The 57671-nt window shown below is 66.3% G+C and carries 46 protein-coding genes and 2 tRNA genes (1 of these 48 running past the window's edge); 22 read left to right on the top strand and 26 right to left on the bottom strand.

The genetic code is table 11. From position 1 onward, the window contains the following. Nucleotides 1–100 precede the first annotated feature (100 nt). From HNO80_RS11900 to HNO80_RS11860, 9 genes are all read right to left on the bottom strand, one after another. Entirely contained in the window at nt 101–1576 is a 1476-nt protein-coding gene (locus HNO80_RS11900) for an amino acid permease (RefSeq protein ID WP_175323059.1), read from the bottom strand. Nucleotides 1577–1815: 239 nt separating this feature from the next. Next, nucleotides 1816–2721 (bottom strand): ABC transporter permease, encoded by a 906-nt coding sequence (locus HNO80_RS11895; protein WP_175323058.1) that lies wholly within the window; start codon nt 2719–2721, stop codon nt 1816–1818. 3 nt (nt 2722–2724) lie between these two features. Next, nucleotides 2725–3669 (bottom strand): ABC transporter ATP-binding protein, encoded by a 945-nt coding sequence (locus HNO80_RS11890; RefSeq protein WP_175323057.1) that lies wholly within the window; start codon nt 3667–3669, stop codon nt 2725–2727. Nucleotides 3670–3801: 132 nt separating this feature from the next. Next, the gene (locus HNO80_RS11885; protein WP_175323056.1) at nt 3802–5304 is read right to left on the bottom strand and encodes a bifunctional phosphatase PAP2/diacylglycerol kinase family protein; all 1503 of its coding nucleotides are present in this window, start codon (nt 5302–5304) and stop codon (nt 3802–3804) included. Between the two features lie 9 nt (nt 5305–5313). Continuing rightward, nucleotides 5314–6579 carry an MFS transporter gene (locus tag HNO80_RS11880; protein WP_175323055.1) on the bottom strand — a complete coding sequence of 422 codons (1266 nt, stop codon included), beginning with the start codon at nt 6577–6579 and terminating at the stop codon, nt 5314–5316. Between the two features lie 76 nt (nt 6580–6655). Continuing rightward, nucleotides 6656–8338: an ABC-F family ATP-binding cassette domain-containing protein gene (locus HNO80_RS11875; protein WP_175323054.1), complete on the bottom strand. Its 1683-nt coding sequence runs from the start codon at nt 8336–8338 to the stop codon at nt 6656–6658. 21 nt (nt 8339–8359) lie between these two features. Continuing rightward, on the bottom strand, nt 8360–10339 hold the full coding sequence (locus HNO80_RS11870; RefSeq protein ID WP_175323053.1) for a penicillin-binding transpeptidase domain-containing protein: 1980 nt from the start codon (nt 10337–10339) through the stop codon (nt 8360–8362). Nucleotides 10340–10425: 86 nt separating this feature from the next. Continuing rightward, nucleotides 10426–11082 (bottom strand): response regulator transcription factor, encoded by a 657-nt coding sequence (locus HNO80_RS11865; RefSeq protein WP_175323052.1) that lies wholly within the window; start codon nt 11080–11082, stop codon nt 10426–10428. After that, nucleotides 11079–12350: a sensor histidine kinase gene (locus HNO80_RS11860; protein WP_175323051.1), complete on the bottom strand. Its 1272-nt coding sequence runs from the start codon at nt 12348–12350 to the stop codon at nt 11079–11081. Before HNO80_RS11860 ends, HNO80_RS11865 begins: the two co-directional genes overlap by 4 nt. 198 nt (nt 12351–12548) lie before the next feature. Between HNO80_RS11860 and HNO80_RS11855 the strand changes: the two genes are divergently transcribed. Together HNO80_RS11855 and HNO80_RS11850 are read left to right on the top strand one after the other, a co-directional pair. Next, nucleotides 12549–13646: an ABC transporter permease gene (locus HNO80_RS11855; RefSeq protein WP_175323050.1), complete on the top strand. Its 1098-nt coding sequence runs from the start codon at nt 12549–12551 to the stop codon at nt 13644–13646. 60 nt (nt 13647–13706) lie between these two features. Continuing rightward, nucleotides 13707–14405, top strand: coding sequence for an ABC transporter ATP-binding protein (locus tag HNO80_RS11850; RefSeq protein ID WP_175323049.1), 699 nt, complete (start codon nt 13707–13709; stop codon nt 14403–14405). A gap of 17 nt (nt 14406–14422) precedes the next feature. Here HNO80_RS11850 and HNO80_RS11845 read toward each other — a convergent pair whose 3' ends face one another. The 5 genes from HNO80_RS11845 to HNO80_RS11825 all read right to left on the bottom strand — a co-directional run bounded on the left by HNO80_RS11845 (nt 14423) and on the right by HNO80_RS11825 (nt 20431). Next, the gene (locus HNO80_RS11845; RefSeq protein ID WP_175323048.1) at nt 14423–15874 is read right to left on the bottom strand and encodes a phytoene desaturase family protein; all 1452 of its coding nucleotides are present in this window, start codon (nt 15872–15874) and stop codon (nt 14423–14425) included. A gap of 5 nt (nt 15875–15879) precedes the next feature. Further along, entirely contained in the window at nt 15880–17349 is a 1470-nt protein-coding gene (locus HNO80_RS11840) for a glycosyltransferase family 87 protein (protein ID WP_175323047.1), read from the bottom strand. Nucleotides 17350–17567: 218 nt separating this feature from the next. After that, the gene (locus tag HNO80_RS11835; RefSeq protein WP_175322973.1) at nt 17568–17804 is read right to left on the bottom strand and encodes a hypothetical protein; all 237 of its coding nucleotides are present in this window, start codon (nt 17802–17804) and stop codon (nt 17568–17570) included. Nucleotides 17805–18373: 569 nt separating this feature from the next. Then, entirely contained in the window at nt 18374–18958 is a 585-nt protein-coding gene (locus HNO80_RS11830; RefSeq protein WP_175323046.1) for a histidine phosphatase family protein, read from the bottom strand. After that, complete coding sequence (locus tag HNO80_RS11825; RefSeq protein WP_175323045.1) at nt 18959–20431, bottom strand: CCA tRNA nucleotidyltransferase; 1473 nt, start codon at nt 20429–20431, stop codon at nt 18959–18961. A gap of 170 nt (nt 20432–20601) precedes the next feature. Here HNO80_RS11825 and HNO80_RS11820 point away from each other — a divergent pair, with 170 nt between their 5' ends. The 5 genes from HNO80_RS11820 (at nt 20602) to trxA (ending at nt 26570) form a co-directional block, all read left to right on the top strand. Beyond that, complete coding sequence (locus HNO80_RS11820; protein ID WP_249777310.1) at nt 20602–21150, top strand: NUDIX hydrolase; 549 nt, start codon at nt 20602–20604, stop codon at nt 21148–21150. A 102-nt stretch (nt 21151–21252) separates the two neighbouring features. Beyond that, the gene (gene murJ, locus HNO80_RS11815; RefSeq protein ID WP_175323081.1) at nt 21253–23346 is read left to right on the top strand and encodes a murein biosynthesis integral membrane protein MurJ; all 2094 of its coding nucleotides are present in this window, start codon (nt 21253–21255) and stop codon (nt 23344–23346) included. A gap of 171 nt (nt 23347–23517) precedes the next feature. Continuing rightward, complete coding sequence (locus HNO80_RS11810) at nt 23518–25059, top strand: protein kinase family protein (protein WP_175323044.1); 1542 nt, start codon at nt 23518–23520, stop codon at nt 25057–25059. Nucleotides 25060–25249: 190 nt separating this feature from the next. Continuing rightward, nucleotides 25250–26206, top strand: a complete 957-nt coding sequence (trxB, locus tag HNO80_RS11805) for a thioredoxin-disulfide reductase (protein WP_175323043.1) — start codon at nt 25250–25252, stop codon at nt 26204–26206. Between the two features lie 37 nt (nt 26207–26243). Further along, complete coding sequence (gene trxA, locus HNO80_RS11800; protein ID WP_175323042.1) at nt 26244–26570, top strand: thioredoxin; 327 nt, start codon at nt 26244–26246, stop codon at nt 26568–26570. A gap of 5345 nt (nt 26571–31915) precedes the next feature. Here the strand turns inward: trxA and HNO80_RS11795 are convergent. The 8 genes from HNO80_RS11795 to rpmH form a co-directional block, all read right to left on the bottom strand. Continuing rightward, a complete protein-coding gene (locus tag HNO80_RS11795) occupies nt 31916–33226 on the bottom strand; it encodes a ParB/RepB/Spo0J family partition protein (RefSeq protein WP_175323041.1) in 1311 nt (436 codons plus the stop codon). Between the two features lie 67 nt (nt 33227–33293). Next, entirely contained in the window at nt 33294–34361 is a 1068-nt protein-coding gene (locus tag HNO80_RS11790) for a ParA family protein (RefSeq protein ID WP_349627341.1), read from the bottom strand. Nucleotides 34362–34446: 85 nt separating this feature from the next. Then, on the bottom strand, nt 34447–35097 hold the full coding sequence (gene rsmG, locus HNO80_RS11785) for a 16S rRNA (guanine(527)-N(7))-methyltransferase RsmG (protein ID WP_175323040.1): 651 nt from the start codon (nt 35095–35097) through the stop codon (nt 34447–34449). 17 nt (nt 35098–35114) lie between these two features. Then, nucleotides 35115–35738, bottom strand: a complete 624-nt coding sequence (locus HNO80_RS11780; RefSeq protein ID WP_175323039.1) for a Jag family protein — start codon at nt 35736–35738, stop codon at nt 35115–35117. Beyond that, entirely contained in the window at nt 35738–36712 is a 975-nt protein-coding gene (gene yidC / locus HNO80_RS11775; RefSeq protein WP_175323038.1) for a membrane protein insertase YidC, read from the bottom strand. The genes HNO80_RS11780 and yidC overlap by 1 nt, the downstream gene beginning before the upstream one ends. Before the next feature lie 16 nt (nt 36713–36728). After that, nucleotides 36729–37136: a membrane protein insertion efficiency factor YidD gene (yidD, locus tag HNO80_RS11770; RefSeq protein WP_175323037.1), complete on the bottom strand. Its 408-nt coding sequence runs from the start codon at nt 37134–37136 to the stop codon at nt 36729–36731. Continuing rightward, entirely contained in the window at nt 37129–37539 is a 411-nt protein-coding gene (rnpA, locus tag HNO80_RS11765; RefSeq protein ID WP_175323036.1) for a ribonuclease P protein component, read from the bottom strand. The genes yidD and rnpA overlap by 8 nt, the downstream gene beginning before the upstream one ends. A 41-nt stretch (nt 37540–37580) precedes the next feature. Continuing rightward, nucleotides 37581–37718 carry a 50S ribosomal protein L34 gene (rpmH, locus tag HNO80_RS11760; protein ID WP_003800212.1) on the bottom strand — a complete coding sequence of 46 codons (138 nt, stop codon included), beginning with the start codon at nt 37716–37718 and terminating at the stop codon, nt 37581–37583. 466 nt (nt 37719–38184) lie between these two features. Between rpmH and dnaA the strand changes: the two genes are divergently transcribed. From dnaA to HNO80_RS11700, 12 genes are all read left to right on the top strand, one after another. Beyond that, nucleotides 38185–39606, top strand: coding sequence for a chromosomal replication initiator protein DnaA (gene dnaA / locus HNO80_RS11755; RefSeq protein ID WP_175323035.1), 1422 nt, complete (start codon nt 38185–38187; stop codon nt 39604–39606). 603 nt (nt 39607–40209) lie between these two features. Next, nucleotides 40210–41334 carry a DNA polymerase III subunit beta gene (dnaN, locus tag HNO80_RS11750; RefSeq protein WP_175323034.1) on the top strand — a complete coding sequence of 375 codons (1125 nt, stop codon included), beginning with the start codon at nt 40210–40212 and terminating at the stop codon, nt 41332–41334. A 125-nt stretch (nt 41335–41459) separates the two neighbouring features. Continuing rightward, complete coding sequence (gnd, locus tag HNO80_RS11745) at nt 41460–42344, top strand: phosphogluconate dehydrogenase (NAD(+)-dependent, decarboxylating) (RefSeq protein ID WP_175323033.1); 885 nt, start codon at nt 41460–41462, stop codon at nt 42342–42344. A gap of 22 nt (nt 42345–42366) precedes the next feature. Beyond that, nucleotides 42367–43569, top strand: a complete 1203-nt coding sequence (recF, locus tag HNO80_RS11740; protein ID WP_175323032.1) for a DNA replication/repair protein RecF — start codon at nt 42367–42369, stop codon at nt 43567–43569. Continuing rightward, nucleotides 43566–44123, top strand: a complete 558-nt coding sequence (locus HNO80_RS11735; protein WP_175323031.1) for a DciA family protein — start codon at nt 43566–43568, stop codon at nt 44121–44123. Before recF ends, HNO80_RS11735 begins: the two co-directional genes overlap by 4 nt. A 469-nt stretch (nt 44124–44592) precedes the next feature. Then, nucleotides 44593–46680, top strand: a complete 2088-nt coding sequence (gene gyrB / locus HNO80_RS11730) for a DNA topoisomerase (ATP-hydrolyzing) subunit B (RefSeq protein WP_175323030.1) — start codon at nt 44593–44595, stop codon at nt 46678–46680. Nucleotides 46681–46738: 58 nt separating this feature from the next. Continuing rightward, on the top strand, nt 46739–49447 hold the full coding sequence (gyrA, locus tag HNO80_RS11725; protein WP_175323029.1) for a DNA gyrase subunit A: 2709 nt from the start codon (nt 46739–46741) through the stop codon (nt 49445–49447). Beyond that, a complete protein-coding gene (locus HNO80_RS11720; RefSeq protein ID WP_175323028.1) occupies nt 49444–50070 on the top strand; it encodes a DUF3566 domain-containing protein in 627 nt (208 codons plus the stop codon). The genes gyrA and HNO80_RS11720 overlap by 4 nt, the downstream gene beginning before the upstream one ends. Before the next feature lie 98 nt (nt 50071–50168). After that, nucleotides 50169–50242, top strand: a tRNA-Ile gene (locus HNO80_RS11715). Nucleotides 50243–50274: 32 nt separating this feature from the next. Further along, a complete protein-coding gene (locus tag HNO80_RS11710) occupies nt 50275–50418 on the top strand; it encodes a DLW-39 family protein (protein WP_175322972.1) in 144 nt (47 codons plus the stop codon). Between the two features lie 71 nt (nt 50419–50489). Next, nucleotides 50490–50565 (top strand) — tRNA-Ala (locus tag HNO80_RS11705). A gap of 120 nt (nt 50566–50685) precedes the next feature. Then, nucleotides 50686–51600 (top strand): DMT family transporter, encoded by a 915-nt coding sequence (locus tag HNO80_RS11700; protein WP_175323027.1) that lies wholly within the window; start codon nt 50686–50688, stop codon nt 51598–51600. Nucleotides 51601–51642: 42 nt separating this feature from the next. Here HNO80_RS11700 and HNO80_RS11695 read toward each other — a convergent pair whose 3' ends face one another. Continuing rightward, nucleotides 51643–52518: a glycosyltransferase family 2 protein gene (locus tag HNO80_RS11695; protein WP_175323026.1), complete on the bottom strand. Its 876-nt coding sequence runs from the start codon at nt 52516–52518 to the stop codon at nt 51643–51645. A 155-nt stretch (nt 52519–52673) separates the two neighbouring features. Then, on the bottom strand, nt 52674–53612 hold the full coding sequence (locus tag HNO80_RS11690; protein WP_175323025.1) for a hypothetical protein: 939 nt from the start codon (nt 53610–53612) through the stop codon (nt 52674–52676). A 154-nt stretch (nt 53613–53766) separates the two neighbouring features. Between HNO80_RS11690 and HNO80_RS11685 the strand changes: the two genes are divergently transcribed. Next, nucleotides 53767–54312 carry a peptidylprolyl isomerase gene (locus tag HNO80_RS11685; protein WP_175323024.1) on the top strand — a complete coding sequence of 182 codons (546 nt, stop codon included), beginning with the start codon at nt 53767–53769 and terminating at the stop codon, nt 54310–54312. Nucleotides 54313–54320: 8 nt separating this feature from the next. Continuing rightward, a complete protein-coding gene (locus HNO80_RS11680) occupies nt 54321–55214 on the top strand; it encodes a rhomboid family intramembrane serine protease (protein WP_175323023.1) in 894 nt (297 codons plus the stop codon). Nucleotides 55215–56246: 1032 nt separating this feature from the next. On the opposite strand, the gene HNO80_RS11675 is transcribed toward HNO80_RS11680, so the two are convergent. Beyond that, nucleotides 56247–56852, bottom strand: a complete 606-nt coding sequence (locus tag HNO80_RS11675; RefSeq protein WP_175323022.1) for a DNA-3-methyladenine glycosylase I — start codon at nt 56850–56852, stop codon at nt 56247–56249. 129 nt (nt 56853–56981) lie between these two features. Then, nucleotides 56982–57236, bottom strand: a complete 255-nt coding sequence (locus HNO80_RS11670) for a cell division protein CrgA (RefSeq protein ID WP_175323021.1) — start codon at nt 57234–57236, stop codon at nt 56982–56984. 180 nt (nt 57237–57416) lie between these two features. Here HNO80_RS11670 and HNO80_RS11665 point away from each other — a divergent pair, with 180 nt between their 5' ends. Next, a protein-coding gene (locus HNO80_RS11665; RefSeq protein WP_175323079.1) for a class E sortase crosses the window boundary here: on the top strand, nt 57417–57671 show its beginning. It continues 561 nt past the right edge of the window; the window shows 255 of its 816 coding nt (coding positions 1–255); its start codon is at nt 57417–57419; its stop codon lies off the right edge, out of view.

The following is a 57671-nucleotide window of genomic DNA, read 5'->3' as shown; positions in this document are numbered from 1 at the left end:
CTCCGGCGACGGCGGATGGGCATAGTGGCACTATGTCCATCGCTGGTCGCCAGCGTGGGGCATGTCCGGTGGCGCGGGATGGGTGAGGGCGTGCGGAGGCCTACGAGCTCGGCCGCGCGCCTACTGTCGCATCTTCATCAGAAGCGTCGGCGGGAGCCACCATTGCATCTTCGGCGGGAGCCTCAAACCGCGCCCCGGCACTACCTGCTGCCGGGACGGTGGCCTTGGCCCCGTGCCTGCGGTAGCGCCAGAGACCGATTCCCACCACGACGGCGGCCAGGGCCAGCGAGAGCAGCAGCGATTCCCGGGTGGTGTCCAGCACCACCATGCCAACCAGCAGCGCGACGATGCTGACGATCGCGATCCAGGTCAGGTACGGGAACAGCCACATCTTCAGCTGCAGATCCCGGGCGGCGGTGCCCATCCGGCGGCGCAGGATCAGCTGCGAGACCGAAATGACCAGCCAGACGAACAGCGCGATGGCACCGGAGGTGTTGACCAGGAACAGGAAGACGGTGTCCGGGGCGATGTAGTTCAGGCCCACGGTGATGAAGCCGACCACGGTTGACGCCAGCACCGCGGCGGCCGGAACCCCGCGCTTGGAGATCCGCATCCAGGAGCGGGGTGCGTCGCCGCGGCGGGAGAGCGAGAAGAGCATGCGGCTGGCGGTGTAGAGGCCCGAGTTGAGGCAGGACAGCACCGAGGTCAGCACGACGATGTCCATGATGGTGCCGGCGCCGGGGATGCCGAAGAGTTCGATCACGGCGACGTACGGGCTCTTCGCCACGGAGGCGGAGTTCCAGGGCAGCAGGGTCACGACGATGGCGATGGAGCCGATGTAGAACACCAGGATGCGCCAGACGGTCGATTTGACGGCCTTCTTGACGGCGTCGACCGGGTTCTCGGATTCGCCGGCGGCGATGGTCGCGATTTCGGCGCCGAAGAAGGAGAACACGACCACCAGGATGCCGGCCAGCACCGCGCCGGGACCGTTGGGCATGAAGCCGCCCTTGCCGGTCAGGTTGTCCAGGCCGGGGGCGGGGACGCCGGGGACGAGGCCCAGGATGGCGGCGGCGCCGAAGAGCAGGAACAGCACAATCGCGGCGACCTTGATGGAGGCGAACCAGAACTCGAACTCGCCGTACGACTTCACCGAACCCAGGTTGGTCAGCGTGAGGAGCACCATCAGGACCAGGGCCCAGACCCACTGGTCAATGCCGGGAACCCAGCGGTGCATGATCGCGGCGCCGGCCGTGGCTTCGATGCCGAGCACGATGATCCAGAACCAGGCATAGAGCCAGCCGATGCTGAATCCGGCCCAGCGGCCCAGCGCCTTGTCCGCGTAGGTGGAGAACGATCCGGTTTCGGGGTTGGCGGCGGCCATTTCGCCGAGCATGCGCATGACCAGGATGACCACGAGCCCTGCCGCCAGGTAGGCCACCAAGATGCCGGGGCCGGCCTGCTGGATGGCGGCGCCGGAGCCGACGAAGAGGCCGGCGCCGATGACGCCGGCGATGGCGATCATGGACAGATGCCGGGGTTTCAGGGATTTGGAGAGTTGCTGGTCAGCCTGCATGAAGCGCCGTCCTTCGTGGGTGGTGTCGGCCCGCGCCCCCGTGCCGGCGATGCCAGGCAAGGATGTGCGACGGACCACAATGTCGTTTCACCCTAGACCGCCGCAGAGAGGCTTCGTTCTGTGCAGTCACACAGATTACGCCGGTCAAGATGGGACGGAACTCCAGCCATAGAGCCTCCCAGGCAAGAGCTGTTGCCTGGGAGGCAATTCCGAAATGTGCCTGAAACCACTGTTTCCGACTAGACGTCCCGCTTCTTGAGCAGGATGCCGGCCAGCACGATCGGAATGACCACCCACGCGCCAAGGACCAGGGCGGCCTGCCAGCTTTCCAGCGTGTCCGGGACGTGGTCGGCGGCAGTCAGCGGTGCCAGCGTGTTCGACGGGATGAATTTGCGCAGTTCCGTGACGAAGTCGCCCTGGATAATTTGCAGCGCGATTGGCAGCACGAAGAAGATGCCCACGAGGGTCATGATGCCGCCGGCGGAGTTCCGGATCAGGGCGCCGAGGGCCATCCCGATCGCAGCGACGGCGGCAACGTAGGCGCTGTTGATCAGCAGGGTCCGGTAGTAGTGCCCGCTGGAGACGTCCAGGGTGTGGCCGTACTGGTCCAGGATCGGCACCGCGACCAGGCCGGCGAGGTAGAGCGAAAGTGCGGTGACCAAGAACGCGGAGACCACGACGACAAGGAGCTTGGCCGCCAAGGCCGGAATCCGCTTGGGGACGGCGGTGAACGTGGACCGCGCCATGCCCGTGGTGAACTCGGAACTGATGATCAGGACGGCCAGCGAGCCAAGGATCAGCTGCGCGAAGGAGATGCCGGCGCTGGGCGCCGAGGCGGCGAGGTCGCCCTGCGCGGCCAACGCGGCGGAGCGCTGCGGATCGGAGCTGGAGGCCTGCAGCGCCTGGCCGATGCCCCAGGCGGCAAGGGAGCCGACCCCGATGATGACGGCGATGGTGGCGCCGAGCAGGATCATGGTGGACAGCAGCGTGCGGAACTTGATGACTTCGGAGTTCAGCACGCGCAGGAAGCTGGGGCCAGGGCCGGTGCTGAGGCTGTCGCCGGCCCGGTCGCCTGCCTGGTTGTTTGCAGCGCCGGGGCGCACCCCGCGACTCGAGGGGTTGGGTTCAAGGGTGGTCGAGCTCATGGCTTAGTTGCCTCCGGCCTGGGCAGGGGCGTGGCCGCCCGTGGTGATCAGTGAGTGGTATTCGACCTCATCCTTGGTCAGTTCCATATAGGCCTCCTCGAGGCTGGCCCGGAGCGGGGTGAGTTCGTAGATCATGACGTGGTTGTCGAGGGCGGTGCGGGCGATTTGGCGGGGTTCCAGCCCGGTGACCTCGAGGAGTTCGTGGTCCTGCACCTGCACGGTGACGCCGGTGCCGGCCAGCAGGCGCGTGAGCTGGTCCGGCTGGTCGGTGCGGACGCGGGTGCGGCCCTGGCCGTTGCCGGTGATGATCTCCTGTATCGGCGCGTCGGCGATGATCCGGCCGCGTCCGATCACGATCAAATGGTCCGCGGTGACCGCCATCTCGCTCATCAGGTGGCTGGACAGGAACACGGTGCGGCCCTCGGAGGCCAGGTACTTGACCAGGTTGCGGACCCAGACGACGCCTTCCGGGTCCAGTCCGTTGACCGGCTCGTCCAGGATGACCGTCTGCGGGTCGCCGAGCAGTGCGGCGGCGATGCCGAGGCGCTGGCCCATGCCGAGGGAGAAGCCGCCCACCTTCTTCCTGGCGACCTCGGCCAGGCCCGTCATTTCAATGACGTCGTGCACGCGTTTTTTCGGAATGCTGTGCGTGGCAGCCATGGCCCGCAGGTGGTTGTAGGCCGAGCGGCCGGTGTGAACGGCTTTGGCGTCCAGCAGGGCACCGACGTCGCGCAGCGGCGCGTGGTGCCGGTCGAGCGGCACCCCGTTGACCGTGACGGAGCCCGACGTCGGCCGGTCCAGTCCCATGATCATGCGCATCGTGGTGGACTTGCCCGCTCCGTTGGGTCCCAGGAAGCCGGTAACCCGGCCCGCCTCGACGGTGAAATTGACTCCGGCGACGGCGGTTTTTTCGCCGTATACCTTGGTCAGGCCTCGTGCTTCGATCATGGAAGCTTTCCTTTGCGTCGCGTGTGGTTGTGTACCCACCACGCTACCGACGCCGCCGCCCGAATGCGCCGCTTTAAGGGTTGATTCAGGGCTCAATCAGGGTAATCCGGGCCATGGCGGGATGTCGGCCGCTCAGCCCTCCGGCTGCGGGGAGTAGTACACCAGTCCGCCGTGTTTGACCGAGAACTCGACGGCGCGGACGCCGGGCATGACTTCGCCGTCCACCGCCAGCACCATCGTCGTGTCGCCCGGTTCCACCCGGATCCGGCTGGTTTCGCGCAGGTGGGTGATCCGGGAGGTCGCCACGGTTCCGGTCAGCACCGACCAGAGCAGCCGTAGCCGGGCAAAGGATTCATCCGCCGTGATCATGCGCAGGTCCAGCACGCCGTCGTCGAGCACCGGCCGGACCAGCGGGGCATGGTCGCGGGGGTAGTATCGCCCGCGGCCGACATAAAGGATCCAGAGCTTGTGCCGCACCCCGTCCACGACCAGGGTGCTCGGGGTGCCCGCGGCAAAGGTCCGGAACATGGCGACGACGCCGGCCAGCGGCTTTCCCAGCGCGGGCTGGAGCTGCTCCCGCCGGCGCACCAGGTTGGGGTACAGGCCGATGCTGGCGGTGTTCAGCATCGACAGCTCCAGCTTCTCCGGACTGTCCGGCAGCCCCCGTTCCACCGATACGTGCCCGATGTCCGCGCGCGCCGCCTCCCCCTTGGCGGCTGCCTCGACGGCCGCCTGCAGGGTGCCGGTGCCCGCGTCGCGGGCGAAATGGTTGAGCGTTCCGCCCGGCAGCACCAGCAGCGGCAAGGAATGCTTGACGGCGGCCGCCGCGGCGGTGCCCACCGTCCCGTCTCCGCCCCAGACTCCGAGGGCAACGACGCCGAAACGTGTTGCCACCGCCTCGATTTCGGCCGCAACATCCTCGTCGGGGGCTATTTCCTTTATATACGCCTTGGGGAATACTTTTTGCAGGGCCTCGGCCGTCTCATCGGCATAAGAGCCGCCGAGCGTGTTGACCGCGATGCCGAGCCCCTCGCCGTCGGGCAGTGCGGCAGCCCCGACGGGGGTGCGCCTGACCGCGGGGAACGGGGGACGGACCGGCCACCACTTCCTCGTCACGAGGGCCGCACCCGCCCCGATCGCGGAGCCGAAGAAGACGTCCGAGGGCCAGTGCGCCCCCGTGTGCACCCTGGAGTAGGCGACGCCGGCGGCGACGGGGGCCAGCGCGGTGCCGAGCGCCGGCCGGACCAGCCCCACGCCGAGGGCGAACGCGGCGGCCGAGGCGGAGTGCCCGGAAGGCATGGAGGAACTGCTCGGTTGCGGGTGGACGAAGCGGAAGACCGGAAGGTGCTCGGGCAGCGGGCGGGCCCGCGGGAGCAGGGTCTTGAAGACCAGGTTGGTCACGGCGGAGGCCACGCCCTGCGCCAGCACGCCGTGCAGGGCCGCACGCCGGGTCCTGCCGGGGAAGAGGGCCATTACCGCGGCAATCCCGAACCAGAGCTTGCCCTTGTCGGCGGCCGCGGAGAGCCGTCGGAAGAAGTCGTCGTGGCCGCCGCCGGGAAGCCGTGAGAGGGAGTGAACCAGTCGGCGGTCCAGCTTGTCCAGTCGGCGCGGCGTTTTCCCCAGTATGCTTCGCATTTCCCCACCTTACTGCGGGGCGCCGCCAGGATGAGGCGATGACCCTAGTGCTGGATCCCCGGCGGCTGCTGAGCTGGCGCGCAAGGGCCTCGCGGCACCAGCGAGCAGCAGCGCACCCAGAATCGGCACCCCGATGGCCAGCAGCGCCAGCCGGATCCCGGTCAGGTCTCCGAGGTAGCCCAGCAGCGGGGGCCCGGCAAGGAAGGCGATGTAGCCGAGGGTGGACACGACCGATACCCGGGCCGCGGCGTGCCGGGGATCGTCGGCCGCGGCGGACATGCCCATCGGAAAGGCGAGGGCCGCACCCACGCCCCAGAGTGCCGCGCCGGCCGTTGCGAGCCAGATATTGCCGGCGAAGACGAAGAATGCCAGCCCGGCCGCGGCGGCTGCCATGCTGGCCCGCAGCACCGCGACCCGTCCGTAGACGTCGATCGCCCGGCCGCCGAAGAAACGCATGGCCGTCATCGCCAGCACGAAGACGGCGAACAGCAGGGCTCCGGTGGACTGCTGGGCACCCAGGCCGTCCACGGAGGCCTTGGCGATCCAGTCGTTGCCGGCGCCCTCGGTCAGGGTGGCGCCGAGGACGACGACGCCGATCAGTAGGGTGCGGCCGTCCCGCCAGGCCGAGGCGGCGCGCGGAGGCGTGGCCTCGCCGGCAGCGGGCGGCTGCTCCGGCGTGTGCGGCAGGAAGTACCGCGGCGCGATCAGGGTCGCGGCGGCCACCACGGCGGTGATCGCGAGCAGGTGTTCCGGCAGCCCGATGCCGAGCGTCGACAGACCGGCACCGACCAGCGCGCCCACGAACGCGCCGCCGCTGAACGCGGCGTGGAACTGCGGCATGATGGTCCGGCCCAGCCGGTGTTCGACGTCGGCCCCTTCGATGTTCTGGGACACGTCCCAGAGTCCGATGCCGATCCCGAGGAAAAAGAGCGAGATGGCCGTCCCGGGGACGGCTGCGGCACCGAGCGAGAGCGCCACGCCGGCGCCCGCCACGGCTGCCAGCAGACCGCCGGCGCGCACGGTGTTGCCTGTCCCCAGCCGGCCGACCACGAGCCCGGCGGTCGGCAGCGCGATCAGTGAGCCTACCGCGACGCACAGCAGCAGGCTTCCCATCTGCCCGGAGGAGATGTGCAGGATCTCGGTGACCGCGGGGATGCGGGCGGCCCAGCTGGCGAACACGAGGCCGTTGATCCCGAAGATCAGGAAGGTCGCCGCGGCCGCCGCGTTGAGGTTCGGTTGGCGTTCCGCGAGCGGCGGCTGGGGGCGGGAAGTCATGCCCACCACTCTAGCCGCGGGCGCCGGATCTCTTGCGGGCGGGTAGCAACGCGGGGTCACCCCGCGTTACGTTTGCTCAGCGGACGCGCTCGACGCGTTTTTCGTCCCACACCGGCTCGGCCGATTCGTAGACCTTGCCGTCCGAACCGAAGACCAGGAAGCGGTCGAAGGTGCGGGCGAACCAGCGGTCGTGCGTGACGGCCAGGACCGTGCCCTCGAAGTGGTCGATGGCCCGTTCCAGCGCCTCGGCCGAGTGCAGGTCCAGGTTGTCGGTGGGCTCGTCGAGGAGCAGCAGGGTGGCCCCGGAGAGCTGCAGCAGCAGGATCTGGAACCGGGCCTGCTGGCCGCCGGAAAGGGATTCGTACTTCTGCTCCGACTGCGACGCCAGGCCGTAGCCGTCCAGCGCCCCGGCCGCCGCCTCGCGCCCCAGCCCGGAGCGGTGTTCGTCGCCGCGGTGCAGGATCTCCAGCAGAGTCTTGCCGAGCAGGTCGGGCCGGACGTGGGTCTGGGCGAAGAACCCGGGCCGGATCCGGGCGCCGAGTTTCACGGTGCCCTCGTGCGGGACTTCGGCGATCTCCACATCGGAAACGGGCAGGTGCTCGCGTTCCGGGTCGGTGCCGCCGGTGGCCAGCAGGCGCAGGAAGTGGCTCTTGCCGGAGCCGTTGGAGCCGAGCACCCCGACCCGGTCGCCGAACCAGACCTCGGTGGAGAACGGCTTCATCAGCCCGGTGAGCTCCAGCTTCTCGGCCACGATGGCGCGCTTGGCCGTGCGGCCGCCCTTGAGCCGCATCTGCACGTTTTGCTCGATCGGCAGCGCCTCGGGCGGGCCGGCCTCGAGGAACTTCGCCAGCCGGGTCTGCGCGGCGTGGTACCGGTTGGCCATGTCGGAGCGGAACGCGGCCTTGTTCTTGTACATGTTGACGAGTTCCTTGAGCTTCACGTGCTCCTCATCCCACCGCTTGCGCAGCTCCTCGAAGCGGGCGTTGCGGTCCGCGCGGGCGTCGACGTAGGAGCCGAAGCCGCCGCCGTGGATCCAGGCGCCGGCGCCGTTGATGCCCGGCTCCAGGGTCACGATGCGGCCCGCGGCGTTGTTCAGCAGCTCGCGGTCGTGGCTGATGAAGAACACGGTCTTCTTGGACTCGTTGAGCTTGGCTTCGAGCCAGCGCTTGCCCGGGACGTCGAGGTAGTTGTCCGGCTCGTCGAGCAGCAGCAGCTCGTCGGGTCCGGCGAACAGCGCCTCCAGGACCAGCCGTTTCTGTTCGCCGCCGGAAAGGCTCGACGCCGGCCGGTGCTGCGCGCGGTCGAAGGGCAGGCCGAGGGCGGCCATGCAGACCTCGTCCCAGACGGTTTCGACGTCGTAGCCGCCGGCGTCGCCCCAGTCCACGATCGCCTGCGCGTACTTCATCTGGGTGGGCTCGTCGTCGTGCTCGATCATCGCCAGTTCCGCGTCGTCGACGGCGCGCGCGGCTGCCGCCAGCACGGGCGGGGCCGCGGAGACCAGCAGGTCGCGGACCGTGGAGTCGTCCCGCACCTGGCCGACGAACTGGCGCATGATGCCCATGTTCCCGGAGCGGCCGACCACGCCTTCGTCCGGAACGAGGTCGCCGGAAATGATCCGGAACAGCGTCGTCTTGCCGGTTCCGTTCGGCCCGATCAGCGCCGTCTTGGTGCCGTCCGGGACCTTGAACGTCACCCCGTTGAGCAGCTGGGTGCCGTCGGAGAGGAAGTAGTCGATGCCGGAAACGTCAATATGAGCCACAGAGCAATCTTCCCACGGCCCTTAGCCGGCGGCGGAGGTCAGGAATTCCTTGAGCAGCGGCCCGGAGGTGGTGGCGCCGAGGCCGCCGTCCTCCACGAACACGGCGACCGCGAGGTCCCCGTGCACGGCCACGATCCACGCGTGGGTCTTCGGCGGGTTGTCCTTGCCGAATTCGGCGGTCCCGGTCTTGGCGCCGACGGGGGCGCCGGGCACCGAGGCGAGGAAGTCGGCGTGGCCCGAGGTCACCACTGCTCGCATCATGTCGGCCAGGGACGCCGCTTCCGCGGCGGTCACCGGTTTGCCGGACGACTTTGCGGGCGCCGGGGCGGACGACGACGGCGCGGCCGTCGGACCCGCCGACGGTGCCGGACTTCCCGCGGCAGCTGCGTTCGGGTTGAGCACGAGCTGCGGCGACACGGGCGCGCCCTTGGCGACGGACCCGGCCATGACGGCGGCCGCCAGCGGGGAGAGCAGTACCTTGCCCTGGCCGATCATGGAGGCGGCGTGTTCCGTGCCTTCAGCCTCCCCCGGAACCGATCCCAGGAAGGCCGCGGCGCCCAGAGATGGCGCCTCCACGGCGACGCCGAGGGAGGTGGCCGCGGACTCCAGCTGGGCCTGGCTGACCTTGCCCCGGGCGTTGATGAAGGCGGTGTTGCAGGAATGGGCGAAGGCGTCGCGCAGGGTTACGGACCCCAGCGAGGAGGCGGGGTAGCCCTCGGCATTCTTGAAGGTCCGCCCGTCCACGGTGAGGGTGGGCGGGCAGTCCACTTTGGAGTCCGGGGTCATGCCGTTGCGGAACATGGCGAGCGAGTCCACGATTTTGAAGATGGATCCGGGGGCGTACTGGCCGAGCAGGGCGGTGTCGTAGCCGTTGCTGCCGGGGCCGGAGGCGGCGGCCAGGACCGCGCCGCTGGAGGGGCGGAGCGCGACGACGGCGGACGCCGGACCGACGTCGGCCAGCACGTCCTCGGCCAGCTGCTGCAGCCGCGGGTCCAGGGTGGTCTTGAGCGCGGTTCCGGGCTTCATCGGCTCCTGGAACAGGACGCGGCGGCCGTTGTTGAGCAGTTCCTGCCGTTGTTCCGCGCTCAGGCCCTCGGTCTGGGCGAAGACCTGGATGCCGCTGGTACCGCGCAGTTGGGCGTCGTACTGCTGCTGGAGGCCGCCGGTGCCGGTGGTGTCTCCGGCCCGGAGTGCGCCGCCGGACTTTTCGATCTGCTCGGCGCTGGCCTCACCCACGGTGCCCAGCACGGCGCGGGCGAAGCCGCGTGTGGGGGCGAGTGGCAGCGTGTCCGGGATGGCCCGGGCGCCGGGGATCGCGGCGATTTGTTCATCCGTGATGGTCCGGCCGGCCTGGCGCAGCGTGATCGCGGCGACGAAGGCCGCGGGTCCGGAGGCCGTGACCTGCTTGGTGTACGCGGCGGGGTCCACGCCCACCAGCCGCGCCAGTTTGCCCGCGGGGCCGGCCGGGTCTGCGGCTTCCAGCTGCGCCTTGTCGATGCCGACGTGGACCACCGGCCGGTAGGTGACCAGCTTTGCGCCGCCGGCGCCCAGGATGTCGGCCCGCTGCGGGGTATCGCTCGAGGTGCCGAGGACTTCAGTGTCCGCGAGGCCCGGCACCAGCAGTTCCGGGCTCCACACCGTCTGCCATTTGCCGTCCGCCTTCTTCAGCTGTGCGGACACGGTGTACTTCCACTCGCCCGCGCCGATCTTCCAGCTGTAGTCCAGCGGGACCGTGGCGGTGTCCTTCTCCAGCTTAAGTTCCCCGGCGGCAACGGTGGGTTTTGCCGGGTCAAGCGCCTTGAAGACCGCCTTGAGCCGGTCGTTCGCCTGGCCGGAGTCCTTGCCGTCGAAGGCCACGGAGCCGACGTCGAGCGCGGCGACCGCCGAGGCCAGCTGCTTCGCCGCATCCTGGGCGCCGGACCGGCCGTCGTCGCACGCCACGAGCGAAGCGCCAAGGACCAGACCGACAAGAGCAAGCGAGAGCTTCTGAATTTTCCCCATGGCGCCATTATGCCCCGAGCCGCGGACAGCCTCCGTGTCACAGAGACCAGGCCCGCTGGGCAGGCCGGCAGGCCTCCTATGTATGGCTAGCCCCGGCGGATGATCCGCCGCTGCGCGGCCACGGCAATGGCCGCCGTTCGGTTGTCCACGCCCAGCTTCCCGTAGATGTGCACCAGGTGCGTCTTCACCGTCGCCTCGGAAATGAACAGCTGCCGGGCGATGGCCCGGTTCCCCAGGCCGGTGGCCAGCAGCTCGAGCAGCTGGATCTCACGGGCGGAAAGGGCCGGCTCGGGGTTCCGGATCCGTCCCAGCAGCCGCGCGGCTACTTCCGGCGCCAGCGCCGTCTGGCCCGCAGCGGCAGCCAGGACCGCCTGGCGGATCTGGTCCGGCGGCGCGTCCTTGAGCATGTACCCGCTCGCGCCCGCCTCCACGGCAGCAAGGATGTCCGCGTCGGAATCAAAGGTGGTGAGGATCAGCACGGGCGGCGCCGGCGTCCCGGCCTCGCCGGCTTTGATCCTGCCCGTCGCGGTGACCCCGTCCAGGCCGGCGCCCATCTGCAGGTCCATGAGCACGACGTCGACCGGCTCGCCCAGGGTGCGCAGGCGCGCCAGCGCGGCCAGGGCGGCGGCTCCGTCGGCGGCTTCCGCGGCGACGGTGATGCCCTCGAAGTCCGTGAGCATGGCCCGCAGGCCCGCTCGGACGACGGGGTGGTCGTCGACGAGGAGGACGCGGATTTCGTTCACGGTTCTTCCTTCCCGAGTGGCAGCCGGATGGCCACCACCGTGCCGTCCCCAGGCGCGGACTCGAGATCGATGGTCCCGGCCAGCGCTGCCACCCGGTCCCGTAACGATTTCAGCCCGTAGCCGGATCCGTCCGCCCGCTCCGGCACCGCCGAGGGGTCGAAGCCGGCGCCGTCGTCGAAGATGTCCATGGCCACTTCGGTGCCCAAAAAGGACAGGGTCACCACGGCGGTGCGGGCGTCCGCGTGGGCCCACACGTTGGCGAGGCTGGCCTGCGCGGCACGAAGCAGGGTGGTCCGGTGGGGGTTGGAGAGTTCCGCCGGGGTTCCGTCTATTTCCAGGCGGCAGCGCAGGGCGTTGCCTCGGGCGGCCGCCTCCGTTTCGGTCTGTTCGCACAGCCGGCGCAGGCTGTCCACGAGCGGGTTTTGTTCAAGCTCGGGAGGCTGCAGGCCGCGGACGAAGTTGCGGGCCTCGGCAAGGTTGGCGGCCGCGGTTTCCTGGACGGTCCGGAGCCGGTTCCGGGCCGTCCCGGTGTCGCCGGCTTCCAGCGCCTGTTCGGCCGAGCGTCCCATCAGGACGATGCTGGAGAAGCCCTGGGCCAGGGTGTCGTGGATTTCGCGGGCCAGCCGGGTCCGCTCCGCCAGGGTTCCGGCGTCGTGCTGGCTGCGGGCCAGCTCCGCGCGGGTGCGGCGGAGTTCCTCAGCCGCGAGACGCTGATTTTCTGCCTCCAAATACAGCGCACGGTAGGCCAGGCCGGTGACGACGGCGAATGCTGCTCCGAAACCCGGTCCGAGCAGCATCGGCAGCTGCAGAGCGCTCCCCGGACCGCCGTTGTGGAACCACAGCGCCGTGACCACCAGCAGCGTGCTGGCGGCGATTGCGGCCAGTGCCGGACCCCTGGGCAGCAGGTGCAGCTGAAGGAAGAACAGCGGAAAGGCCAGCCAGACGAAGTCTGCGCTGCCCCAGACCAGCAGCAGCCAGAGCAGGCAGACAGCAGCCAGCCACCACCTGGAATAGGGCCGCGGATCGAAGCGTCCCGGCCGGGCCGAGTGGCGTTTCTCCAGCACCGTTCCCGCAAGGTACACACCGGCAAGGCACAGGACCGCGCCCAGGTTGAGCCAGCCGGCCCCGTGGATCCCGGCGGCCAGCAGCCTGACCAGCGCCACGAGCAGCAGCACGGCGAATCCCACGTGCAGGCTGACCCGCAGGACCCGCAGGATGACGGCCGCGCCCGTGGGGTTCCCCTCCGCCCCGCTGCTTCTGCCGTCCATGCTTTCAGCCTAGCGCCGGGCGGCCCCCCGTTCTCCGGAAACGGGCCGGAACCGGGGCCCGCGGGCCAGGATCAACCTTTTGGTTGACTGCCGGATCAACCCGACGGCCGCGGCGGACCATCCCGAGGCCTGATGGCACGGCCGCCCCGCGCCGCGAGAGTCGAAGGGAGGCCAACCACCACCAGAAAAAGGACACCCATGTTTCTCGCCATCCGCGACATCCGCTTCGCCAAGGGCCGCTTCGCCCTGATGGGCGGCGTCGTCGCCCTCATCACCCTGCTGCTGGTGATGCTCTCCGGACTGACCGCCGGGCTCGGCAACCAGTCGACCTCCGCCATCGCGGGGCTGCCCGCGGACCAGCTCGTCTTCGGCGCACCCGCCGGCGGCAGCCCCGAGGCCTCCTTCACCGAATCCGAGGTCACCGGCGCGCAAGTGGCCGGCTGGTCCGGCCGCGACGGCGTCAGCAAGGCCGAGGCCCTGGGCATCAGCCAGGGCCGGCTGCAGGCCCTCGGGGCCGGGGGAGTCCCTGCCGGGACGGCGAATGTGGCCGTCTTCGGCCTCGGCGCCGGCAGCAGCCTCTCCCCGGCCCCGGTGGCCGAGGGCACCGTGGCGGTCGGGGCCGGCCTGGCCAAGGAGCTGGAGCTCGCCGTCGGCAGCCGGGTCGCGGTGGGAGGCACCGAACTGTCGGTATCGGCCGTGGTTCCGGAGCAGTGGTACTCGCACACCGGCGTCGTCTGGACCACGCTGGCGGACTGGCGGAAGCTGGCCCATCCTGCCGGGAAGGACGCCCTCGGCACCGTGATCGCCGTCAGTTTCGACGACGGCGCCGACGTCGATGTCGCCGCAGCCAACCAGGCCGCCGGAACGGTCAGCGCCACCCGGGCGGGCTCCTTCCAGGCGCTCGGCTCCTACCGCAGCGAGAACGGTTCGCTCATGCTCATGCAGGCCTTCCTCTACGGCATCTCCGCGCTGGTGATCGTGGCCTTCCTGACCGTGTGGACCGTGCAACGCACGCGGGACATCGCCGTGCTCAAGGCCATGGGCGGTTCCTCGGCCTATGTGCTCAAGGACGCCATGGTGCAGGCTGCGGTCGTCCTCGTGGCCGGGGCCGCCGCCGGAGGCACGGCCGGCGTACTCGGCGGCCTGCTCGCCGCCCGGGCAGCCCCGTTCCTCACCACACCGCAAACCACCTTGCTGCCGATCGCCGGGATCGTCGTCCTGGGCCTGGGCGGCGCGGCGCTGGCGGTGCGGGGCATCACCCGTATCGACCCGCTGCTGGCGCTCGGCGGCAACTGACCATCTCCGGCGCTTACCGCCCTTCCCTAAGCACACAAACATTCCTTGAAAGGCATATCTATGGAAACCGCCCTGAAGATCAGCAACGTCACGCTGGAATACCCTGATGGCGACGGGGTCCTGCGGGCCCTCGATGACGTCAGCCTGGAAGTACGCCGTGGCGAATTCGTCTCGCTGGTGGGCCCGTCGGGTTCCGGAAAATCGTCGCTGCTGGCCGTGGCCGCCACCCTGGTCCGGCCCACGGCCGGGTCAGTCGTGGTGGCGGGCCGCGACGCCGGCGCCCTCCCGGACGCGGGCCGGACCGCACTGCGAAGGGACAGCATCGGCATCATCTTCCAGCAGCCGAACCTCCTGCCGTCCCTTACCGCGGCCGAACAACTCGTGATCGCCGCCCATCTGCGGGCCGAGCCGCTCCGCGCTGCGAGGCTCAGGGCCGCGGGGCTGCTGGGCCGGGTGGGCCTCGGATCCGTGCTCGACAAACGCCCCCACCAGCTCTCCGGCGGCCAACGCCAGCGCGTGAACATTGCCCGGGCCCTGATGGCCGACCCCGCGGTGCTGCTGGTCGACGAGCCGACGGCGGCGCTCGACCACGAACGGAGCGCGGAGATTGTCCGGCTGCTCCGCCAGGTCACGGATGAGTTCGGCGTGGCGACCCTGATGGTCACGCACGACACCGGGATGCTTTCCTACACCGATGCCGTGGCGACGATGCGTGACGGCCGCCTTTCCGCAGCCGGAATCTTCGCGCCGGCACCCTAGGCGGGGTCGGCCGGGCCCTAACTTGCCTCTTGGCGGCCCAGCCCGGGGACCGGCATCCCGAACATGTCTTTCAAGGCATGCCGGGCCGCGTGGAGGCCGGGCATGCCGGTCACGCCCGGTCCGGGCGGCGTCGACGAGGAACAAAGGTACAGGCCCGGAATTGGCGTCCGCCACGGCACCGGGCTGAGCACCGGCCGGCGGAACATGCCCCGCAGATCCATCGCGCCGGCACTGAAATCGCCGCCGACGTAGTTCTCGTTGTACTCGGCGAGTTGCGCCGCCGTCGTCACGCGGCAGCCCACCACCAGCTCGCGGAAGCCCGGGGCGAAGCGTTCCAGCTGGGCCGTGACGGCCTCGCCCATGTCCACCGTGGAGCCGGCCGGAACGTGGCAGTAACTCCAGAGGATGTGCCGGCCGGCGGGGGCGCGGCCGGGATCGAAGCGGGAGGGCTGCGAGACCAGGACATACGGCCGTTCCGGGTGCCGGCCGGCGGCCACAAGGTGTTCTGCCTCGGCGGTTTCGGCCCGGGTGCCGCCGACGTGGACGGTGCCGGCGTCGGCGAGTTCCGCAGCGGCCCACGGCACCGGGCCGGAGAGGATGAAATCGACCTTGCAGGCGGCGTTGCCGAAGCGGAACGACTCAAGGGCACGGGTATAGCCTGGCGGCAGGCGGTGGGCGGCAATCCGAAGCAGTCCGGGCGGGGCCACGTCCAGCAGGGTGGCCCGGACCGGGGGCAATTCCGCCAACGAGCCAATCCGCACCCCGGTCTGCACGACACCGCCGTGAGCCTCGATATCCGCCACCATCGCCCGCGCGATGGCCGCCGAGCCGCCCACCGGGATCGGCCAGCCGCCGGCGTGCCCCAGCGCGCCCAGCAGCAGGCCCGCGCCGGCCGCGGGCAGCGTCGGCAGGGGAGCCACGGCATGCGCGGCCACCCCGCTGAGCAGGGCCGGTGCCAGCTCATCCCGGAACCTCGCGCCCCACCAGCGGGTGCCCTGCTCGAGGGTGCGCAGTCCGAACACTGCGGCCGCCACCGGCTGCCGCGGTATCCGCAGCAGCTGGTTCAGCGTCAGATCGGCAACGCCCTCGAGCCGGTCCACCAGCGGGGACATGAGCCGCCGGTAGGCTTCGCCGTCGCGACCCAGGGCCGCCACCGTCCGCTCCAGCGAGCGGTAACCCAGCGCCGCCCGGCCGCCGTCCAGGGGTGCACCATGGGAGAGTTCGGGTACCTCCAGCCGGATCCGGCCGGCCAGCTCGAACTCACGGAAGAAGGGCGAGGCGAGGGCCATCGGGTGCACCGCCGAGCACACGTCGTGGAAGTGTCCCGGCTCGATGAGTTCCGTGGTCCGGAGGCCGCCGCCAACGGAAGCGGCCGCCTCGTAGACGTGCACCGCGAGCCCCGCCCGGGCCATCGTCACTGCTGCCGCCAGCCCGTTCGGACCGGAACCGACGACGGCGACGTCAGGCACGGGACTCAGGCGTCCGCATGGGCGCGCCGCCACGGCAGCACGGACGCTGTCGGGCGCCGCACCTCCAGCCGCAGCCAGTCTGCGGCGCCGTCGAAGGGGCCGCCGTGCGGGTCATCCATGCCGCCGCGGCGGATGACGTCGTAGCTCGGGTCGAGGATGTCCCACACCACACGCGCCATGAGGTAGCCGGTGGCGAGCATGTGGGCGAGGACGGCAAGGACGTAGTACGGCATGTCGATGTTGTGCTGGGTGGCGCCGCCGCTGGTCACCTGGCCCAGGTACATCCAGATGGCGGCCCAGTGCAGGCCCTCAATGGCCTGCCAGATCAGGAAGTCCCGCCATCTGGGCCGTGCCAGCGCCAGCAGCGGAATCAGCCAGATCACGAACTGCGGCGAATACACCTTGTTGGTGAGGATGAAGGCGGCCACGATCAGGAATACCAGCTGGGCCAGCCGCGGCCTCCGCGGAGCCGCGAGGGCAAGGGCGGCGATCAGCACGCAGGCGAACAGGAAGAGGTTGAGGGCCAGGCCGTTGATGACCTCGGCCTCCAGCGGCTTCCAGCCCAGGCGTCCGGCCACCAGGTTGTAGGCGAACCAGGGCGAGCTGTAGCCCGCCGGCCGTGATTCGGTGAACTGGTAAAAGTACTTCCAGCCGGCCGGGTCGCCCGCGGCGGCCGGGATGTTCACGGCCAGCCAGGTCGCGACGGCGGCGCCGGCGGTGACCAGGAAGGCACGGATTTTGCCGGTGCGGAGCGCCAGCAGCAGGACCGCGCCCAGGATCAGCAGCGGGTAGAGCTTGGTCGCGGTGCCCAGGCCAATGAAAAGGCCGGCAAGAAGCAGCTTGTTCCTGGAAAAGAAGTACATGCCCAGGGCCAGCAGCGCGACGGCCCACATGTCCCAGTTGATGAAGCCGGCAAGGACGATGCCCGGGGCCAGGGCCACCATGGCGGCGTCCCAGGACCGGCGTCGGGCGGTGCGTGCGGTGGCCAGCACGGTGACGATCCAGACGGCGGCGATCAGGGTCGCGTTGACGTCGAAGTAGGCCAGAACGCGGGAATTGCTGACGCCCTCACCGGGAACCAGGAGTGCGGTGGCGCCGGCGATGAAGCCCATCAGCACGGGATATTCGAAGAAGCTGCCTGCGGTGACGAAAGGGAAAGCCCCGTCGCCCAGACCGCGGTTCCTGAACAGTTCGGGGAAATCCGAGTAGCAGGTCGCGTAGAACTGGCCGGGGGATACCCAGCCCTTGCTGCGGCAGTAGCCCTTCAGCAGGAGCCCCGCCAGGGCGGCCAAGACGGTGAGCAGGACGAGGACCCGTTCCACGGTGAAGATCCCGGGGGAGACGATGCCGGGGGCCGTGCGGCGGCCGAGCGGGCCACCGATGAGTTCGGTGAAATTCCGCAGCAGCAGGTCGCTGCGGCTTGGGACTACCAGTCGGGTCCGCTTGCGGCTCTCCGGCGGCATTGTCTCCTGCATGCCTCGAGCTTACCGGGGCGGCCGCACTGTGCGGCGGCAGGACCCGGGCTGAAGTCCGGGGATGGCCACGGCGGCAAGACGGCGGCAAGACGGGGGTTAAATGGGGGAGCCCACGCGTCGCCGCGTGGGCTCCTTGCGGATCGGTTCCGATAACTGCCATCAGCTCCTCCTTCGATGGGTGCGTTCCTCCGCCGTGGTCTGGGCCGGAGCGCCGCGCATCAGCGGAGAAGTCCCATCTGATGCATTGCAAGGAAGAGGTCTTCGCGCCGCTGCTCAAGCAGCTGGGCGTTGAATTGGGTCTTGTCCTTGCGCACCGGGTGTGAGTTGAAGATCAGTACGTTCTGCAGTTTTCGGATCATGGTGGTCACCTCCTCCCGGAAGTCTCGGTGGAGACGTTGTTTCCGCGGGTCCCGCAGGGTGGCGGCGGGGGCGGTGGATCTTGTTGCGATAGTCACGGTTGACCTTTCGTTGCTTTCGGAAATGAAAAGTAATTGGGCATGACAATTAAGGCCCTGGAAATGGAGGAATACGGCCCTAATTAGGCAAGGAAGTGCCCGGCGTTAATTGAGGGATTCCGCAAAAGCGGAAGAATGGCCCCTGGACGTGTGGCGCCGCAACCCCAACAAGAAGCTGGGTTCCGAACTATGGGGATGTTGCGCAACCGCGTGGTTCCGCTGGGTCAGACCGTTCCGTGCAGGACATCCCGGAGGGATGGACCTGGCAATCTTTCTGCGCCGGCTTCAGGCCGGGAGCGCGGAAATTAGCAGGCGGGCAGTCCGACCTTCGGGCGCGCAGCAGCGACAGAGGCCGGGGTGGCGGTGAAGGTGTACATCCATCCGCTAGTCAAAGTAATCATTTTCCCAACCTCCTTTTCTGTTCTGCCGTGGCTCCGGCTGACTGGCCGGGCGACGCGCGCCGTGACCCCGGCAAGTCGCTCTGGAGTCAGAAATAAAAATACATCATGAATGTGCCCGTTGGCCACCAAATTCATAAAGATTCTGCAAAATCTTTTCTAAACGGGGTTTTATAGTCCCCATCTGACGACGGCGGGTGTCTTTTTGTCCCAGCCAAGCGTGCATACTTTCGCGGTTCCAAGCACAAAGTGCCGGCCCTCGTGGGCGTCGAGTCCCAGCCACCGGGCAGTAAGGATCCGGGAGAAGTGTCCGTGCGCCACGATCAGCACATTGTCCAGGCCGGACTCGAGCACGCGGGCCACGATCTTATCAGCGCGGGCGGCGACGTCGTCGAGGGACTCCCCGCTGGGAACCCCGTGGGTCCAGATCAGGTAGTCGGGATTGTCCTTGCGGATCAGGTCGGAACTGATGCCCTCGTACTCGCCGTAGTCCCACTCCACGGCCAGGGGCTCCTGCTGGGCGTCCGGGAATCCCGCGAGTTCCGCGGTCCGTCGTGCCCGGCGCAGCGGCGAGGTCAGCACGAGGTCGAAGTCGACGGCGTCGAGCACCTTCCGCGCCTCCACCGCCTGCTGCTCGCCTTCCACCGTGAGCGGAAGGTCGGTCAGGCCGGTGTACTGGCCGCTCTTGGACCACTCCGTTTCACCGTGGCGCAGGATCCAGAGCTGGGGGCGGGGGCCGTTGGAAGGTGCAATCACTTAGGACTCCTCTGTTGGGGAAACGTCGACGGCGGCAGCTTCCGGCTGCGCCGCCCACCATTCGTGCAGCTTGGCTTCGGCCACGGCTGGCTCCAGCGGTCCGTGTTCCATCCGTTCCTCCAGCAGGAACTTGTAGGCCCGACCCACCACGGGGCCCGGTTTGAGCCCCAGCAGCGCCATGATCCGGCCGCCGTCGAGGTCGGGGCGGACGGCGTCGAGGGACTCCTGCTCGCGCAGGGCGGCAATGCGCCCCTCAAGGTCGTCGTACGCGAAGGCGAGCCGCTCGGCCTTGCGCTGGTTGCGGGTGGTCACGTCCGAGCGGGTCAGCCGGTGCAGGCGCTCCAGCAGCGGACCGGCGTCGGTGACGTAGCGGCGGACCGCCGAGTCGCTCCAGCCCGCATCGCCGTAGCCGTAGAAGCGCATGTGCAGCTCCACCAGCTTGGCCACCGCCTTGATGGTGTCGTTGTCGAAGCGGAGCGCCTTCATCCGCTTCGTGGTGAGTTTGGACCCCACCATGTCGTGATGGCGGAAGCTCACCGCGCCGCCGGGCTCGAAGCGGCGCGTGGCGGGCTTGCCGACGTCGTGCATGAGGGCAGCGAACCGCAGCACGAAGTCAGGGCCGGGCACCGGACCGTCAGCCTCCGATTCCAGCGCCGCGGCCTGTTCCAGGACCTGCAGGGAGTGTTGGTACACGTCCTTGTGGCGGTGGTGCTCATCGGATTCGAGGCGCAGGGCGGAGACCTCGGGCAGCACGAACTCCGCCAGCCCCGTCTCCACCAGCAGGTCCACGCCGGTCCGGGGCCGGGGGGCGCAGATGAGCTTGACCAGTTCGTCGCGCACGCGCTCGGCGGAGATAATCTTGATCCGCTCGGCCATTTTGGTCATGGCCTGGCGCACGTCCGGGTGCACGCTCACGCCCAGCTGGGCGGCGAAGCGGGCGGCGCGCATCATCCGCAGCGGGTCATCGGAGAAGGAGTCCTCCGGCGAGCCGGGAGTCGCGAGCGTGGAGGAGTGCAGGTCCCGGACGCCGCCGAACGGATCCACCAGCTCCAGCGTCGGCAGCCGCAGGGCCATGGCGTTGATGGTGAAGTCCCGGCGCAGCAGGTCATCGGTCAGCGAAGATCCAAACGCCACCACGGGCTTGCGCGATTCCGGATCGTAGGCTTCCGCGCGGTAGGTGGTGATCTCGATCTGGAACCCGGCTTTGCGCATGCCGATCGTCCCGAAGGCGCGCCCAATCTCCCAGTAGTTGTCCGCCCACTTCTTGATCAGCGCCACGGTCTCATCCGGCGTCGCGTCCGTGGTGAAGTCCAGGTCCGGCGAGACCCGGCCGAGGAAGAGGTCGCGGACGGGTCCGCCCACCAGGGAGAGTTCGTGACCGGCGTCGACAAAGCGCTGCCCAAGCTCGAGGACCACCGGATCTACCTGGAAATCGACAGTGTGGGAGTCAGTCTGGTGATGTGCGTGCGCCATAGTCTCTTAAGCTTGTCAGAAATCCCGGCCAGCACCACACCATGGCGGTCCCCGATCCGCCGGTGCCCGCGGTGCGAAGAGGCGGGGGCGTCAATCCAGTTTTCCGCCCGGCCACTTTCCTGTCATGTTTAGGTCATCAAGTCCGGGCAAGAGTCGTTAGAGTGGACTTCATGGCCCATCCCGTACCGAGCGCTCCCGGCAGGAGGACAAACGCACCGTTGCCATCGGCAATCGGTGCCAACGTCGCGCCTGTGCAGCACCCGGGACAGGCTTCGCTGCCGACCGTCGAGGAAATCTCCGCCGGCGGCGTCGTGGTGGACACCTCCGACGCCGAGTTGCGGGTCGCCATCATCGCGCGCCTCAACCGGGGCGGCCGCCTCGAATGGTGCCTGCCCAAGGGCCACCCGGAGGGCAAGGAAAGCAACGAGGAGGCCGCGGTCCGTGAAATTGCGGAGGAAACCGGGATCGAGGGCAAGATCCTCGCACCGCTCGGCAGCATCGACTACTGGTTTACCGTCAGCGGGCACCGCGTCCACAAGACCGTCCATCACTATCTGCTGCAGTCCACCGGCGGGGAACTGACGATCGAGAACGATCCGGACCAGGAAGCCGTGGACGTCGCCTGGGTCCCCATCCACGAGCTCGCCCGCAAGCTCTCCTTTCCAAATGAGCGCCGCATCGCGGACCTCGCCCGGGAAGTCCTGCCCGAACACCGCTAAGGCTTCCGCCGGCGGCCGCTCCGCGCCGGACGGCCGGGAATCCGCGCCGCCCGGGTGCCCGGATTACGCACAAAGGCGCGCCCGGGTGAGACGATGAAGATAATGTCTGCCGCCAAGCCCCATTCTGAAAAGTCCGTCCCCTCCGGCACCGCCGCCCCTCAGGCCGCCCACTCCGGAGAGGCGCGGTCCAGCGCCGTCATGGCTGCCGGAACCTTGGTTTCGCGTTTCCTGGGCTTCGGCAAGACCTGGATGCTGGGAGCCGCCCTCGGCCTCGGATCCACGGTCACCGACACCTTCATCAACGCCAACAACCTGCCGAACCTGATCTTCCTGCTGGTGGCCGGCGGGGTGTTCAATGCCGTCCTGGTGCCGCAGATCATCAAGGCCAGCAAGGCGCCGGACCGCGGGGCGGACTACATCAGCCGCCTGCTGACCCTGGCCGTCGTCGTGCTGCTTTCCCTGACGCTGCTGGTGACCCTCCTCGCGCCGTGGGTGATTGAACTGACCACGCAGGGCTATTCGCCGCAGCAGAAGTCGCTGGCCGTGGCCTTTGCGTTCTGGTGCCTTCCGCAGATCTTCTTCTACGGCCTGTACGCCCTGCTCACCCAGGTGCTCAACGCCAACGGCGCCTTCGGTCCCGCCATGTGGGCGCCGATCCTGAATAACATCGTCGCGATTGCCGGGCTGGGCATGTTCATCGGAATCCTCGGCGCCAACGCGAGCAACCCGCACACGCTCGACAACTGGGGCTCTTTCCAGACCTTCCTGGTGGCGGGGTTCTCCACGATTGGCGTGGTGGCGCAAACAGCCATCCTGCTGGTTCCGGTCTTCCGGCTGCGGCTGGGCCTGCGGCCGCGTTTCGGCTGGCGCGGCGTGGGCCTGGGCCAGGCGGCGAAACTGAGCGTGTGGACGCTGGCCACCGCGGCCGCGGGGCAGCTGGCGTTCCTCTACGTCATGCGCATCGCCACGATCCCGGGTGCCGAGCGGCTCCGGTTGGAACGCGCGGGGGACCACGCCACGGCGGCAACCCTGCCAGGCAACGCCGTGCTCGAAGTGGCCAGCCAGCTCTACCTGCTCCCGCACTCCATCATCGCGCTCTCGCTGGCCACGGTGCTGTTCAACCGCATGACCCGCGCCTCCCAGGACGGCAACCGGGCCGAGCTTCGGCGGGCCCTGTCGCATGGCCTGCGCACCATGGCCGTCGCCACGGTCTTCGGCGCCCTGGCGCTCTTCGCCCTCGCGGGACCGCTGGGCATGTTCTTCTCGGGCGGCCACAAGCAGGACGGCGTCATGCTGGCCCAGACGCTCACCATCCTGGCGCTCAGCACCCCGTTCATGAGCGCGAACTTCATGATGTCCAGGGTGTTCTACGCGAACGAGGATGCGCGGACCCCGTTCTTCATCCAGCTGGTGCTGGCCTTGGTCAACGTGGTGTCGGCGTTCTTTATCCAGTTCCTGCCCTTTGACCAGATCATCTTCGCGATCGCGATTCTCTACACGGGCGGCAACATCCTCTCGGTCATGGTCAGTGCCTTCTTCCTCCGCCGGCTCCTCGGGCACCTCGACGGTCCGCGTGTGGCCAGCTCCTACATCCGCATGGGCTACGCCGCGCTCGGTTCGGCCATCGCAGGCGCCGGCGCCCTGTGGCTGATGGGCAGCTACCAGGCCGACGGCTTCGCCTGGAGCAGCCGGCCCGCAGCCTTGGTGACGGTCGTCGTCGTCGGCCCCGTCATGCTCGCCGTCTACTTTGTCCTGCTGAAAGTCCTCCGGGTCACGGAACTGGAGGACCTGCTGCAGCCGCTGCTGGGCCGCCTGCGGCGCACTCCCGCCGCCCCCGGCCCGGAAACCGCCCCGGAGCTTGAAGCCGAACCGGGCGCCGGTGAAGCCGTTGCGCGCGAAGTTCCGGCACCGCCGCGCCCGGCGCCGGAACGCGCCACCACGTCGGTGGATACCGGCCTGATTCCCCGGATCTCGGGCGAATTCGACGCCGCCTCCTTCCGTGCCGGCCCCGACCTGGGTACCGGGGACGGCCGGGGCTGGGCGGCGGACGGCAGTTACCTTCCCGAGGAGGAACTCCCGGGCACCGCCCAGGGCAGCCAGGGCCGTGCCGAAATTCCGCTGCCGGGGCGCCGGACCTATCAGGGCCAGGCCGGTCACAACCCCTACTTCCCGTTCGACCGGCGAAGGAAAAAATGACGCCTTTCATGCGCCCGTCGCCGGGATCACGCGGCGCGGACACTGCATCGGCTAGGATCGAAGACTAACAAGGGGAGTTGCAGACGAAGGGTCAACCGGCTTTACCGGGGGCCTTAGGTGACTGACGAAGTCGCCGAGGCCGGCAGTTCCCGGACAGCCTAGGAGGAGCCCGTGTCCCACCCGATCGATGTCGGATCAGTACTTGGCGGCCGTTACAAGGTCACTGCCATGGTTCTGACCTCGCATGACCAGGATCTGGTGCTGGACGGAGTGGATCAGGTACTGAACCGGCCGGTGAGCATCCTCGTAGCCGGCCCGGGCAACGCCGACCAGGTCGCCCAGAGCGCCCGCGAAGTGGCTACCGGCGAGCGGCCCGGCCACGTCCAGATCCTTGACCTTGGGGTCAGCGATGCTGCCACCTACCTGATCACCAACCACACTTCGGCCGCGGACCTGCTGGACCTCGTGGTGAGTTCCAACCCGCCGTACGTCGAGCCCTTCTTCACCGACACGCTGGGCAGCGAAATCTTCGGCCAGCCACGCTCCAACGAACCTGAGACCTATGACGGACTCTACGACGACGAGGAAGTCGACGCCGGGTACATCAACTACGGAGAGCAACAGCGCCAGGCCGGGCAACTGCCCCCGACGCCGGCGGCGCCCGCGCAGCGCGTTCCTGCTCCGCCGGCGGCCTCACCGGCCGCTGGTGCCCGTGGTGCCGGGGCGGCAGCTGCCGGGGCCGCCGGCGTAGCCGCCGGAGCTGCCGCGGCCAACGCTTCGAGGTCCCCGAAGACCGCGCCGCAGGAAGCTACGGCGCAGCCAACGGCCGCCCAGCCCGTTCAGGCCGCACAGCCCGCCCCCGAGGCGCCGAAGGTCTCCCGCTGGGAGGACGACGACTACGACGATGCCCAGCCTGACCAGCGGACGATGGCGATGCAGGCGGCCAGTGCGAAGGGCACTGGCGACGGCCGCGCGGCGCGGAGTTTCCCGGCGTTCGCGAAGAAGAGCGAATCCCAGGACCGCTACGACGACTATGACAACGATGATGACGACGACGCACCCCGGCGCGAACCGCGGTCCCTGCGCTGGCTCGTCGGCGCCCTGCTGGCCGCCGTGCTGGTGATTGGCTTGATCTTCGCCGTCACCAACCTTGGCGGCCTCTTCAAGGGCGGCACGCCCCAGGCCGCCAAGACCACGGCGTCCCCCGGCGCGCCCACGAAGTCGGACACGCCCTCCGCCACCCAGAGTGCGCCGCCGGCCGCGGTTCCCCCCGCTATCGAGTCAGTCACCCGGCAGGGCAACTTCGACTTCGCCGCTACCTACGACGGCGACCTGGTCAAGACCTACGACGGCAACGCCGCCAGCTACTGGTCCGACATGGAATTTGCCACCGACGGCTGGGGCGGCTTTGCTCCCGACGGCGTGCCGCTCGTCGTCAAACTGAAGGGTCCGGCCCAGATTTCCTCGGTGACCCTGAGCCAGCTTGGCGCGTCCGGCGGCAACATCAGCATCTTCACCAACGACCGGCCCACGCTCGACGGCGCCAAGCAGGTAGGCAGCAACAGCTTCACCTCCCCGGAGCTCACCATGCCCCTGCAGGAACCGGTCAAGGCACAGTACGTAATCGTTTCCATCAAGAGCCTGCCCAAGCTCGCCGCACCCAAGACCCGCTACGGCTACGGCCTGCGCCTGGCCGAGATCAAAATCCAGTAACTGCCTCCCGTTGGAGGCCGTAACCCGCGGGAAAGCAAACGCTCCAACCCCTTGGCTACCGGTACCCTGAGTGGTGGGCACGGCTGCGCCGCGCCCGGTGTGGGTGGAATATTCAGCTGCCCACATTAGTTGTGCCATGTGGCCGGCCACCCAGGCGGGCGCATCGACAAAGGAAGAGGTTCACCGTTTAGTGAGCAACGCAGAAAACACCGCGTCCGAAGTACGTGATGTCATCATCGTCGGCTCCGGGCCCGCAGGCTACACCGCCGCGGTCTACACGGCGCGCGCCAACCTGAAGCCGCTGCTCCTGGCGGGTTCCGTCACCGCCGGTGGAGAGCTGATGAACACCACCGACGTCGAGAACTACCCAGGCTTCCCGGATGGCATCATGGGCCCGGACCTCATGGAAAACTTCGAAAAGCAGGCCGAGCGCTTTGGCACTGAAATCCAGTTCGAGGACGTCACCGAACTGGACCTGGACGGCGACATCAAGACTGTGACCATCGGGACGGGGGAGACCTTCCAGGCGCGGTCCATCATTCTGTCGACCGGCTCTGCCTACCGCGAGCTTGGCCTTCCGAACGAAAAGCGTCTCTCGGGCCACGGCGTGAGCTGGTGCGCAACCTGCGACGGATTCTTCTTCAAGGATCAGGACATTGCCGTCATCGGCGGCGGTGACTCGGCAATGGAAGAGGCGCTGTTCCTGACCAAGTTCGCGAAGTCCGTCACTGTGGTTCACCGCCGCGACACGCTCCGCGCTTCCAAGATCATGGCCGACCGCGCCCTCGCCCACGAGAAGATCAATTTCATCTGGAACAGCGGCGTAGAGGACGTGCTGGGAGGCGACAAGGTCACCGGCCTGCGGCTGAAGAACCTCGTTGACGGCACCGAAACCGAGCTCGCCGTGACTGGAGTCTTCGTTGCGATCGGGAATGATCCCCGCACTGACCTCGTCAAGGGCAAGCTGGACCTTTCACCGGAAGGCACCATTGCCGTCCAGGGCCGTACTTCCAAGACGAGCGTCAAGGGCGTCTTCGCTGCCGGCGACGTCATCGACCCGACCTACCGCCAGGCCATCACCGCTTCGGGTTCGGGCTGTGTGGCCGCGCTCGACGTCGAGCACTACCTCGCAGACCTCCACGCCTAAGCGGCGCGCGGCAAGCATCTAAGAGAAAGACAAGGTTATGAGCAACGCTAAAGACGTAACAGACGCTAGCTTCAGCACCGACGTGCTGGGAGCCGACAAGCCCGTCATCGTGGACTTCTGGGCCGAATGGTGCGGTCCCTGCCGCAAGCTTGGTCCGATCCTGGACGAGATCTCCGTCGAGTACAGCGAGAAGGTCAACGTCGTCAAGGTGAACGTCGATGACAACCCGGCCATCGCTGCTGAATACGGCATCACCTCCATCCCGGCCGTTTACCTGTTCCAGGGTGGGGAAGTGAAGAGCACCGTCATCGGCGCCAAGCCCAAGCAGTTCTTTGAAAAGGAATTCGCCGACGTGCTGTCCTAGCCTGTAAGGCAGTTTCGGGCCGGCCCGATCAAAAGGCCTGCCATAACGCTGGTCCCCACTCACGGAGTAGGGGGCCAGCGTTTTTTGGTTTCCGCGTTTTTTGGTTTCGGGCGACTCGGGATTCGGGCTTTCCTATGCCGGCCCGTCGGATTGGAGGAACGCAGCTCGGGGGACTGCGCCTGAAGGTGGGAGCCAGTCTGCGGCTGGAGGACCAGGCCGGCGGTTTGATGGCGGGGCCGCGCCGGAGCTCGGATGGCGGGCTGAGCAGGTGGCCAGGTCCATTCCGGAGTTGGGCAGGGGTCGCCTGCCGACGCCGGCGCTGCCCTTTGCCAAGTGGCCGCCTGTGTTCTTCCGGACCGTTCCATCGTCGCTCGACACCACCCAGAATGCCGACCCTTCGGGCCTGCGGCATGAATGCAACATCATGCCGTTGATTAACGTGCTCTCTTTGGCCAGGTCGGCACGAGTTTCCGTGCAAGCGGGGGCCTTAGCCGGGGTAGGCGCGAGATCACTGTTCGAAGGATTCATCGGGGGAGCAGGTAGTGGTCGGCGGGCCGGTACACGCACGGAATCCCAAAGTCGTGTCCTCGCTTCGGAACGCGGAGCTGTGTCCCGTTGGGGTGGCGGCACCCTTTGGCGAAACCAGGAATGTCGCTGGTGACTCTCGTGAACGGAGTGCTTCCTGATTCGTGGTGCGGCCGGAGCGAATGGGCCCCCCGGGGAAATGTTTCACGTGAAACACTACCCTCGCGTGCCGGGTGTGGATTGGGCTGTGAGCGGCAAGCACACGCTCCGAGGCGGGACTAGCCCCTTAAATCGGCCCTTCTCAAACTCTTTCGGTAAGAGATCCTAACCTCCGCACACGAGCTCCCTACATCCCTGGAGGGCTGCGACCTTCGGGGGTGGACATGTTTCACGTGCAACCATCGCCCCACTGCGGTTTCGGAAATCGTTGCGCCTTACGCCGATTCGCTCCCACACCGTGCGAATACGTGCGACGCAGGGACCGAAAGAGCGTCCGGGGGCTCCAGGACATAGTGTGTGGGCTGTCTGGTTGAGTAGACCAGCTACCGACTCGTACTGACGACCTGGCTACCGCAAGCGGCACCTCCCGTCGGCTGGGGAACGGATCCGTTCATCTGTTCCCTGGTGGGGGCCCTGCTCATTGACGGCACGGGACTGAGAGTGTAGCCCTAGACCCGGCAAATCGTGCTCACTGCACGTTCCACACCGGAGGAACATGTTTCACGTGAAACACCATTCCAGTACAACAAAGTAAACAAGGACCGTCCACTCTCCCGGAGGTCGTTTGCCCTTCCCCACTTCTTGAGCCCGGCTTGGACCAGTACCGGTAGTCCACTATCAAAAGGTCCTCATAAGCACCGAATGACTCGAAATAGCACCGCATGGGGACGCACAACTCGAAGCCACGGCAGTCCTAATCCCTCGTCTCCCCTTGCCCGGCACTCCGGGGGTCCGATGCAGAACTAACTGACACCGCAGTGAGCCTTTCCCAAAGGAAATGGGAACAATCAACCTACCTTTCCACCGCGCTCCGGAAGTACCATGGCGCCCAACAATGGAATGCAAACGCTCCCGCAATTCTGGGGCTACTCGGCGATGTTTCACGTGAAACCCCGCCCCACAGCCCGACTGCCGCCTAGAAACCCCTTGGCCGGGCAACATGCCACTCGTACGATCTCCACGCACAGCAATTGACCTGCAGTCGCTATAGGTTTGGCAGAACATCGGACTCCACGACTGGCATCCAGCTCGTTCGAATCGCCGAAACAGCCTTCCGGCTATCGGCCAGGTCCGAGCTCTACGTTCGGCAGCCCTCCACCAAGCCTTGGACCGGCGGATGAATACCTTGTTTGGGAGGAACCTGTCCTCAGTGCCAAGGGGATCTGGAGCCGTTGAGGCCCGTCTTGCGCAGCAGCACCCGCCCTGGTAGGCCGCGACGGACACGGAATGCCTGTCGACGGGGACAGTTGGCACGAGGGCCTGTTCCTCAGGCTGGATTCCCCGCGGCAGGCCGGCTCACCGGGCGGACATGCCCGATAGCGGGGGCAGCATTGAACTCCGGGGATATCCCGGGAAGCAGACCGGGGGTGACTGCGGGAGCTATCCTCGGCGCCTGGCAGCCTGCGTCCGCAGAGCACCACGAGAAGTCCGCGGCCTGACTCAAACCTGCGACAAGCCGTTCCAGGTCGCCGCTGAAAAGCAAACCTCGCAGCCACCACTCTGGACTCGGCGATCGAGAGGACTCAAACCCCCAACCGGAAGCTAGGTGCCGAAAGGAAACGAGGACCAACGCTGGCCCACACCGCCTATGCTCGGCTGGGGGATTGCGGCACTCGGACACTGTTCCGAACCCCGTGCCCGTCGACGTCGGACTCGTGCACTCCGGAGGACTTCCCTACGGCGGGGCAACAACGCAGGCAACATCTAGTGCGCCGTCCCTAACCTGGCCGGCATGGGACTGACGCGCCCCTTCGCGGGAGCAATGCGGTACGCGGGACCGGGACCGTCGGACTAGGGGAACGCCGTTGCGACCCCTCCGTCAGACGGCCCACCAACGGAAGGCGCAGGCGCTGGAATCCATGCGTGAGGTTTGGAAATAGTCCGTGTGCAGCACCGGACTTTCGACGGCGTTGCTGCATCTGGCGCCCAGTGAGCAAGGATCCACCGTGGCCCCGAAGTGCCCACCGAGGCGCATTCCCACTTGCTCGGACCGAAGCAATCCTCGCTGTTAGCTGCCCCCCCGCGCCACCCCCGGCCGGCAAAATTGAAGCGCTGCACTACCCTCCCGGTGTCGAACCAGGGATGGCGGGCAAGTGCACAGCATCTTCTCCACAGAAGTTATGCACACAGTTTTCCACAGGACACTGAGACATTACGCACAGCGCTATCCACAGGACGACTTGACACCAGCCTGCGGACTTCCAGCCTGAACGCAGCCGTCGACAAGCTACTACCCCGTACACGCTCAAAGGCCAGCTCCCTCGGCCATCTGCCCAAAGTCGAACCCCTGCACCGGATGCCAGTGAATTTAACCAGACTCTGTGGATTTTAAGGTCATTTGTGTGTACGGTCGCGGGCGACGCCATGTGGGGCGTCCTGTTTCACGTGAAACAATATGGGCCGCCGAAGCGGACCAACAATCGACGGAGCATCCGGCCCGGACGGAACCGCAGTTCCCGGCTCCACTGTCCACCGCAGCCCGAAAGTAATCCACAAAGTTATCCACAGCGATATCCACCGCTCATGAGCCAGCCTGCGACGCAGTCAGTGCGCCGCCCGGGCTGCGTCTCGCGACTTCCGTACTAGCGGACAATGCACAAGCAGGCCGCCGAGGACTACCTCAGAGGAGGTGCCGAACCACTACTCCCTCGTAGTCAGCCCTGGGGAAAGCCGACTGGCTCACAGCTCAAATCTCCGACCCGGGACTACGCCTGGGCCTTACTGGGGGAGGACGTCTGAAACTTACGGTGCTCAGCTGCGACCGCCGGCCGCACTGTCGTGCGCCCCGACGTCGGATCGTGTCGACTGTGGACAGTTCACGGGCGTGAGGGAGGACGGGGGAGTCAATAGCCACGGCTCCGCACACCGTGCAGCTTCGTCCCGCAACGCCAGGCGGTGCCCCCACCACGGGCCACCACTGCGCCTGTGGTGCACCGCGGCTGGCTGTGACCAGTGGCATCCCACCTGCCGTAATGGATAATCCAGCCAGGTCAGCAGCCACTTGCTGTCTCCCGATCGGAGTGGGAACTTCGTCATGGCCAGGAAGAGTGCACAGTAGTCCGGGTGCAGCCTGTCGACGCCGCACTGGCCCCCAAGACAGCACAGATGCATTTCCACGGTGGGGTCCCTTAGGGGCACAGATGCATTTCCTATGGTGGGCTCCGTGCGGCGGCACAGATGCACTTCCTGCGCTGGGGTCCGTGGGCTAATGTGTCCAATGCCGTCAGCCAGAAAGTTGCAGCCGGCGCGCTATGGCGCCCCATCGACGGATTTCGACATCCGCTACAACATTGGACGGGCAGTGATAGACGTACAGGTTCCGGTAGTACAGAGGGGGAGGTGCAAGCACGTTTGAGTACGGTACGCCCGCCCCAACGCTGCTGTGAGGACCTCTCTCCGCTGTGCTCGGGCCGCGCCACGTCTAAGCCACTCCGAACGCGGAATCTCCTAGGCGCTGATCGATAGTCACCATCGGCGTTGTTCCATGGTTTGGTTCGAGCGACAATGTGTCGTTGGCGAAGGGGAACGCGCCGTCGGGTATGTGGAGTCAGCACCTTCGGCATGTTTCACGTGAAACAGCGGGGGATAGGTGAAGCCAAAGCGACCAGCAACCGGTCCTCCCAGTGACGATTCCACCGGGCGCGAGCCTGCCGGCGAGACAGACCGTGCGACGCTACTACTTGCATGCGGCAACCGCGTCGGAAAAACCCCTCAGCCCGACCAGCGAAGGCTGCGTCGACTACTGGAACAACAGCAATCCCGCCAAATAGGCGAGCAGCTGCGGTTTAGCCCCCTGCCATGGCGTCTATCGGGAAGCTGAAGGGAGCTCGCGAAAAGCTGTTTCAGTCTCGCAAACGGCTCCCAACGAGTGCCCTGGGGCGGTCGATGCTGTCTAGGCTTGGCCCACCTCTTCCCGCCGTCCGACGGAAGACGAGCTGTCGTCGTGATCCAGCGCCGACACATACGGGAAAGGCGGAGTCTTTCTGGTCCGTAGTGCCTCATTCAACCCATTCCGGGGAGAGCCCGGATCGCGGCTTCGTTCTTCGCTTATCCCACGTCGTTTCACGTGAAACATACCGCACCGGGCCGTGAGAACGTGCACTCCGACGCCCACCAGCTGAGGCCACTGGGGCGCGCTGCTGTGTTCCAAAGGGGATAGCCTCTAGGCCGGCATGCCCGGCTACCGCACCTGCTCCTTGTCCACAGGCGTTGTAGGCGCCCACACTGCCGACACTGCCCTACGCGCGCTCTGCCTGCGTTCCTGCGTACTGCGGCCCCTGGCGTGCGCATTGAGACCATCCCAGAGCCCTGCCACGGCGATAGAGCCGCCGCCGCTGCCCCAAGCACTCCGCGGCGCCTCAAAACCGAACCAGGTGGCCCAGCGGCCCACGGGAGGGCCCAGAGAGGCCAGCGGAGCCCGCCCGCCAGCGCTGGCGGGCACTTCTGAGTCGATCGGCCACGCGCGGATTTTTGAAACGGAAGCCGTAAGGCGAGCGGCACGGCCGGAAAGCGCTTCGAGCTACCTTTTGGCATCCAACACACAAAAGACAGGGCCTGTTTCACGTGAAACAGGCCCTGTCTCCAGGATAATGCGCTAAGAGTTAGCTTGGGGCACCAGGTGTGAGGACGTCCATGATCCGGTTCAGATCCTCGACGCTGGCGAATTCGATGCTGACGCGGCCCTTGCGGGCCCCCAGCGAGATCTTCACGTTGGTGTCCAAGCGGTCGGACAACGACGAAGCCAGGTAGTCGAGCCGCTCGTGGCGTGCACCCGGACGGGGGATATTGTTCTTCGTCGGCGCTGCCGGGCTCTGGTACAGCGTCACGGCTTCTTCCGTGGCGCGGACGGACATGCCCTCGGCCACGATCTTTTGGGCGAGCCGCTCCATCGCGGCGGCGTCGGGAAGAGCAAGGAGGGCACGAGCGTGGCCGGCCGAAATCACACCGGCGCCGACACGGCGTTGAACAAGCGGAGGGAGCTTCAGCAGGCGGAGGGTGTTCGACACCTGGGGCCGGGAGCGGCCAATCCGGTCAGCAAGCTGCTCATGGGTGGTCCCAAAGTCCTCCAGCAGCTGCTGGTACGCAGCTGCCTCTTCCAGGGGATTCAGCTGGCTGCGGTGGAGGTTCTCGAGCAGAGCGTCGCGAAGCAGGTCATCATCAGTGGTGTCGCGGACGATTGCCGGAATAGTGTCCAGCCCGGCGGCCTGTACGGCACGCCAGCGACGCTCACCCATGACGAGCTCGTAGGGTTCGCCACCTTCTTCGGTTGAGGTACGCACCACAATTGGCTGGAGCACGCCGATTTCACGAACAGAATGCACCAGCTCCGCCATATCGTCCTCATCGAAGACGGAACGCGGCTGCTTGCGGTTGGGGTGGATGTCCGAAACAGGGATTTCCGCGAAACGGACGCCGGGAACTTCAATCAGATCAACGCCGTTGTCGTTGGCAACCGCGTCCGGCGCGGGCACCGGCTTGGTGTCAGTCGGACCCGCGTCCGGGGAGCCGTTCCGGACTGTGGAGTCCTTGGGTGCAGCTGCCTTCTTCACGGCCGCGCCGCCGGTCTGAGCCGGGGCAGCCGGCTTCTTCGTCGCTGCCTTCGTCCCGGCCTTGACCGGCTCAGGCTTTCCAGCCGGCGCGGCAGTTTCGTCCGTGCCGGGAGTTTCCTCCAGGGCAGTCGTCGCAGGGGCAGCGGTCGCAGAAGAAGACGCCGTCGTCTTGTCTGCGGGGGCTTCCGTCGCTTCCGTGGTCTCTTCCGTCAGCGCCGCGTCGGGGGTCCGCTTCCTGGCCTCAGGAAAAAACAGATCCACCGGCCGGGACGGGGCAGAACCGGTCCCGGAGGCGTTAGCCGAGGCGGAACTTGGAATCAGTGCGCCAAGTCCACGGCCAAGGCCGCGTCGCTTATCGCTCATGGATAAATCCCTCCAGTGGAAGAGCCCGGCTTGACCCGGCTCTGGCTAGTGCAATGTTGAGAAGATTCTAACGTTCAGCAATTTCCGCTGCGGCTTCCAAATAGGAAAGAGCGCCGCTGGAGGAAGGATCATAGGTCATCACGGTCTGCTGATAGCTCGGCGCCTCGGAAATTCGCACCGACCGCGGAACCACAGCCCCGAGAACCTGCTCCGGGAAGTGTTCACGGACTTCCGCTGCCACCTGGGCGGCAAGGTTGGTACGCCCGTCGTACATCGTCAGCAGGATGGTGGAGACCACCAGATCGGCGTTGAGGTGCTTCTGGATCATTTCGATGTTCTTGAGCAGCTGGCTCAGGCCCTCAAGGGCGTAGTATTCGCACTGGATCGGGATGAGGACCTCACCGGCCGCGCAGAAGGCGTTGACTGTCAGAAGTCCCAGGCTCGGCGGGCAGTCGATGAAGATGTAGTCGAGCCGTTCCTCGCCGTTCTTGGCGCGTTCCTTGGCGTAGACGTCGATGGCCCGCCGGAGGCGCTGCTCGCGGGCGACCAGGCTGACGAGCTCGATCTCAGCGCCGGCCAGGTGGATGGTGGCCGGGGCGCAAATCAGTTTGTCGATGTCCGGGCACGGTGCCACGACGTCCTGCAGCGGCACGTCGTTGATGAGGACGTCATAGATGCTGTCGACGTCGGCGTGGTGTTCGATACCCAGGGCGGTAGAGGCGTTGCCCTGCGGATCGATGTCGATCACGAGCACATTCAGGCCAGCGGCAGCCAAGGCAGCGGCGATGTTGACCGTGGTGGTTGTCTTACCCACCCCGCCCTTCTGGTTGGAGACGGTGAAGATGCGGGTCTTCTCCGGCTTCGGCAGTTCACGGCCCAGCAGACGTTCCCGACGCTTGTTCTCATGAGCAAGCTCGCGGGCAATCGGACTCGAATCGTCGATCGAGTCCAGGACGTTGCCGACGGACGCGACGGAGGTTTCACGTGAAACGCTGGCGGCAACAGGAACGTCTGCATCCGATCCGGTTTGTTTGGAGGAGATATTGTGAGCGACCGCGGGCGCGGAAAAGGCCCGCGCTGACCCCAGGGACACAAACGGGGGGATCCGTTGTGTGGAGGCTTCGCTACTGCTCACTTGACACTCTCGCTCTCATTCGGCTTTTGCTGCCGGTTACTAGCCTAACCTCTTCCCAAACAAGACCGATGGCACCGGGCGGGTGCTACGCAATCTTTCGAGGCTTGTTCACAACGATTCGGACTACGGTTGTGGGTTCCTCGAGGAGGTCTTCGCCGACGACCACAACAGAGGTCTCCACCCCGCCGAGTTTCCGGATGACCTTGGCGGCCTTCTCAATCTCCTCGCCGGCGCTCCGCCCCTTGATGGCAACGACCTCGCCCTTGCCGCCGAGCAGCGGAATGGTGAGTCCGGCGAGGTTGGAGAGGGCAGAAACAGCCCGGGCAGTGACGACGTCGGCGTTCACGTGCCCCACGGCCAGTTCCGCACGGGTCCGCATCACCGTGACGTTCTCCAACCCAAGGTCATCGACGACTTCCTGCAGCCAGATCACCCGCCGCTCCAGCGGCTCGATCAGTGTCAGTTGCAGGTCCGGCCGCGCAATGGCCAGGCAAAGACCCGGGAGCCCGGCCCCGCTGCCGACGTCGGCAACGTGGCTTCCCTGGGCAATCTCGCGTTCAATAACGGCACAGTTGAGGACATGCCTGCTCCACAACCTGGGCACTTCGCGCGGCCCGATTAGCCCGCGTTCGGTGCCGGACGTGGCAAGGTGCTCAACGTAGCGTTTTGCCAGTTCCAGCCGGTCGCCAAAAATAGACTCTGCGGCCTTCAGTTCGGCCGCGGTAATTTCCACCATCAAGCTACCCCGCGGATTCAGTCTGCGGAGACAACGATGTGCCGGTCGGCACCTTCGCCTTCGGATTCGCTGACGAACCCGAGATCAGCAACGGCGTCGTGCACGATCTTGCGCTCGTAGGCGCTCATCGGTGCCAGCGCGACGGACTTGCCAGATTCCTTGACCGAGGCGATGGCGTCTTCGGCGATCTGCTGCAGGTCACCGGCGCGGTCGGCTCGGTAGCCATTGATGTCCAGCACGAGGCGGGAGCGGTTTTCCGTGGCGGAGAGCACCGCAAGGCGGGTGAGTTCCTGAAGGGCTTCGAGCACTTCGCCGTCGCGGCCAACGAGGCTCTCCAGGCCTGAGGAGTCGTCCTCGGCAACTATGGAGATGTAGGTGCGGCCGTTTCGGACCTCAATATCGATGTCGCCGTCGATGTCGGCGATGTCCAGGAGCTCCTCGAGGTAGTCCGCGGCGACATCGCCCTCTTCCTCCAGGCGGCTTGCCGAAGTGCCCTTTCCGGAACCGGCAGCAGCGTCCTCGGAATCGTTCCCGGCCTCTTGGGGGCCGTCTTCCTGGACATCTCCCTGGACGTCGTCCTGGAAAGTGTCCTGATCGGAGGCTTCGGCGGAAATAGCGTGTTCGGTGCTCTCGGCAGACATTACTTCCTCTTCCTGTTCTTGCGCTGGGGCTGGACGCGCTGGCTCTTGGCGGCGACGGCGGCCGCAGCGGCAGCCGCTTCAGCCTCGGCGTCGGCCTTCTTGGCGCCCATCAGGGGCAGGGACGGCAGTCCCTTGGCGGCACGGCGCTCGGCGAGGGCCTTCGCGGCGGGCGATCCCGGCGTCGGCATCCGGCGGATGACAAAGAACTGCTGGCCCATGGTCCAAAGGTTCGTGGTGGTCCAGTAGATCAGGACACCGATGGGGAAGTTGATGCCGCCGACGCCGAAGACGAGCGGCAGGATGTACAGCATCATCTTCTGCTGGCGCATGAACGGGCTCGCCATGGCCTCTTCGGACATGTTCTTCGCCATGATCTGCTTCTGGGTGATGAACTGCGAGGCCGTCATGGCCAGGATCATCACGATCGAGAGGATCCAGACCGCCATCTGGTTGCCGCCACCGCCGTGCAGCAGGGAGGCAGAAAGCGGAGCGCCGAAAATGCTGGATTCGTCGAACTGCACCACCTGGTCGTGGCTGAGGGCGCCGATGCCCTTGCCGGTGGTCTTGGCGTTGCTGATGCCCGAGAGAACCTGGAACAGCGCGAAGAAGAACGGCATCTGGATCAGCATCGGCAGGCAGGCCGAGAACGGGTTGGTGCCGTGCTTCTTGTACATGGCCATCTGTTCCTGTGCCATGGCCTGGCGGGAGAGCTGGTCGGTCTTGCCCTTGTACTTGTCCTGAAGCTTCTTCAGGTCGGGCTGGAGCAGCTGCATGCCGCGCTGGGCTTTGATCTGCTTGACGAACACGGGGATCAGGGCGGCGCGGATGACCAGCACCAGCCCGATGATGGACAGCGTCCAGGTCCAGCCGTTGGCGGCCGGGAGGCCGATGGCGCTCAGTCCATCGTGGAAGCCCACCATGATGATGGAAACCAGCCACTTGAACGGAAACATGATTGTTTCAAAGAAGTCCATACGATATCCCTATTCGTCAGGCCGCCGAGCGGCCTTCTCCATCAGACTGAGCAGCCAGGTACTTGTCCGGGTTGTTCAGCACAACAATTCTGGGGGTGTGGCCCTCCGGCCACTCCCGGTGCCCGGCGGGGACGTGGTCCACTCCGCCGGAATTCCATGGGTGGCAGCGCGCCAGGCGCCGGGCCGCAAGCCAGCTCCCCTTCACGGCGCCGTGCACCGTGATTGCCTCCAGCGCGTACGCCGAGCAGCTGGGGAAGAAGCGGCAAACCTGTCCGTACAGCGGCGAGACCACCTTGCGGTAGGCCATCAGCAGCAGGATCAGGATGTTGCGGGGCAGGTTCCAGACCGCCCGGCCGAGCCAGGCTGCGGCCGCTTTGACGCGGGATTCAGAAACAGGGACGACGGCGGCAGTCGAGTTACGCACGCGGGGTCCCTTCCTGTGTTGTCTCGTAAGAAACTGTAGAAGCGGCCTGTGGAAGGCGGCTGCCCAACCGTTTCATGGTCGTCTCCAAAGCGGCGTCATAGTCGCTGCACAGATCATCCCAGCCGGCGGCCGCCGAGGCAGGCAGTGCCCGGACCACGATAGCGAACCCGCTGGGATATTTCTGCAGCGACAAGGCGCCGGCTTCTCTTAGTCTCCTCTTAACGAGGTTCCTGACAACAGCGTTCCCAACACTCTTGGAAACGATGAAACCGATCCGGCTTGGTTCATCGGCAGCGAGAGCTGCCGTATATAACACTAAGTTCCGGCGTCCATTACGGACGCCGGAACGTACAGTTGTTGAAAAATCGGTAGGGGTCCTCAGACGGTTCCGGGTGGCTAGCACCGTTCAACTCGCATAGGGATGGTGACCGACGAGTCAGTTATTTAGGCCGACAGCTCGGTGCGGCCCTTGCCACGACGGGCTGCCAGGATGGCACGGCCGGCACGGGTACGCATACGAAGGCGGAAGCCGTGCTTCTTGGCTCGACGGCGGTTATTCGGCTGAAAAGTCCGCTTGCTCACGTTAGTTACTCCAGTGGATCAAAGGTGCGCCCACCCGATCAAAAAAGGGGAAGAACTGGCCGACGCTAAGTTTTGTATGTGCCGCCACCCTCGACTCGCAAGACGCAGGCGTCGGGGAGAGATTCAATGAGGCGAAAAGCGGACACAAAGGACTTCACAACGTTAGGGGAAAAGCGCCCCCAGAGTCAAACCGGGAGGTGTTCAGCCGCCTGTCCCCAGCTGTGGTTAACCCGGCCGCCAGCCTGTGGATGAAGTGGGTCACGCCCCTGCATTTGGAACCACACCCGTGTAATTATCCACAGGGCTGATCCCAGCTATCTTCTGGTCTTTTCATCCCCTAGAGTGTCCCAGTAGCCGATTATCCACGGACTGTGCACAACCCTGTGGATTAAGCCGGGGCCAGCAGTCTGGTTCGGGCCTCGTGGCTGCAGGTAACGCAGGCAAGCAAGGTTTGAGGAACTGATTGATGACGGTAGACGAAGCCAACCACGCGAACACCGTCGGAAGTTCCTGGCGGCGGGTTGTCAGCCTTCTTGAGAACGACCACCGGGTCACCCCCCGGCAGCGTGGCTTCGTGATCCTCGCCCAGGCCCAGGGGCTGATCGGTTCCACCCTGCTGGTCGCCGTACCCAACGAACTCACCCGCGAGGTGCTCCAGACCCAGGTCAAGGAAGCCCTCGATGACGCCCTGCGGGATGTCTTTTCCGACGAAATCCGCTGCGCGATCGACGTCGACACCGATCTGGTGCCGCTCCATGTCGAGCCGGAACCAACCGCCGAACTGTCCCTGGTCGCCGACCCCATGGTGGAACTGAAGCCGCAGCCAATGCTGCCGAGCACTTCCCACGAATTCGGCCGGCTGAATCCGAAGTATGTCTTCGACACGTTCGTGATCGGTTCCTCCAACCGCTTTGCCCATGCGGCCGCCGTCGCCGTCGCCGAAGCGCCTGCCAAGGCGTACAACCCGCTGTTCATCTACGGGGACTCGGGTCTGGGCAAAACCCACCTGCTGCACGCGATCGGCCACTACGCCCGCCGGCTCTACAGCGGCATCCGGGTCCGCTACGTGAACTCCGAGGAATTCACGAACGACTTCATCAACTCCATCCGCGACGATGAAGGCACCAGCTTCAAGACCACCTACCGCAACGTGGACGTCCTGCTGATTGATGACATCCAGTTCCTGGCCGGCAAGGACCGGACCCTGGAGGAGTTCTTCCACACCTTCAACGCCCTGCACAACAACAACAAGCAGGTTGTCATCACCTCCGACCAGCCGCCCAAGCTGCTCGCCGGCTTCGAAGACCGCATGAAGTCCCGCTTCGAGTGGGGCCTGCTCACCGACATCCAGCCGCCGGAACTGGAAACCCGCATCGCGATCCTCCGCAAGAAGGCCCTGAGCGAAGGCCTTTCCGCCCCGGACGACGCCCTGGAGTACATCGCTTCGAAAATCTCCAGCAACATCCGCGAACTCGAGGGTGCGCTGATCCGGGTCACGGCGTTCGCGAGCCTGAACCGCCAGCCGGTCGATGTGGCCCTGGCCGAAATGGTTCTCAAGGACCTGATCACCGACGACGGCGCCCAGGAGATCACCTCCGCGCAGATCCTCACCCAGACGGCCGACTACTTCAAGCTCAGCATGGAAGAACTCTGCAGCAAGTCCCGCACGCGGACCTTGGTCACCGCGCGGCAGATCGCGATGTACCTGTGCCGGGAGCTCACCGACATGTCGCTACCCAAGATCGGCCAGGAGCTCGGCGGCCGCGACCACACCACGGTCATCCACGCCGACCGGAAGATCCGCGAACTGATGGCGGAGCGCCGCGTGATCTACAACCAGGTGACCGAACTGACCAACCGGATCAAGCAGCAGCAGCGCAATTCCTGAACTGGTTCCTGCCCTGAGCAGACGCGCACTCTTACCTTATTAACAGGGGCCTGTGGACAACCCTGTGGATACTTAAGGGGACAACCGCGGTTAATGGGCTTAAAACCCTTAAGGCGCCTGTGGATCGGCAAAACGCCCGAAAATGTTGTCCCCATCCACACCCTGTTTAAAACCTGCTCCACCCACATTCCATGAACAGGGCTTAACCCCGGAACCGCACCGCCAGACCGAGTTATCCACAGTTTCCACAGCAGTTATTAACACTACTAATCCCAAGAAAATGAAATTCCCTCAAACAACAGTTTCGTTCCGACCCCCCACCGGCCAGCCCTGGCCCTCTTGAAGCCAGGCACCGGAGCGCGCTCGGGAACCACACTGGTGTAACCCGGGGATGGGAGAACTCGGATCTTGGGGCTAAGCTGTCTGCAGTGTGTCCGTCCCGGACACTCTCTTGTCATTCGCAACCCGGAAACGGAAAGCGACGGGAGGAAGACCCGGGGGTGCATGCACTTACCTTTTTGGCGGATCCGGCAGCGCGCCGAGGCCGCCATGGCCCTGTGAGTTTTAGCTTTTGTCAGCAGCAATGAAAGGCGGCACCCTTCCGTGAAGTTCAGAGTCGAACGGGACGTCCTGGCCGAAGCCGTGACCTGGACCGCCCGGTCGTTGTCTCCGCGGCCGCCTGTTCCCGTGCTTTCCGGTTTGCTCCTCAAGGCGGAAGCCGGCACTGTCAGCCTCTCCAGCTTTGACTACGAGACCTCGGCACGCCTGGAAATCCCCGCTGACATCACCACCGAGGGCACGATCCTGGTGTCCGGCCGCCTCCTCGCCGATATTTGCCGCAGCCTGCCCTCCGCCCCGGTCGAAATCGAAACCGACGGCAACAAAGTCACGCTGACCTGCCGCCGGAGCAGCTTCCACCTGGCCACGATGCCGGAGGCGGAATACCCGCCGCTGCCTGCGCTGCCCCCGATCAGCGGCACCGTGCCGGGCGATTCGTTCGCGCAGGCCGTTTCCCAGGTGATCATCGCGGCCAGCAAGGACGACACGCTTCCCATCCTCACCGGCGTCCGGATGGAGATCGAGGACGACCTCATCACGCTGCTCGCCACCGATCGCTACCGCCTCGCCATGCGCGAAGTGCCCTGGAAGCCCGCAACTCCGGGCATCTCCACCAGCGCCCTGGTGAAAGCCAAGACCCTCAACGAAGTTGCCAAGACACTCGGCGGCAGCGGCGACATCAACCTCGCCCTCGCCGACGACGACAGTCGGCTGATCGGTTTCGAGAGCGGCGGCCGCACGACGACGTCGCTCCTGGTTGATGGTGACTACCCGAAAATCCGTTCGCTGTTCCCGGATTCCACCCCGATCCACGCCACCGTGCAGACCCAGGAACTGGTCGAGGCCGTCCGCCGCGTATCGCTTGTGGCCGAGCGCAACACCCCGGTCCGGCTTGCGTTCACCCAGGGACAGTTGCACCTTGACGCCGGAACCGGTGAGGACGCCCAGGCTTCAGAAGAGCTCGAGGCCCAGCTGACCGGCGAAGACATCACCGTGGCCTTCAACCCGCACTACCTCATCGAAGGCCTTAGCGTCATCGAGACCAAGTTTGTGCGGTTCTCCTTCACCACGGCGCCGAAGCCGGCGATGATCACCGCCCAGCAGGACGCCGACGGCGAGGACCAGGACGACTACCGCTACCTGGTCATGCCGGTCCGTCTGCCCAACTAGTCCCCACCGCCACCCTCGCCTCGCAAGCTCGGCCAGGGAACCCTGGCGGCGTGGGCCCAGGCAGTTGTTGTCGTTCTGGGCCCAAAACGACAACCGACACCCAATGCAGAAAGAGAACCCGCACCATGCACATTGGACTGATCGGCCTTGGAAAAATGGGCTTCAATATGCGCGAACGCCTGCGCAAGGGCGGAATTCAGGTCACCGGTTTTGACCGCAATCCGGATGTCACCGACGTGGACACCGTTGACGAGCTGATCGCCGCACTCCCGGCTCCGCGCCTGATCTGGGTCATGGTTCCCGCCGGCGAGATCACCGATGCGGTCATCAGCGAACTCGGCAGCAAGCTCGACGCCGGCGACCTGGTGATCGACGGCGGCAACTCCCGCTTCACCGAAGACCAGAAGCACGCGGCCGCGCTGGCCGAAAAGGGCGTCCGTTTTGCCGACTGCGGAGTGTCCGGCGGCGTGTGGGGCCTGCAGAACGGCTACGGACTGATGGCCGGCGGTGATCCTGCCGACATCGAACGGGCACTCCCGGTCTTTGACGCACTCCGCCCGGAAGGCGACCGCGCGGACAGCTTCGTGCACGTGGGCGGCGTCGGCGCCGGACACTACGCCAAGATGGTGCACAACGGCATCGAATACGGTCTGATGCAGGCCTATGCGGAAGGCTACGAACTCCTCGCGGCGAAGGACATCGTGACCGATCTGCCCGGCACCTTCCGGGCCTGGCAGAAAGGCACGGTTGTCCGCTCCTGGCTGCTGGACCTGATGGTCAAAGCCCTGGATGAGGATCCCGGTCTGGAATCCATTGACGACTACGTCGAGGACTCGGGCGAGGGACGGTGGACGGTGGAGGAAGCGATTGCCAACGCGGTGCCGGCCCCGGCCATCACGGCGGCGCTGTTCGCTCGCTTCTCCTCCCGCGAAGACAGCTCGCCGGCCATGAAGATGGTGTCCGCCCTGCGCCACCAGTTCGGCGGACACGCCACCCGGCCGGCCAAGTAACCCCTGGAATCCTGCAACCGGCGTGTACCTCGAACAACTTTCGCTGACAGATTTCCGCAGTTACGCACAGGTTGACCTCAGCCTGGAACCGGGTGTCACAGTGCTCGTGGGCTCCAACGGCATCGGCAAGACCAACCTGATGGAAGCCATTGGCTACCTGGCCACGCTGAGCTCGCACCGGGTCAGCACCGATGCCCCGCTGCTGCGGTTCGGCACCGAGCGGGCGATGATCCGGGCCAAACTGGTCCGCGGCGAACAGTCCACCGTGCTGGAGTTGGAAATCAACGGCGGCCGCGCCAACCGGGCCCGCATCAACCGAAGCAACCCGGTCCGGGCAAGGGACATCTTGGGAATCTGCCAGACGGTCCTCTTTGCCCCCGAAGACCTAGCCCTGGTCAAGGGCGATCCGTCCAACCGGCGCCGCTTCCTGGATGAGCTCCTGGTCAGCCTTGTTCCCCGGCACGCCGCCACCCGCGGCGACTACGACCGGGTGCTGAAACAACGCAACGCGCTGCTCAAATCCGGCCGTAACGGCAAGTTCACCGCCGGCCACGAGGCAACGCTCGACGTCTGGGACCAGCACATGGCCCGGGCCGGAGCGGAACTCCTGCACGCGCGGCTTGAGCTGGTGGAACTGCTGCAGCCGCATCTCAAGAACGCCTACGCCCAGCTCACCGACGGGTCCAAAGAGGCCGGAACGGTCTACCGCTCCACCTTGCAGGGGGTGCTCGATGACGACGGCGAAGCGTCAGCGGGCGGACCGTCTGGCGCCCCGGCCAGCCTCGAGGAGCTCCGCCGGCTGAGCGTGGAGGAGCTCACCGAACGCTACATCCAAGCGTTCGCGGCCTCGCGCCGCAAGGAACTGGAGCGCGGAATCTCGCTCGTGGGCCCGCACCGCGACGAACTGGAACTGGTCCTGGGGCAGGCACCGGCCAAGGGGTATGCCTCGCATGGGGAAACCTGGTCCATGTGCCTGTCCCTGCGCCTTGCCTCGTACTATGTGATGCTGGACGACGCTCGCACCGGCGGCTCCGCGCCGATCCTGATTCTGGATGACGTTTTTGCCGAACTGGACGTCCAGCGGCGGCGTAAACTGGCGGCAATAGTATCCGGCGCGGAACAGGTTCTGGTGACGGCCGCCGTCGAGGACGACATCCCGGCAGAACTGGCCGGACGGCGGGTGAAGGTCATTCCGGGAGGAATCGATGAGCCGGACAAGCGATGAATAAGGACACCGACGGCGGCCTGCAACCCGGCCGCGACCCCGATGACATCGACGCCGCGCAGGCGGCATTGAACCGGATGCGCGATGCCGCGGCAGCCCGCGGAGAAATCCGCCGGAAGGCGCCCCCATGGCCGGGCAGCACCCAAAAGCCGGCCCGCAGTGCCGGCACCCGCGGCTTCAGCCAGTTCCACGGCACCGGACGGGACCCGCTGGGGCTCGGCAAGGTGGTGGGACGGCTCGTCGCGGAACGGGGCTGGAGCTCACCCGTGGCGGTCGGCTCCGTCATGGCGCAATGGCCGGCCCTCGTGGGACCGGAAATTTCCGCACACTGCACACCGGAGAGCTTTACCGACACGACACTCCACGTGCGCTGCGATTCCACGGCCTGGGCCACCCAGCTGCGCCTGCTCAGCCTGAGCCTGCTGGAGAAATTCCGCGTCGAATTGGGTGAGGGCGTCGTGACCAGTATCCAGGTGCTCGGTCCCGCGGCGCCAAGCTGGCGGAAGGGTGCCCGGACGGTCAACGGCCGCGGCCCGCGCGACACCTACGGGTAGCCCGCGGCGCGGTCCACGGTCCAGTCCGCGGTCCAGTCCGCGGCACGGTCCACGGTCCAGTCCGCGGTCTAGTCCGCTCCGCCGGGTATGAAGCACTTCTTCCAAAACTATTGAAAAATCCGCAAACGCCGTGTAGGGCGCTCCAACGCCCCGGACTCGTATAGGAACCCAGCCGGACTACCCCGGGAGCCGTGCAGCCGGAGCCAATGGCCTCTCAGCGGCACTTTAGCTGCCGTTTGGGCCTCTGGAATGCGGGAATCCGCCCTATAACACGGTAGAATCGAGGTAGATAACTGGGCGCCGGTGAAACGTCGACTGAGTCCGTTTCCGACGCAATTTCTATGCGCGGAATCGGCTGATGCGACCCATGCAGCGGCGCCAACAGTGACGTGCCTGTTGGCGGTAACCGTTCCTCTTCGGAAGCGGCGACGGCCGGCCTTCAACGAACATAGAGGAGTCGAAAGCGCCTGTGGCTAACGACAATACAGATTTCCCGGCAGCGGACCCAGCGGCGGAAGGTGCTTCAGCGGCCACCCCTGCGGAGGCGGTGACCCCCCGCGAGTACGGCGCCAGCGACATCACGGTGCTTGAGGGCCTGGAGGCGGTCCGGAAACGCCCCGGCATGTACATCGGTTCCACCGGTCCCCGCGGCCTGCACCACCTGGTCTATGAAGTCGTGGACAACTCGGTCGATGAAGCGCTGGCCGGGTACTGCACCCACATCGAGATCGTCCTGCAGGCCGACGGCGGCGTCAAGGTCGTCGACAACGGCCGCGGCATCCCCGTGGACATGCACCCCACCGAGCACAAGCCCACGGTGGAGGTTGTCATGACCATCCTGCACGCCGGCGGAAAGTTCGGCGGCGGCGGGTACGCGGTCTCCGGCGGCCTGCACGGCGTCGGCATTTCGGTGGTGAACGCGCTCTCGAGCCGTGTTGATACCGAGGTCCGCCGGCAGGGCCACGTCTGGCGGATGTCCTTCGCCGACGGCGGCAAGCCCCAGGGCAGCCTGGTCAAGGGCGAGGAAACCCAGGAAACCGGCACCACCCAGACGTTCTACCCGGACGGCACCATCTTCGAGTCCACCGAGTTCGATTTTGAGACCCTGCGGGCCCGCTTCCAGCAGATGGCATTCCTGAACAAGGGACTGCGCATCACGCTGACCGACGAGCGCCGCGCCGCCGCGGAGCCGTCCGAGGACGAGGACCTGGACCTCGACGTCGTCGAGACCGAAGGCGAAGTCCCCGCGGAGTTCCACACCGTGGTGTACCAGTACGACGACGGCCTGCTGGACTATGTGAAGCACCTGAACTCCGGCAAGAAGGTCGACGTCGTCCACGAGGACGTCATCGCTTTCGAAACCGAGGACAAGGAACGGCATATCGCCCTGGAAATGGCGATGCAGTGGACCAACGCATATTCCGAGAGCGTCCACACCTACGCCAATACCATCAACACCCACGAGGGCGGAACCCACGAAGAGGGTTTCCGCGCCGCGATGACCTCGCTCATCAACCGCTATGCGCGGGAGAAGAGCATCATCAAGGAAAAGGACGACAACCTCACGGGCGATGACATCCGTGAGGGCCTGACCGCGGTGATCTCGGTCAAGCTCGCCGAACCGCAGTTCGAGGGCCAGACCAAGACCAAGCTCGGCAACTCCGAGGTCAAGGGCTTCGTCCAGCGCGTAGTCACCGACGGTCTCGGCGACTGGCTGGAACGCAACCCCGGCCCGGCCCGCGACGTGATCCGCAAGGCCATCTCCGCGGCGCAGGCCCGCATGGCAGCCCGCAAGGCCCGCGACAACGCGCGCCGCAAGAGCCCGCTGGAATCGTTCGGCATGCCCGGCAAGCTGTCCGACTGCTCCTCCAAGGACCCGCAGAAGTGCGAGGTCTACATCGTGGAGGGTGACTCGGCCGGCGGTTCGGCCAAGCGCGGGCGCAACCCCGAGACCCAGGCCATCCTGCCGCTGCGCGGCAAGATCCTCAACGTCGAGCGTGCCCGGCTCGACAAGGCCCTCGGCAACGCCGAAGTCCAGTCCATGATCACCGCGTTCGGCACCGGCATCGGCGAGGACTTCGACCTGGCCAAGCTCCGGTACCACAAGATCGTCCTGATGGCCGATGCCGACGTCGACGGCCAGCACATCACCACGCTGCTGATGACGTTGCTCTTCCGCTACATGCGCCCGCTGATCGAGAACGGCTACGTCTACCTGGCCCAGCCGCCGCTGTACCGGATCAAGTGGTCCAACGCCCCGCACGACTACGTCTACAGCGACCGCGAACGCGACGCGAAGCTGGTCTCCGGCCAGGCCGCCGGCCGACGGATCCCCAAGGACAACGGCATCCAGCGCTACAAGGGCCTCGGCGAAATGGACTACACGGAACTCTGGGACACCACCATGGACCCCGAGCACCGCACCCTCCTGCAGGTCACCATGGATGACGCGCTGGCAGCGGATCAGACCTTCTCCGTCCTGATGGGCGAGGACGTCGAATCCCGCCGAAACTTCATTCAGCAGAACGCCAAGGACGTTCGGTTCCTGGATATCTAGCGGCCAAGCCTCTACATATTCCAGAACCGATATATACCTGAAACGGAAAATATAGACTATGAGTGACGAAACACCCGAGGTCCCGCCCGCATCCGGCGCGGAGCCCGTGCTCGAGGGCACCGTTCTTGACACCGATGTGCTGACCGACCGCGTCGAACAGGTTGACCTGCAGACCGAAATGCAGCGCTCCTACCTCGACTACGCCATGGCCGTCATCGTCGGACGTGCGCTGCCGGACGTCCGCGACGGACTCAAGCCCGTCCACCGCCGCGTGCTGTACGCGATGTTCGACGGCGGCTACCGCCCGGATCGGTCCTTCAACAAGTGCGCCCGCGTAGTCGGCGAGGTCATGGGCCAGTACCACCCGCACGGCGACACCGCGATCTACGACGCCCTGGTCCGCCTGATCCAGGACTGGACCATGCGCTACCCGCTGGCACTCGGCCAGGGCAACTTCGGTTCGCCCGGCAACGACGGCGCCGCGGCTCCCCGGTACACCGAAACCAAGATGGCACCGCTGGCCATGGAAATGGTCCGGGACATCGACGAGGAAACCGTTGATTTCCAGGACAACTACGACGGCAAGAACCAGGAACCGACCATCCTGCCGGCGCGTTTCCCGAACCTCCTGGTAAACGGTTCTTCCGGCATCGCGGTCGGCATGGCCACCAACATTCCGCCGCACAACCTCCGTGAGGTTGCCGACGGCGTTCAGTGGTACCTGGCCAACCCGACCGCCAGCCGCGAGGAGCTGCTCGAAGAACTGATCCAGCGGATCAAGGGACCCGACTTCCCGACCGGCGCCACCATCCTGGGCCACAAGGGCATCGAGGACGCCTACCGCACCGGCCGCGGCTCCATCACCATGCGCGCCGTCGTCAACGTCGAGGAACTCCAGGGCCGCACCTGCCTCGTGGTCACCGAGCTGCCGTACCAGGCCAACCCGGACAACCTGGCGATCAAGATTGCCGAACTCGTCAAGGACGGCAAGATTTCCGGCATCGCCGACCTCCGCGACGAGACCTCGGGCCGCACCGGCCAGCGCCTCGTCATTGTGCTCAAGCGCGACGCCGTCGCCAAGGTGGTGCTGAACAACCTCTACAAGCACACCCAGCTGCAGGACAACTTCGCGGCGAACATGCTTGCAATCGTCGACGGGGTGCCGCGCACGCTCAGCCTCGACGCGTTTATCCGGCACTGGGTCACTCACCAGATGGACGTCATCGCCCGGCGCACCCGGTACCGCCTGCGCAAGGCGGAGGAGGAAGCCCACATCCTGCGCGCCCTCCTCAAGGCGCTGGACGCGCTGGACGAGGTCATCGCCCTGATCCGGGCCTCCACCACCACCGAAGCGGCCCGCGACGGCCTGATGGAACTGCTGGACATCGACGAACTGCAGGCCCGGGCCATCCTGGACATGCAGCTGCGCCGGCTTGCCGCCCTGGAGCGGCAGAAGATCCAGGACCGCCACTCGGAACTCGAGGCCCTGATCGCCGAATACAACTCGATCCTTGCCTCCGAGGAGCGCCAGCGGGAGATCATCAGCACCGAGCTGGCCGAAATTGTGGCCAAGCACGGCGACGACCGCAAGACCAAGGTCCTGATGGGCTACGACGGCGACATGTCGATCGAGGATCTGATCCCCGAAGAGGAAATGGTCGTCACGATCACCCGGGGCGGCTACGTCAAGCGCACCCGCAGCGACAACTACCGGTCCCAGCAGCGCGGCGGCAAGGGCATCAAGGGCGCCCAGCTGCGCGGCGACGACGTCGTGGAGCACTTCTTCGTCACCACCACGCACCACTGGCTGCTGTTCTTCACGAACCTGGGCCGCGTGTACCGTGCCAAGGCGTACGAACTGGTGGAAGCGGCCCGCGACGCCAAGGGCCAGCACGTGGCGAACCTGCTGGCCTTCCAGCCGGACGAGCACATCGCCCAGGTGCTGGACCTGCGCGACTACCAGCACGCCCCGTACCTGGTGCTCGCCACCAAGCGCGGCCTGGTTAAGAAGACGCGGCTGGAGGACTACGACACCAACCGCTCCGCCGGCGTGATAGCCATCAACCTGCGCGACGGCGACGAGCTGGTCTCGGCACAGCTGGTATCCGAAACGGATGACCTGATGCTGGTCTCCCGCAAGGGCCAGTCGATCCGCTTCACCGCCACGGACGAGGCACTGCGCCCGATGGGCCGGGCAACGTCCGGCGTCACCGGGATGAAGTTCCGCGAGGACGACGAACTGCTGGCGGCCGACGTCGTACAGGACGGGTCGTTCGTCTTCATCGTGACCGAAGGCGGCTTCGCCAAGCGGACCGCGGTGGAGGAATACCGTCTCCAGGGCCGCGGCGGACTCGGCATCAAGGTGGGTAAGTACCAGGAGGAACGCGGACACCTCGTCGGTGCCCTCATCGTGAACGAGGAAGACGAAGTCCTGGTGGTCATGGAAGGCGGCAAGGTGGTCCGCTCCTCGGTGACCGGGGTCCCCGCAAAGGGCCGAGACACCATGGGCGTGATCTTCGCCAAACCGGACAAGAACGACCGCATCATCGCGGTGGCCCGCAACAGCGAACGCGGCCTCGAGACCGACGAAACAGCCCTCGAAAGCGGGGATGAAAGTCGGGCTACGGAGCAGGATGACGTAACGTTGGCTGGAGAGACCGGATCACACGAGGGGTCCGCAGAGACAGAATCAGTACCGGCCCCGGAGTCAGATGAGTCATCAGGCCATGCCGAACTGGACGAAGATAATACCGGAGGTAACGCGTGAGCAATTCCGACTCATATCCCAAGTCGAGCAGCGGCCCGGGCGGGATGCGGCAGCCGACTGCCGCCCCGCGGGTGAACGCCCCGTCGCGTCCGCAGCAGCGCCCGGCCGGTGCCGTCCCCGGGCAGCGTCCCGCCGTCCCCGGACAGCGCCCGGCCGCTCCGGGACAGCGTCCCGCAGCCCCCGGACAACGCCCGGAAGCCTCCGGCCAGCGCCCCGCCCAGGGAGCACCGGGACTTGTTAAGCCGGCGCCGAAGGCGAAAGTCCGCCGCGCGCGCCTGCTGATCAGCAAGGTTGACCCTTGGTCCGTGCTCAAGATGGCTTTCCTGCTCTCGGTGGCGCTCGGCATCGTGACCGTCGTCGCCGCGATCGTCCTCTGGACCGTCCTGGACCTGACCGGCATTTTCGACCAGGTGGACGGGCTCCTCGGAACCTTGGCCGGCTCCGAAAGCGGCGGCTTCGAACTGAAGAAGGTTGCCTCCCTCGGCCAGGTCGCGTCATTCGCCGTGATCATCGCGGTGATCAACGTGGTGCTGCTGACGGCCCTGTCGATGCTCTCGGCAGTGCTGTACAACATCGCTGCCACCCTCGTGGGCGGCATCGGCGTCACCCTCACGGACGACTAGAACCCGTACTTTTCCCGGATATTCTCCGGGGAAATGCCTCGATTTGAGATCGGGCCGGGATGTGCTGTAAAGTCATATCTCGGCCCGATGAGGCATCGGGGCGTATAGCTCAGGCGGTTAGAGCGCTTCGCTGATAACGAAGAGGTCCCAGGTTCAAGTCCTGGTACGCCCACGGAACCTGTACTGGTTCCTGTAAAGGTCCACGTGAAACTGGACCGGAACGGGGTGCATGTGAAGAAGTTGCTGGTTGTTGCAGCCACGATCGCAGGCGTCCTGCTCTACAGGAAGGTGCAGGAATCCGAAGCCCGGAAGGCAGTCTGGAGCGAATCGACCGACACGGTTGATTAGCCCGGAACCCCGGCAGGAAAGCTGGAAACGGCTCTCCGGCACTGGGGTATGATTGACGGGTTGCTTCTTATGGGGGCATGGCGCAATTGGTAGCGCACCTGCTTTGCAAGCAGGGGGTTCGGGGTTCGAGTCCCCGTGCCTCCACCATAGGAAAAGGTCCCGGCCAGCGGAAACGCTGACCGGGACCTTTTGCGTTAAGCCCTCAAGGCTTCCGTAACGGGCCGGCGCGGAACTGGAACGCCCCCGCCGGCACACTACTGTTGGAGCGTGAACTTCTTCCTCGCCGCCCTCGGCGTGCTGGGTGTCGCCTCCTCCGGCCCGTTGATCGCCGCCACCCTGGGCGCCACGTCCGTCAGCGCCCTCGCTATCGCATTCTGGCGCAACGCGATCGGAGCGGCCGTGATGGCCGGGCCCGTGCTGGTTCGCCAGCCCCGCCAGTTCGGCCGGGTCACGGGCAGCGAGTTCCGCTGGTCGCTGGCGGCGGCCGTGGCGCTGGCACTGCACTTCGCCTGCTTCATCACGTCCCTGCAGCTGACCTCGGTGGCGGCCGCGACCGCCCTGGTCTGCCTGCAATCGGGCTGGATTGCCGTTTTCCAGCTCTTCCGGGGGGTCCGGCACCGCTGGCAGGTACTCGCCGGGCTCGGCCTCGCCTTCGGCGGGGTCGTGGCCATCACCGGCTTCGACATGGGCAGCTCGCCGCAGGCCCTGGTTGGGGATCTTCTCGCGGTTGCCGGGGGCGTGCTGGCGGGTATCTACACCCTGGCCGGCGGCAAGGCCCGCCAGACCATGGGCACCGGCGTCTACACCACGCTTTGCTACGGTATGTGCGCCGCCGTTGTGGCTGTACTGGCCCTGGCCACCGGGCAGCCGCTGGCGGGCTTCGACGCGACCGGCTGGCTGGGCATCCTGGCCATCACCGTCTGCGCGCAGCTGGTGGGCCACACGGCGTTCAACCACCTGCTCGCCACGATGAGCCCGTTGCTGGTTTCGATGATCATCCTGCTGGAGATCCCGGGGGCGGCACTGCTGGCGGCGGCCTTCCTGGGCGAGACGCTGCCGGCCGGAACCTATGCCGGACTGGGGATGATCCTGGTGGGACTCGCCGTCGTCGTGATGGGCCAGCGCCGCTCCCGCGCGGTGCGGCGCAGCGCCGCCCGCCTGGCAGAGCTGGGGACGGACTGACGACGGCGGCCGGCGCGGGTGCGCGCGCGGGCCATAGGGGCCTTACTGGCCGCCGCGGCGGGCCGGCTGGGCCGTGTTGACGGTGTGAATGGCGCGCAGCAGCTTCGCCGGGAAGTACACCGAGAAGAAGACCACCATGGGCGCCTTCAGAGCCATCTTCTTGACGTTGTGCGCCTTGTAGGTGCGGTCGAAGCGTGTGACGTAGTAGCGGTAGTCGCGGGGCGAGTCCTCGAGCCGGCGCGCTGACATCCCGGACACCATCTGCGGCCAGTACTGGATCCGCAGCTCGTGGTCGGCGAGGTGAAGGGAGAGATCGATGTCCTCATGCATCTCATCCTTCTCATCCCGGCAGGTCTCCAGCCGAATGGTCTCCCACGCGGAACGGCGCAGGGCCATGTTGGAGCCGAAAAGGAAGTGGTACTGGTGCTTGGCCAGCTTGAGCATAAGCTGGCGCATCTTGTCATCGGCCTTGAGGCCGAAGCGGCGCATTGGCATGTCGTAGTAGACGACGGGCCCGGTGGCGGCATGCACGGACGCGTCCGCGAAGGCCTGCTGGACCTGCTCGACCCAGTCCGGTTCCAGCACCGAATCGGCGTCGATCCTGCCCAGAACATCGCCGCTGGCGTGGTCCAGGCCGAAGTTCCGGGTCGGGATGAGGCCCTGGTCCGTGTCCTGGCTGAGCAGGATGATCGGGCTTTCCGGGTATTCCAGCTGCATCTGGCGGACGATCTCCGCGGTGCGGTCCTTGGACATGTTGTCCACCACGATGATCTCGTGCGCCGGGACGGACTGGTAAACGGCGGCAATCAGGCACTGCCGGATGACGCTTTCCTCGTTGTACGCCGGAATGACGATGGAGACCGCCGGGGGCGGCTCAGCATCGTGTGGGGCATCCACGGAGGGTTCATCGGGTGACATCCCCCCAAATTTAGCACCTGCACCGTTCTTGCGACCTTTTGACGGGCATCCCGGGCGGGGAAAGGCAAACCAAAAGGAGGGACCCCGCCAGCAGCGGAATCCCTCCTTGAGGTGCAGTCCTCAGGCTGCCGGTTGGTTCACCGGCAGACCGGGAGCTACTTGGTCTTGTCGTCGCCGTTCAGGCTCGCTGCGATGTTGCGAACCGCCGTCTTGGCGTCGGTCGCAACCTTCCCCGAGGAATCCCCCGACTTGGCTGCAGCGGCGTCGGCGGCGTCCGCCGAAGCATCGGCCGCCTTGTCGGCTGCGGCAACCGTCGCGTCGGCGGCGTCGCTTACGCTTTCCTTCACGGTTTCCTTGACGTCGCTGACCGTGGTGGCCGGAACCGGGGCCGGCGTTGCGGGCGTGACCGGGGCAGGAGTCTTCCACGGGTCCTCGATCGGCTTGGAAGCCTTCCAGGCGGCGACGCCGGCGGCTACCGCCGCGGCGATGACGCCGAAGATAAGGAACCCGCGGTGCTTGGGCTTCTGCGGCTTCGCGACCTCGCCGGTGACAACCCGGCTGGCTTCGGCGGCTGCGGCCTTGATCTGCTGGCCCGCGGACTGCGCCTGCTCCTGGATGTTGTGGACAACACCGGAGTCAACCAGCCGCTGTGCCACAGCGTCCACGTGCGCCGGTGCGCCTTCCAGGGTGCGGTGCACGGCGTCGGAGGCGTGGCCGATCTGGTCCGAGAGCTTGGGCAGGTACTCGACGACCACGCGGTCGCGGGCGTTCGCGATCACCGGGGTGGCCTTGTCCAGTGCATCGTGCAGCCGGGGGGTGGCGCTTTCGACGGCGTCGTGGATCTTCGGTGCCAGCTGGGCCAGCCCGTCCTGAATGCGGGGGGTTACGGTGGCGACACCGTCGGCCAGGTTGTGGGCCGCAGACTTGAGGCCCTCCTGGATCTTGGGAGAAGCGGTGTCCAGGCCCTGCTGCAGACGCGGAACAGCCCAGTCGACGGCTGCTTCAACCCTCGGGCCTGCCCAGTCCTTGGCGTTTTCTACTGCGGTGCTGACTGACTGCTCCAGCTCACGGGCAATACGATCCGTTTTCTTCACAACTACCTCCCGATTAATGTGACGGTTCTGCAGTTAGCCTACGTGTCCCGGACTCCACCGGCTATTCTTAGGCCCGATTTCGGCTGGATTTCACCCAGCGCGGAACTGACTGTGCGGCCCTGTGCGCGAACCCCTGCCGTGGAAGAATAGGGCCATGACTGCCATCGCAACCGCAAAAGCAACCATTCACACGAGCCTGGGCGACATCGTCGTCAACCTCTTCGGCAACCACGCGCCCAAGACCGTCAAGAACTTCGTCGGCCTGGCCACCGGTGAGCAGGCCTGGACTCACCCGGAAACCGGTGAGGACAAGACCGGCACGCCGCTCTACAACGGCACCATCTTCCACCGCATCATCAAGGACTTCATGATCCAGGCCGGCGACCCGCTGGGCCGTGGCATCGGCGGACCGGGCTACAAGTTCGACGACGAAATCCACCCGGAGCTGACCTTCAACGAGCCCTACAAGCTGGCCATGGCCAACGCCGGCATCCAGATGGGCCGCGGCACGAACGGATCCCAGTTCTTCATCACCACCATCCCGACCGGCTGGCTGCAGGGCAAGCACAGCATCTTCGGCGAGGTCGCGGACGAGGAGTCCAAGAAGGTCGTCGACGCCATCGAAGGTGTCCGCACCGGCATGGGCGACCGCCCGGTCGAGGACGTCGTCATCAACAGCATTGACGTAGAACAGCTCTAGTCCACGCCATGAGCTACGGAATTCCGGCGGCAGAGCCGTCCGCGGAGATCCCGGTGTGCCCCCGGCACCCGGACCGGCCCGCCTACGTGCGGTGCCAGCGGTGCGGGCGCCCTGCGTGCCCCGACTGCCAGCGGGCGGCCGCCGTCGGATTCCAGTGCGTTGACTGTGTCAACGAAACCAAACGTACGACGCCGACGGCCCGCTCGGTCTACGGCGGCGCCGCCGCCCTGGGGAAGCCGCTGGCCACCTTCGGGATCATCGCAGCCTGCGTCCTCGTCTACGTGCTGCAGTGGATAGTTCCCAACGACGGGATCTACCAGAACTTCGCCTTCGCCACGCCCTACGCCAACCCCGCGTACGGCGCCTTCGAACCCTGGCGGATGCTGACCTCGGCCTTCCTCCATTCCCAGGGCTTCATCCTCCACATCGTGCTCAACATGTACATGCTGTGGATGTTCGGCCAGGCGCTGGAGCCCCTTCTGGGGCGTGTCCGCTTCCTGGCCCTCTATCTGCTCTCCGCCGTCGGCGGATCGGTCGGCTACCTCCTGCTGACCCCGGCCTATGCACCCGGCCAGGAAGTCAGCGGCGTAGTGGGTGCCTCCGGTGCCATCTTCGGTCTCTTCGGCGCCATGCTGGTGGTCCAGCGCCACCGCGGCGGCGACACCCGCCAACTCTGGGTCCTGATCGCCATCAACGGCGTCATTGGCTTTGTCATCCCCCAGATCGCCTGGCAGGCCCACCTTGGCGGCCTCATCACCGGGGCGCTGAGCGCCGCCGTGATCGCCTACGTTCCGCGGGGCCGTCGCCAGGGTCTCCTGCAGGCTGCCGGACTTGCCGTGGTGCTTTGCCTGCTCATCGCGGCCACCGCCGTGCACGCCGCGGCCACCGCCCTGCCCGCCTAGGCACCGCGCTCCCCGGGTTGCCGGCCTTCCGCCGCGCCCGGTTTCCGCTACGGCTGCGCGTTTCCGCTACGGGTCCGGACGGACGCGGCCCCGGTCCGGGATGCGCTGGTCCGAAACCGTTGCGCTTTTCCGGACCCCCTGCACCCTGTGCCACGCGCGCCGTCTTCGCCGTCTCTGGGGAACTTTTCCACAGGGGTTATCCACATTGTTGGTAACTTACATGCCTGTAGTTCAGCCCGCGATGCCGGATCTGACCGCCACAGCTGGCAAATCCCGCGCAACTCACCCGCCACTCTCCACACCTGTGGATAACTCTCTGGGGATCGCCTGTGGTTAAGTGGACAACCTTCGGCTCGACGACGCGTCACTCGCGGACTCTGCGTGCGGACCCGCCATCGCCGTCATCCCAGGCGGACCTCCTCCCCGCGACCGGTCCCTGCTCCCGCCGGCAGCCGTCGGGGCCGGAAACACCCTTCCAGGCCCTCCCAGCCCTGCGCGCCATTCGGGGCTAAGCGACGGCGATCGCGGCACGGGGTTCTATTTATCTGATTTATAGGCCGTTATTCACAGGGTTGTTCACATTGTTAATAACTTGATCCTCTGAGTTTCGTCGAGGGAAACGCGCCATTTCGGGCTTTCCCGTGGCCACCGGGCGATGTCCAGCACCCACTTATCCCCACCTGTGGATAAGTTGTGGGTAGTGGCCTGTTGTTAAGTGGACAAGTATCCGGACCCGCACCCGACGCACACCCGACGCACACCGAGGAGAGCCGAGAGGCAGGGCGGCCGGCCACGGAATGGGCCGAAGGCGGCCACGTCGGCTCCAACTGCAGTTATCCACAGACAATCCACATTGTTAATAACTTACAGATCTGTAATTCCGCCGGCGGATCGAGTCTCTATCCCTTGATTTGGGTGCGAGGGCGCGCCAACCCGGACCGTTTTGACCGGGCCGCCATCCGCGCGGTCTATCAACATGATGTGGATAACTTTGAGCTTCTTGTGCACAGCTGTGGACCCAGTGGGCCGCGACTAGCGGAGCCAGACGCCCGAGGTGCCGCGCCGGTGGCTGTCGAGCAGATGGGTGTCGACCATTCCGATGGCCTCCATCAGGGCGTACATCGTGGTGGGGCCGACAAACACGAAGCCGCGCTTGCGCAGGGCCTTGGACAGCGCGACCGACTCCGGCGAGCTCGTGGGGATTTCGGCCAAGGCCGTGGGCTCCGGGGTGCTGTCGGGCCGGAAACCCCAGACAAAGTCCACCAGCCCGCCGTCGCCCCTGAGGTCCACGGTGGCTTGGGCATTGGTGATCGTTGCCCGGATCTTGAGCCGGTTGCGGACAATGCCGGCGTCCTGAAGCAGGCGCTCGACGTCGTCCTCGGTAAAGGCGGCCACCGTCTCAGGGTGGAAGTCGGCGAACGCGGCGCGGAAGGCGGGGCGCTTGCGGAGGATCGTCGCCCAGGACAGGCCGGCCTGGAACGCCTCGAGGCTGATCCGTTCGTAGAGCCCCTGTTCGTCCCGGACCGGGAGCCCCCACTCGCTGTCGTAGTACTCGCGCAGGAGCGGGTCTGTGGCCGCCCAGGCCGGCCGAGCCAATCCATCGTCGCCGATGATGCAGCCACTGACGTCGGGGGTCATCTGGAATCCTTTGCTGGAGAGTTTGCCTTCCAGCATTATCGCCCGCCCAGCCGACGCTAACGGAGCGGGCTTAACGCAGCAGGCCGGCACACTCGGTGTGCCGGCCTGCTGGGAAGGGGGATGCGGGGTTCAGGAACGCCAACGCGTGGTCATCAGGAAGCCCACGATGGCGATGCCGAATCCGGCGACGATATTCCACGACGCCCAGTCCCGGACCGGGAGGGTGCCTTCGCTGATGTAGAAGGTGATGATCCACAGCAGTCCGATGATCATCAGGCCGAACATCACCGGCTTGAACCAGACGGGGTTGGGCTTGTAGGCCTGCGTCGCAGAAGTCTGCTGCGCGACGCTGGCAGTCCTCTTTCGCGGCTTCGACTCGGGCACGGGTCCTCCTTGGCGGGCTGGATGAGGAGCGGGTACCTCGGCTTGATATCCTGCAAGAAAAGGAACAGCCGGCGGTCAACGCGCTCTTGGTGGAGTTTGAAATCCTAATCGCAGCCAATTCTAGCTGTAGTTAAGGCCACACCCCGCCCGCTGCGAACGCCCAAAGGAGAGCCCACGGTGCTGCAGGAGAAGGCGGAATCCCTGGCCGCGCCTGCGCGGGGCGGCGGCGGAGTTCCGCGGAGCGCGGTGTCCCGCGCCCTTCAAGTTGCCGGTGAGTTGCTCCTGACCGCCGGCGTGGTCCTGCTGCTGTTCGTGGCTTGGCAGCTTTGGTGGACCAACCTCGACGCCGATGCCCGGCAACGCGAGGTCGTCAAGGACTTCGCGCGGGACCTAAGCGGCCCGGGCACCCCCCGGCCCAATGGCGCGAGCACCCGC

This window comes from Arthrobacter sp. C9C5 (assembly GCF_013359735.1).
GTDB lineage: Bacteria > Actinomycetota > Actinomycetes > Actinomycetales > Micrococcaceae > Arthrobacter.
Note: the sequence above shows the minus strand (reverse complement) of the source record. Positions and strands in the feature narration are given on the sequence as shown.

Excerpts from the sequence above, each read along its gene's own strand:
- HNO80_RS11900 (WP_175323059.1), bottom strand. The coding sequence starts at position 1,576 with ATGCAGGCTGACCAGCAACTCTCCAAATCCCTGAAACCCCGGCATCTG.
- HNO80_RS11895 (WP_175323058.1), bottom strand. The coding sequence starts at position 2,721 with ATGAGCTCGACCACCCTTGAACCCAACCCCTCGAGTCGCGGGGTGCGC.
- HNO80_RS11890 (WP_175323057.1), bottom strand. The coding sequence starts at position 3,669 with ATGATCGAAGCACGAGGCCTGACCAAGGTATACGGCGAAAAAACCGCC.
- HNO80_RS11885 (WP_175323056.1), bottom strand. The coding sequence starts at position 5,304 with ATGCGAAGCATACTGGGGAAAACGCCGCGCCGACTGGACAAGCTGGAC.
- HNO80_RS11880 (WP_175323055.1), bottom strand. The coding sequence starts at position 6,579 with ATGACTTCCCGCCCCCAGCCGCCGCTCGCGGAACGCCAACCGAACCTC.
- HNO80_RS11870 (WP_175323053.1), bottom strand. The coding sequence starts at position 10,339 with ATGGGGAAAATTCAGAAGCTCTCGCTTGCTCTTGTCGGTCTGGTCCTT.
- HNO80_RS11860 (WP_175323051.1), bottom strand. The coding sequence starts at position 12,350 with ATGGACGGCAGAAGCAGCGGGGCGGAGGGGAACCCCACGGGCGCGGCC.
- HNO80_RS11855 (WP_175323050.1), top strand. The coding sequence starts at position 12,549 with ATGTTTCTCGCCATCCGCGACATCCGCTTCGCCAAGGGCCGCTTCGCC.
- HNO80_RS11850 (WP_175323049.1), top strand. The coding sequence starts at position 13,707 with ATGGAAACCGCCCTGAAGATCAGCAACGTCACGCTGGAATACCCTGAT.
- HNO80_RS11840 (WP_175323047.1), bottom strand. The coding sequence starts at position 17,349 with ATGCAGGAGACAATGCCGCCGGAGAGCCGCAAGCGGACCCGACTGGTA.
- HNO80_RS11825 (WP_175323045.1), bottom strand. The coding sequence starts at position 20,431 with ATGGCGCACGCACATCACCAGACTGACTCCCACACTGTCGATTTCCAG.
- HNO80_RS11820 (WP_249777310.1), top strand. The coding sequence starts at position 20,602 with ATGGCCCATCCCGTACCGAGCGCTCCCGGCAGGAGGACAAACGCACCG.
- murJ (WP_175323081.1), top strand. The coding sequence starts at position 21,253 with ATGTCTGCCGCCAAGCCCCATTCTGAAAAGTCCGTCCCCTCCGGCACC.
- trxA (WP_175323042.1), top strand. The coding sequence starts at position 26,244 with ATGAGCAACGCTAAAGACGTAACAGACGCTAGCTTCAGCACCGACGTG.
- HNO80_RS11795 (WP_175323041.1), bottom strand. The coding sequence starts at position 33,226 with ATGAGCGATAAGCGACGCGGCCTTGGCCGTGGACTTGGCGCACTGATT.
- rsmG (WP_175323040.1), bottom strand. The coding sequence starts at position 35,097 with ATGGTGGAAATTACCGCGGCCGAACTGAAGGCCGCAGAGTCTATTTTT.
- HNO80_RS11780 (WP_175323039.1), bottom strand. The coding sequence starts at position 35,738 with ATGTCTGCCGAGAGCACCGAACACGCTATTTCCGCCGAAGCCTCCGAT.
- yidC (WP_175323038.1), bottom strand. The coding sequence starts at position 36,712 with ATGGACTTCTTTGAAACAATCATGTTTCCGTTCAAGTGGCTGGTTTCC.
- dnaA (WP_175323035.1), top strand. The coding sequence starts at position 38,185 with ATGACGGTAGACGAAGCCAACCACGCGAACACCGTCGGAAGTTCCTGG.
- gnd (WP_175323033.1), top strand. The coding sequence starts at position 41,460 with ATGCACATTGGACTGATCGGCCTTGGAAAAATGGGCTTCAATATGCGC.
- HNO80_RS11735 (WP_175323031.1), top strand. The coding sequence starts at position 43,566 with ATGAATAAGGACACCGACGGCGGCCTGCAACCCGGCCGCGACCCCGAT.
- gyrA (WP_175323029.1), top strand. The coding sequence starts at position 46,739 with ATGAGTGACGAAACACCCGAGGTCCCGCCCGCATCCGGCGCGGAGCCC.
- HNO80_RS11695 (WP_175323026.1), bottom strand. The coding sequence starts at position 52,518 with ATGTCACCCGATGAACCCTCCGTGGATGCCCCACACGATGCTGAGCCG.
- HNO80_RS11685 (WP_175323024.1), top strand. The coding sequence starts at position 53,767 with ATGACTGCCATCGCAACCGCAAAAGCAACCATTCACACGAGCCTGGGC.
- HNO80_RS11680 (WP_175323023.1), top strand. The coding sequence starts at position 54,321 with ATGAGCTACGGAATTCCGGCGGCAGAGCCGTCCGCGGAGATCCCGGTG.
- HNO80_RS11675 (WP_175323022.1), bottom strand. The coding sequence starts at position 56,852 with ATGACCCCCGACGTCAGTGGCTGCATCATCGGCGACGATGGATTGGCT.